This is a genomic window from Rhodococcus sp. NPDC059968 (assembly GCF_042738615.1).
Classification (GTDB): Bacteria; Actinomycetota; Actinomycetes; order Mycobacteriales; family Mycobacteriaceae; genus Rhodococcus_F.
The window spans coordinates 1-57,081 of record NZ_JBHWUE010000049.1 but is presented as its reverse complement, the minus strand read 5'-3'; the positions used below and the strand labels follow the sequence as shown (position 1 = coordinate 57,081).

Sequence of the window (57,081 nt, the reverse complement as noted above, 5' to 3'; positions counted from 1 at the left end):
AAGCCGGGTGCTTCGAGTCCCCCGACCACCGCTTCGAGGCCGGAGTCGACCATCGCCTCGACGGTGACACCGCGAACGATCGACCCCTGGGAGCGCTGCGACTCGAGGAGTTCGTCGGTGCGGCAGCGGGTGTTGTCCGGTGCCACCCCGAGCAGGACGCCGCCTGCCTTGCTCTTGTGGACGACGTTGTCGGCGACCAGTTTCACGGCGACGGGACGGCCGATTGTTTCTGCGATCCGGCCGGCGTCGACGCCGTTGGTAGCGAAGGTGACCGCATTGGCGGCGACACCGTAGCGGATGGCAAGGTCGCGGATGATGTCTTCGCGGAGTCGTTGGGTCATCGGTCTGCTCCCGCCTTGTCGAGCTTGTCCTGCAGATCGGTGGGTGCATTCGGGTACTGCGGAGGCCGCTTCTGTAGGAAGGACTGCACACCTTCGTCTCCGTCGGGCAGGTCGCGGACCACTGCGGCGAGCAGCGGCTCGAGCGCGGTGCCGGCGTCGAGTCCGTCGTGCAGGGTCACCCGCAGTCCGGTCTTGATCGCCCGCACCACGGCGGGTGAGACTTCTGCGATCTGGTGTGCGAGCGTGAGTGCGCGGTCGAGGGTGTCCGCCGGGTCGCACACTTCGCTGACGAATCCGGATTCGCGGGCGGCGTCGGCGGCGACTGGTGCGGCGGTGGCCAGCATTTTGAAGGCGACCGGGTAGGTCACGATGTCGAGCAGGCGGCTCAACTGCCCGCCGACGGGGACTAGGCCGATGCGGGCGCCGACAGCGCAGAATTTCGCGTTGTGGCCGGCGATCCGGATGTCGCAGTTGAGTGCCAGGATGAATCCGGCGGCGTAGGCTGCGCCGTTCACGGCAGCGATGACCGGGGTGCCGAGGTCGGCGGGCAGTGTGAAGGCGGCGTTGGCCTCGGGGTCACCTGCTGTCTCCGGGTTGTGCAGGACTTCCTGCAGATCGTGTCCGGAGGAGAAGGTGTTGGTGTCACCGGTGATCACGATGGCCCGGACGGACGTGTCCTGGTCGGCCTCGAGCAGTAACTTGCGCAGACAAGGGGCCATGTCGCCGCTGAAGGCGTTGCGCTTGGCGGGGTTTGCGATGGTGAGAATCCGGACTGGACCGTCGTCGGTCCTGTTGATGGTGGCAGTCATGGAAATCGGCACTCCTGAAGGTCAGTGGGCGGCGGGAACATTGGCGGCGGCGTCGATGTCGGTGCCGGGCGTGGCGCCCTTGGGGGGTACAGGTGCGGTGGTGCTGATCTGCCGGGTACGGCGCAGTGTCGAGGTGATGCCGCTCCAGATGAGCGTGACGACGAGGTTCAGGATCAGCGCGGAGATGGCGATGTACATCGGCGAGGACAGGAAGAACGGGGCCGCTGTCGAGCCGCCGAAGTGGCTGGCTTTGGGTGATGAGACGTTGTAGGCGGCGATCGTGCCGTAGGCGATACCGACTGCCCACCCTGCCAGCAGTGCCCGCTTGTCGGCGAAGCGTTCGGTGAACAGGCCGAGCAGGACCGTGGGGATGGTCTGCAGAATCCAGATACCGCCGAGCAACTGGAAATTGAGGGCGAACTGGCTGTCGAGGGTCAGGACGAATACCAGTGCCCCGAGCTTGACCAGTACGGACACCACTTTGGAGATCTCGGTTTCCCGGCGGCTGGTGGTCTCGGAGCGGGAGAACTGGCGGATGATGTTCCGGCTGACCAGGTTCCCGGCGCCGATGGCCATGATTGCCGCCGGGACAAGGGCGCTCATCGCGATCGCGGCGTATGCGACGCCGACGAACCATGAGGGGAACATCTCTTGCAGCAACTGTGGCACGGCGAACTGCGGATTGCCGTTGAGGGGTTTGATTCCGGCTGCCAGGGCCATGATGCCGAGCAACGCCACGAAGCCGAGGAGCACTGTGTAGATCGGGAGGACGGACATGTTTCGCCGTACCGTGCGGGCGCCGCGGGCGGCGAAGACGCCGGTGATGGCATGCGGGTACAGGAAGAACGCCATGCCGGAGCCGAGCGCGAGGGTCATGTAGACGCTGGCGTTGACGCTGATCGTCGCGGCCTCCGGGTCGGGGGAGTTGGTGCGTTCGGCGATTGCGGCGCCGGCGTCGGCGAAGATCTGCCCGAAGCCGCCGAGTTTGATCGGGATGACGATGACGGCGACGATGACCACGATGTAGGTCAGCCCGTCTTTGAGGAACGCGATCAGTGCCGGCGCGCGGATACCCGAGGAGTAGGTATATGCCGCGAGGACACCGAACGCGATGAACAGTGGGAGGTCGCGGACGATCCAGCTGGCGGTTGGGCCCGCCTGGATACCCATGGATGCGAAGACGACCTCGAGGCCGACGAGCTGCAGTGCGAGGTAGGGCAGGGTGGCCAGCAGTCCGGTGAGGGTGATCGCCAGGCCGAGGGCTGGTGATTTGAAGCGGTCGTTGACGAAGTCGGTCAGCGTCACATAGCCCTTCTCGTGGGCCAGCCGAACTAGACGGGGCAGGAATAGGAAGCCCAGCGAGTAGAGGACTACCGCGTTGGGCACCGCGTAGAAGCCGAAGGCGCCGATGCTGAAGATCGCTGCGGGTACAGCGATCAAGGTGTAGGCGGAGTACAGGTCGCCGCCGAGAAGGAACCAGGTGATGAATCCGCCGAAGCCGCGGCCGCCGAGGGCCCACTCGTCGAGTTGGTGTTCGTTCTTGGCTCGGCGCCATCGGCTGGCGACGAAGCCCATTCCGGTAACCAGTACGAACAGGACCATGAACACACCGAAGGTGACGCCGTTGAAGGTCATTGTGCGTCCCCGATTTCAGGTTCGTTGCGGAAGGCGATGTAGTAGGTGGCGCCGCATCCGCAGGCGGCGGCGATCGCCATGGTCATCTGGAACCAGTAGAAGAACGGCAATCCGCCGAGGGTTGGTTCGGTGTGTTGGTACAGCGGAACGGACAGTGCGAGCGCGACCGGTGTGATGACGAGGATCGTGCAGATCACGCGCTTGGTCCACGACAAGGTCGGTCGAGGGTTGTCCGGAGGGGTGCTGGGTGGGGGCACAGGAATCATTTTGATACTCCTAAATCTATCGAAGTATTGGATGTGAGAATCAGATCACACTGGCGGTGGCTGGTCAACGCCCAAGTTCTACGCACCGAATATGCTCAACAACCGACCAAAAATATAGTGGGACAATCATATTCGGTGTCTCGGTTCCCGCAAAGTTGGAGAGTCATGATCGAGGAATGTCGTCGTCGACGTAACAGGACAACGGGCGCGCCCACACACAGCACAACACCCCACCGGCGAGCAGGGGAGCGCCGCACATCAAGGCCACCGCGCGCAGAGTGAGGTCGAGGGCTGGCCAGTGTCCCGGGGTGGGATCCTCAACTCGGACGAGGACAAGCGTCAGAACGCCGGACAGGACGAGACCCGCACCAGTGGTAACCACGTGGATTACTCTGGAAAACATCGCCGCATCCCCCAGAGCAAGCATCCCGCGGTGTCCCAGCAGGCTACGGCAGCCGGTGCCATACGCTCGACCCACCGGCGTCGAACCCGCCGAACAGCGACCCTCCCCAAACGGGGGATCGATCCTTGTCGACCAAACCCGCACGGACGCCTTCGACGAAGTCGGGCGTGCGGGCGAGATGGGTGGCGACGTCCAGCTCCATCTTCAAACAGCGCCGCAGGTCCCGTTGTTTGCCCGCGGTCAACACCGCGAACGTCACCTCCAAGCTCTGCGGGGACGCCGAATCGAGTACCTCCAGAGTCTCCCGAGACCACGAGCTGTCGAGTTCACGCAGGCGAGAGCGGATCTCGGTCACGCTCGGTGCGCCGAAGCACCAGTCGATCCCGTATCGATGCTCGGCCAGTTGGCCGGGGGCAGCGGGGGCCGCTGGAGACAGTGACCGCAACACCTCATCGACCGGCGCGACCGGATTGCCCTCCAACGCTGACACCACGTGCGCCGTGTCGGCAACCCAGTGCGTGGCCAGCCCGGTGTAGATCGCATCGGCAGCGTCGAGACGATAGCCCGTCAACCCGAGATACATCCCGAGCCCGCCCGGGAGGCGAGGGAGGAAATAGCTACCGCCGACATCCGGGAAGAACCCGATCGCGGTCTCCGGCATCGCCAGCAACGCCTTGTCGCTGACAACCCGAAAAGCCCCGTGCACGGACAGTCCCATGCCGCCGCCCATGCAGATCCCGTCGATCAGCGAGACCACAGAGGTTGCGAGCTCGGCGAGCCGGGTGTTGAGACGGTACTCGGAGGAGAAGAAGGCTTCAGTGTCACCGTAGGCGCCGTCGACAGTGTTCTGGCGGATCTGACGAATGTCACCACCGGCACAGAACGCCTTCGGGCTCGAACTCTCCAGAACCACAGCGGTCCCCGGATCCTCTTCCCACTCGTCGAGCGCACTGTGGAGTTGGTCGACCATCGACGTGGTCAGCGCGTTCAACGCCTTCGGACGATTGAGAACGATCCGAGCGATCGGGCCCTGGCGGAGATACCGGATCTCATCGCCATCACCGGGGACGATGGCGCTCTGCTCGCGCTGGCCTGCCGGACGTTCAGGCGCAAGGGTGTACCCACACCGCCCGAATCGCACCTCACTCATGGGTCGGCATCGAGAAGTCGGTGCGGACCTGGGTGTCGTTGGGCCAGCGGGTGGTGGCGGTCTTGTTGCGGGTGTAGAACCGCACGCCCTCGGGGCCGTGGATGTGGTGGTCACCGAACAGCGAGCGCTTCCAGCCGCCGAAGGAGTGGAAGGCCATCGGCACCGGGATCGGGACGTTGATACCGACCATGCCGGCCTTGACCTGGTGGAGGTAGGTGCGGGCGGTGTTGCCGTCGGCGGTGAAGATGGCGGTGCCGTTGCCGAATTCATGAGCGTTGACCAACTGCAGTGCGTCGTTGAAGGATTCGGCGCGCACGATCGACAACACCGGCCCGAAGATCTCCTCCAGGTAGATCCGCATCGACGGGGTGACGTGGTCGAACAGGGTGCCGCCGAGGAAGAACCCCTCCCCCGCAGTCGCCGGAATGGTCTCCCGACCGTCGACGACCAGCTCCGCGCCTTCCTGCACACCGACGTCGATGTAGGAGGCGACCTTGTCGCGGTGCACCCCGGTCACCAACGGGCCCATGTCCACCTTGGGGTCGGTACCGGGGCCGACCTTCAGATCGGCGAGGGCGGCGATCAACCGCTCGCGCAGGGCGTTCGCGGTGTCCTCGCCGACGGGCACGGCGACGGAGATGGCCATGCAGCGTTCACCGGCGGAGCCGTAGGCGGCACCCATGAGGGCGGAGACGGCCTGGTCGAGGTCGGCGTCGGGCATGATCACCATGTGGTTCTTCGCACCGCCGAGGGCCTGGACGCGCTTGCCCTGCGCGGAGGCGGTCGTGTGGATGTACTCCGCGATCGGGGTGGAGCCGACGAAGCTGATCGCCTCGACCTGATCGTGGGTCAGGAGGGCGTCGACAGCGACCTTGTCGCCGTGCACGACGTTGAACACCCCGCCGGGCAGCCCGGCCTCGGTCAGCAGCTTCGCGAGTTCGTTGCTGAGGGTGGGGTCCTTCTCGGAGGGCTTCATCACGAACGTGTTCCCACAGGCGAGGGCGACGGGGAACATCCACATCGGGACCATGGCGGGGAAGTTGAACGGGGAGATGCCGGCGACGACGCCGAGCGGCTGGCGGAAGGTGACGCCGTCGACGGCGCGGCCGACGTTCTCGGAGAACTCGCCCTTGAGTTGCTGCGGGATGCCGCAGGCGAATTCGACGACCTCGAGGCCTCGAGTCACTTCGCCCTTGGCGTCGGAGTGCACTTTGCCGTGCTCGGCGGTGATGATGGCTGCGAGCCGGTCGGAGTCGCGTTCGACGAGGTCGCGGAACCGGAACAGGATGCGGGCCCGGATGTGCGCGGGGGTGGCCGACCAGGCGGGGAAGGCGGCGGCCGCCGCGGCGACCGCGGCCTCGACATCCGCGGTGGTGGCCATCGCGACCTTGCCGGTGACTTGCCCGGTGGCGGGGTTGTAGACGTCGCTACGGGTTGCGGCGCCGCGGGCGTCGATGTGGCCGGCGATGTAGTGGTCGATGTCGGCCGGGTGACCGGGTGCGGTGGTACCCGATGCCGAGGCGGGGATGGTGGCAGTCATGTGAAGGGTTCTCCTGAAGGGGTTTTCAGCCGTAGATCTGGGCGTAGAGGTCGCGGATCTCCGCGACGGTCGGGACGAGGGGGTTGTTGTTTGGTGATCCCGAGGCGAGGGCCTGTTCGGCCATGAGCGGGATCAGTTCGTCCCAGCGGGCCTTGTCGATGCCGTAGGCCTTGGGGGTGGGGACGGCCACGTCGCGGCACAGTTCGCGCAGCGCGTCGACGAGGTTGTCCGCGGCGGTGGCGTCGGAATCGCCGGTCGTGGCGACGCCGAGGGCGCGGGCGCAGTCGGCGTACCGCGACTGCGCGGCGCGTACCGAGAATGCGGTGACCGCGGGGAAGAGCATGGCGTTCGACAGTCCGTGGGCGACGTGGAAGTGGGCGCCGATCGGTCGGCTCATTCCGTGGACGAGGGCGACGGAGGAGTTGGAGAACGCGATGCCGGCCTGGGTGGCGGCGAGCATCATCTGCTCGCGGGCCTCGGCGTCACTACCGTCGGTGTAGGCGCGGCGCAGGACCCGGCCGATGGTGCCGATCGCGACGAGGGCGAGGCTGTCGGCGAAGGGGTTGGCCTTCTTGCTGACGTACGCCTCGATCGCATGGGTCAGGGCGTCGACCCCGGTGTCGGCGGTCAGCCGCGGTGGCATCGTCACGGTCAGCTCGTAGTCGATGACCGCGGCGATCGGCAGGAACGCCAGGCCTGGGCAGAGCATCTTTTCGTCGCTGATGCTATCGGTGATGACGGTGAACTGGGTTGCTTCCGAGCCGCTTCCGGCGGTGGTGGGGACGGCGATGATCGGCAGGGCGGGACCGACGTTGTTGCGGGGAGCCTTGTAGTCGCGCATCTGCCCGCCCTGGCGGCCGAGGATTCCGAGGGCCTTGGCGGTGTCCATCGGGCTGCCGCCACCGAACCCGATGACCGAGTCGCAGTCGTGCTCGGCGATCGCGGTCATTCCGGCGTCGAGGGAGTCGGTGGTCGGGTCCGGGACGGTGTCGGCGAACAGGCGCGGCGACAGACCGGCGGATTCGAGGGTCTTGATCATCTGTTCCGCCGCGCCGGTGCCGACGAGGAAGGAATCGGTGACCACCAGCGGGGAGGTGAGCCCGAGGCTCGAGACGACCTCGCCGATCTCGGCGACGGCGCCGCCGCCAATCCGCATGATCCGCGGGAGTGCGATTGGTGAAGCCATGTGCATGTCTCGCTTTCTTAGCGGTTGGTGAAGGACGGCTTGCGCTTGTCGAGGAAGGCAGTCATGCCTTCGGTCTGGCCGTCGGTGGCGAAGGCGGCGTGGAACAGGCGACGCTCGAACCGCAGGCCCTCTGCCAGGGGGGTCTCGAAAGCGGAGTTCACGGCCTCTTTGGCCATCAGGACCGAGGGGCGGGAGAATCCCGCGATCTTCTGCGCGATGGCGATTGCCTCGTCGATGAGGGTGTCGGTGGGGACGATGCGGGCGACGAGGCCGATCTTCTCCGCTTCCTCGGCGTCGATGGTGCGTCCGGTCAACACCATGTCCATGGCCTTGGACTTGCCGACCGCCCGGGTCAGGCGTTGGGTGCCGCCTGCGCCGGGAAGGATCCCGATGGTGATCTCGGGCTGGCCGAATTTGGCGGTGTCCGCCGCGATGATCATGTCGCAGCTCATCGCGAGTTCGGCTCCGCCGCCGAGGGCGTATCCGGCGACCGCGGCGATGATGGGCTTGCGGGTGGTCGAGGCGCGTTCCCAGCTGGCCGTGATGAAGTCCTCGAGGTAGACGTCGGTGAACGACTTCGGTTGCATCTCGGCGATATCGGCGCCCGCCGCGAAGGCCTTGGCACTGCCGGTCAATACAACGGCACCGATGCTGTCGTCGGCCTCGGTGGCATCGAGCGCGTGGGTCAGTTCGATGGTGAGAGCATCACATAGGGCGTTGAGCGCTTTCGGGCGGTCGAGCGTGATCAGCGCTACCGGACCGCGGCGTTCGACGCGGAGGTGTTCGTACTCGTCCCAGTTGCCGTCGAACGACGGGGCTTCTTCGGCCATGGAGGTCATATGCCGCACTCCTGTTTCTTCCTGGTTTCTGCGATGGGCGACGGACGACGTCAGACGGTGATGACTGTCTTTCCTTGGGTGCGTCCGTGGGCGAGCTGGTCGAGGGCTGTGGGTACATCTTCGAGGCCTAATCGGGCGGTGATCAGCGGATCAATCAGGCCGGCGGCGGCCATCTCGAAGATGGCCGCCTGGGCGATGTGTACGAGGTCCGGTCGGTGTTTGCGGTACAACGACCAGTGCAGGCCGGCGATGGTGTAGTTCTTCACTAACGCGTGGTTGAGGTGTGGCCGGGGGATGTAGCCGCTGGCGAATCCGATGACCACGATGCGTCCTTCGAAGGCGATGTATTTCGTTGCCTGCTCGTAGGCCTTGCCGCCGACCGAGTCGAAGACGATGTCGGCGCCGTCCGGTGCGGTGGCCTTCACCTGTTCGATCACGTCGCCGTCGGATCGGTCGATGACCACGTCGGCTCCGAGACGGGAGGCGGTAGCGGCTTTGTCCGCACCGGACACGATCGCAATCACGGTCGCGCCCGCCGCTCGGGCGACCTGCACGGCCGCCGAGCCGACACCACCCGCGGCGGCGGTGATCACGACGGTGTCACCGGCCTTGATCGACGCCCGTCGGTGCAGGCCCAGCCAGGCGGTCAGATAGGTCAGATTCAAGGTTGCCGCGACACTGTCGTCGATGGCGCGGGGAACGATGTAGACCTCGTCCGCGTTCAGCAGGGCAACGTCGGCGAAACCGCCGTGAGGCAGGATCGGCTGGCCGACGACCCGCGAGGCGAGCAACATGGGGTCGACTCCGCCACCGATGTCGTCCACCCAGCCGCACACCTCGAGGCCCGGGGTGAACGGCGGGTCCGGCTTCTGTTGATATTCGCCCCGGCACAGCAGAACGTCGGCGAAGTTGCACGAGGTGGCGGCGACTCGAAGCCGCACCTGCCCGTGGCCGGGGGTCGGTTCGGTTGTGTCTTCCAGTCGCAGGACGGAGCTGGGTTCTCCGTACTCGCGTACTCTCCATGCTCGGGACATGTTGTGCACCTTTGCTTGTGGTTCTGCTGTGCCGTTGCGGGTGGTCAGGCTCGGCGACCCTCGTCGGGGGTTGTGGCACCGATGAGGTGGACGGTGTTGCCGAAGACCTCCTCGCCGCGGCCCATCTGGGCGTGGGAGAGCGGAATGTCGGCCATGGGCAGGACGCGGCCGACGACCGGGTCGATCTTCCCGTCGACGACCAGCTGGTTGTAGGCGATCGCCTGGGCGTCGTTGGTGCCGTGCGAGCCCTGCAGTCGCTTCTGGCGGGTCCAGTGGTATCGCAGGTCCACCATGGCGTCGAAGCCGGTGGTTCCGGCGCAGATGGCGACCATGCCGCCGGGCTGGCACACGAAGATGCTGGTGGGGATGGTCGAGGCGCCGGGGTGCTCGAACACGATCGCCGGGTCTTCTCGGTTGCCGGCGATTTCCCAGATCTTCTTGCCGAACGCGCGGGCGCTGGCGGTCCACTTCTTCTGGCCTTTGGCGTCGTCGACCAACGGCGGGATTCCCCAGTGATCGAATTCGCGGCGGTTGATGTAGCCGATGGCCCCGTACTTCATTGCGTAGGAGCCGCGTTCGTCGTCCGATACCACGGCAACCGCCCGGCCGCCGGCTTCGCGGACGAGCTGGCAGGCCTGGGTGCCGAGTCCGCCGGAGCCACCCCACACCAACACCAGGTCGCCCTCGGTGACGGTGTTGCCCTGCCAGCCGTGCAGCATCCGGTAGGCGGTCGTGCCGACCAGGGTGGGTGCAGCCGCTTCGGCCCAGCTCAGGTGTGCCGCTTTGGGGAGTATTTGGTGTGCTTGAGCGCGGGCGAACTGCCCGAACGAGCCGTAGTTGGTGTCGTAGCCCCAGATCTTCGCACTGGGTGCGATCATCTGGTCGCGGCCGGAGGTGATCCACGGGTCGTCCGCGTCCCACACTCCCGGGTGGACGACGACCTCGTCGCCGATGCTGATGCCGCTGACCCCTTCACCGACGGCGTAGACGATGCCCGAGGCGTCCGATCCTCCGATGTGGAAGTCCTCGGTCTCGCCCCGTCGCTGCCGAGTGGTGACCTGATCGACGGGGTAGCCGCGGGCCGCCCAGACGTTGTTGTAGTTGACGCCGGCCGCCATCACGGCGATCAGCACTTCACCGGTACCGAGCTGCGGGGTGTCGACGACTTCGTGCACGAACGCGGTGGCCGGATCGCCGTACCGCTCCGGGCGCACGACCTGCGCGTGCATCCTCTTGGGAACCACGCCGAGCGGGGGCAGTGTTCCCGGCTCCACCGCGTCGGTGGTCGGGTCGGCAACTTGCTGGCGCTCCATCAGTTCGGTCACGATCATCTCCTAAAGATTCATAGTCGTAGGATTATCAAACAATTGGTTTGGTGTCATCCCAGCCCCGCCCGCCCTTCGATCTGAGGCAGGCGGGGGTAGGTTCGGCCTTCGGACTCCGGTTGCGGGAGAAAAGTTCTCACGCAATCGGGGTCGAGGTGACTACTGTTCGACGGCGCCGTACCGTTCGTCCCGCCAGGCCAGGGCGGCTCCGAGTCCCTTGGATGCGACGAGCTCGGTGAACTCGGCGCGCTCGGGGGTATCGGCCGAGTTCAGCACCGCGGCAATATCGAGATTGGACTCGACCGCGCTGGTCAGCCCCATCGCGTCGTAGGCGCGGGTGATGGCCCGCTTGGTGTACCGGAGGATCGACAGGGGAGTGAGTGCGATCTTGCGGGCGAGTACGTCGACGGTCTTGTTCAGATCGGCCTTGGCGACCACACGGTTGACCATTCCGAGCGTTGCGGCTCGTTCGGCGTCGATGATGTCTCCGGTGTAGAGCAGTTCGTTGGTTGCCTTCTGCCCGAGCAGGAACGGCATCAACAGCGTCACGGGTCCGGACCCGAACCGGATCTCCGGCTCACCGAATTGGGCGTCGTCGGCGGCGATGATCAGATCGCAGGCCATCGCCAGTTCGCATCCTCCTGCCAGGCACCATCCGGAGACGGCGGCGATGACCGGTTTCTTCAGTCGCCACACCTGCATCGACAGCCCGATGTTGTTGGTGAGGCCGGCATGCCACTGTTCGGCGGTCGAGACACCCATCTCCACTTCCTGGGCGATGTCGTACCCGACGCTGAACGCCTTCTCCCCGCCCTGCAGAACGACAACCTTGATCGCCGGGTCGGCTTCGGCCACGGTCAGGGCTTGCGATAGTTCCTGCATCAATTCGACCGACAGCGCGTTGAGCTTTTTCGGCCGGTTGATGGTCAGCCAGGCGACTTCTCCGCGGTGCTCGGTGCGGACGAGATCGTCGGTGGAAGTGGTCATGCTATTGCCTCGCTTCGTAGTTCGATTTCGGAGGCCGACTGCGTCCGCAGACTGGCCTTGTCGACCTTGCCCACGGCGGTCCGGGGCAGTGCGTCGACGACGATGAACTGGTCGGGAATCCACCATCGGGGGAATCGCTCACCGACGTGTGCGCGGAGGGCGGCGTCGATGTCCTCGGTGGTGTCGCCGGCGACCACGATGTAGGCGAGCGGGCGCTCGATCCAACGCGGATGTGCCATCGAGACGATGGCGGCCGACGACACGGTCGGATGGGTGCACAGGTACTGCTCGAGTTCGGCGGTGGCGATCCACTCGCCCCCGGACTTGATCAGGTCTTTCTCCCGGTCGTGGAGCCGCAATCGGCCCTGCTGGTCGATCGAGGCGATGTCGCCGGTGTCGAACCAGTTTGTGCTGCCGTCCCGTACTCCCACGATGAACGGCCCTCGCGCCTGTAGCTTGCCCATGGTCGGCTCGGAGCCGTCCTGGGCGAATCTGCCAGTGTCGACACGTAGCTCCACCAGGGGAATGGGGACTCCCGCCGAGGTCGTGGGTTCGAGGCGTTCGTAGGTGCTGCATGCCATTGTCTCAGTCATGCCCCAAGCCGTGCTGACGGTGGCACCGAGAACGGTCGCCACCGCGTCCACGACGGGCTGCGGGACGGCACTGCCACCACTGAAGACCTCCCGCAGACGGTTCGGTCGCGGTGCGTGCCCGGCAGCAACGGCCGCGCATACGTCGTGCCAGACCGTTGGGACCGCGGCGGCGGCGGTGACGGACTCCTCGGCGAGGATCGTGGCCACGCGGTCGGCAGCAAGGTCACCGCCGCAGAGGACGAGCGACGCTCCGGTCAGCGCGCAGGTCAGGGGCAGCCCCCATCCGTTCACGTGGAAGAACGGTGCCAGTGGAAGTACCCGGTCGGTGCTGTGCAGCCCCGAGGCGGCGGTGGTGGCCTGGCTGAGGGTGTGCAGCATGGCTGCGCGGTGGCTGACCGCGTAACTCTTTGGCCGCCCAGTTGTTCCGCTCGTATGGAACAGGTACGCGGTGGTGTTCTCATCGTCCACCGCAGCCGGCGCCGACAGGGTCGCGCCTGCCTCGATCAGGTCGCGGTAGCGGACGACCGTGTCCGCGTGCTCGGTCCAGTCGCGCTCGCCGACGACGATCAGGGGTACCCCGGCCTGGCGCAGTACGCCCAGGACCGATCGGACGTTCCCACCCACGACCGGGTGGTCCACCATCTCCTCGTCGACCACCACGGCGGCCGGTCGGGGAGACATGGCCTGGTCGATGAGGAGCTCAACGCTCAGGCGTGCGTTGAGGCTGTTGACGGCGGCGCCGAGCAGGGGCACGCCGAGCAGGACCTCGAAGTGCTCGAGAGTGTTGAACGCGAGTACCGCGACCGTGTGCCCTGGCCCGATGCCCAGCTGTGCGTGGGCACCGGCAGCCAAGCGCTGCGCTCGTGCCGCCACATCGGGGAAGGGCCAACGTATGGTCGCCAACCCGGTGGCCTCTCCTGCGATGCTCACGATCTCCGACTGCAGATGAATGTTGCTCATTCGCCACAGCAGATGGTCGACGGTCAGGGGAAACATGGCTACTTCACCAGGGTGGTGACGACCTGCACCGGGTTGGCGAGGGTATCCCGAATCGGGGAGCGCTTCTGCACGGCGTCGGTCAGTTCCTGCAGCTGCTCGGTCGAGGCGTTCGGGGACTCGGCGTGCACGCTAATCCTGATCTCCTGGGCGCCGGGGCGGACGCTGTCGTCGAGGTTGAGGAAGCCCTGGAGATCGAAATCTGTCTGCATCTCCAGTCGCAGCGAGGACAGTTCAATGCCCCGCACGGCCGCGTTGGTGGCGTAGGTGACCGCGTAGCAGCCGGCGAGCGCCTGGAGCACGTACTCGGCGGGGCTGGCAGCCTTGTCCGTGCCCAGCAAATCCGCCGGCTCGTCGGACTCGAGGACGTACGACGCCTCCCGGCTGCTCACCAGCTCACCGTTCTGGTGCAGCTCGCCCGTGGTCGAACGCTGATGGCAGCCGTCGAGCCACTCGGATCCGAGTGAGAACGTCACCTGGGCGAGTGCGGGAGTTTCGCGGACCGCGTCGATCGTCGCGTGAAGGGCCTGCTTGTCGACACCGTTGATGGTGGTGGCTGAGGAGGTGCTGGTCATGAGGTATTGCCTTTCGTTTCGTGTGAGCGTGCGCGGGGGCGTCGATGGACGCTTCCGCTAGGCGTTTGAGGGAGCAGGGGAGTCGTGGTTGTCGACCGCAGCAGTTCTTTTCTGTGAACTGTGGGGATCGAGATCGATGTCCTTTTTGTTGGTCTCCGGTGCGAGGTAGGCGCAGACGGCGGTGATGACGCTGAGTACGGTGAAGTACCCGACCACCAGCCAGGGGGTTCCGTTGCCGACTGCGAGCAGTGTTGTTGCGATCAGCGGTGAGAATCCGCCAGCGAACACCGAGCCGATTTGATACCCGACTGATGCGCCGCTGTATCGCACTCCGGTGGAGAACATTTCGGAGAAGAAGGCAGCTTGCGGGCCGTACATCGCGTCGTGGAAGAAGTTCAATCCGATCACCATGGCGAGAGTGATCAGGACCGGGTTCCCGGTGTCGGCCAGGAGGAAGAACGGGCCGATGAACAGTGCGCTGGTAACGGCGCCGAACAGATATAGGGGGCGTCGGCCGAATCTGTCGGACAGTGCTGCCCAGATCGGTACGGAAACGAGGCCTATCGCTGACGCGATCAGGACGGAGTTCAAGCCGACGCTGGTCGCTGTGCCCACACTCCGGGCGATGTAGGCGATGCCGAACACTGTGTATAGGTAGTAGATCGCGTTCTGCGACAGACGCATTCCGGTCGTCAGATACACCGCACGTCGTTCGTTGCGGAACAGCTCTACCACCGGCCTTTCGGCGACAGTGTCGTTCTTCTTCATGTCGGCGAACTTTTCGGGTTCCGACAATCCGATGCGGATCAGTAGGCCGACGAAGACGAGCAGGCCGCTGATGAGGAAGGGGATGCGCCAGCCCCAGGCGAGGAAGGTTGACTCGTCGAGAACGGTGCGAGCGATGCTGAACGCTCCGACGGCAAGCAGCATGCCGGCCGAGACACCGATCTGGGTGAAGCTCCCGTAGAAGCCGCGGCGGTTCGGTGGCGCCGACTCCACGGACATCAGTGCTGCGCCGCCCCATTCGCCGCCGACGCCGAATCCCTGTGCGAGACGGAGGACGAGCAGCAGGATCGGTGCCCAGATGCCGATCGAGGAGTGGGTGGGAAGAACGCCGATGAGAGTAGTGCTCGCTCCCATAATGAGCAGCGACGCCACCAGCATCGCCTTACGTCCCACCCGGTCACCGATGTGGCCGGCGACGACCCCACCGATAGGGCGGGCGAGGAAGCCCACCGCGTAGGTACCGAACGCTGCGATGAGTCCGATCGCGGGGCTAACGTCCGGGAAGAAGAGGGGGCTGAATACCAGGGCTGCGGCGGTGCCGTACAGGAAGAAGTCGTACCACTCGATCGTGGTGCCGACGAAACTTCCCAGTGCGACCATGCGGGGCGAGTTGGGCTTATTTGCGCCCGACGGCGCTGTCGGTGAACTCATGGTCGGGGTCTCCTCTCGGGAGGGGGTCGCCGTACGGAGTCGGGACCAAGAGGGATGTGGGGGCATGTACTTGGGGTAGCCGCCGGTGCGGCCAGGGAGTTGGGATCGGAAGCGGTGAAAGGCGTGCTGTGATGCATAGCCCGACTCCTCTTTGGTGTGGCTCAAGTCTCAGCTGAAGGTGAACGAACGGCAATGACCAATGTCGAGCAAGGCTGTGCAAATCTGCAGAACGCAGGTCAGGGCCGGTTTTCGCGGTTTCCCCCGGGTGGAGGGTGTCGCCAGCTATAGTTGGAATGTTGGCCATTCGTAGAAGTATCGAAGGATTAGGAGGGCCCGTGCTTCATGCCACACCGACTCTCGACGAGCAGGTTGACATCCTGAAAGCGCTGGCGGACCCCGTGCGGTTGGATCTCCTCCGGCGCATCGCCGCCGTCGACGAGATGGCGTGCACCGACTTGGTCGATGAATCCCATGTGTCCGCCTCGACCGTCTCGTACCACGTCAAGACACTGAGAACCGCCGGGCTGGTACAGGTCCGCAAAGAGGGGCGCAACTACCACTACACCTACCGGCCCGAGACGGCCCGTGCATTGGCGGCCGCGCTGAACGGCCTGGGCTGATCGGGCCATGTACGTATCCACCGTCCGTGGACGAGGAACCGGCGTTTATCACGTAGCACACGGTGCCGACCTCGCGCGGCCGCTCCGGTTCGACGGCCACCCGGCGTTCGGCGGTAGCGACCGGGCACTCGGGCCCTTCGAGCACCTCCTAGGCGCACTCGGCGCCTGCTGCCAGATCACAGCCGACATCGTCGCCCGATCGCGCCGGATAAAGCTGGGCGAGATGCACACCGAAATCGAGACGAGCTTCGACAACTCCATTCTCGTGTTCGGCGTAGCCGGCACCTCGAAATTCGACACCCTCGATATCGACATAACGGTCGACACGTCGCTGAGTAACGCAGAACTCGAGGAGTTGGGGCGGGAAGTGGAACGCCGCTGCCCCATCATCCAGCTGTTCGTCGCAAGTGGTGTGCGGGTGCGTAGTTCGTGGAAACCGCTGTGAATCGGCGAGAATTCTAGCGGGCAGCGAACAGTCCGCCCGGCTGCTCCGCCACCAGTTTCTCGATGTGCTCGGCCATCACGCGTACCCGCGCCAGGCGCACGAGATCGCGAGGAATCGACATCCAATAGCTGCTCTCGATCCTCGCAGTGATCGACGTGAGCCGCTGCAAGCGAGGATTGCGGTCGGCGATGAACGAAGGGAGCAACGCGATGCCGAGATCCGCTTCCGCAGCCTGAATGAACCCCGCGATGTTGTTCGTCTGAATCCGCGCTTTCGCGTTCGGCAGCACCTCGTACAGCAGGTTGAACGTCGAGTGGTCCAAGGCGGTGTCGACATACCAGATCAGAACCTGGTTGTAGAGATCTTCGACCCGCTCCACCGGAGAATGCGACGCCAGGTAGTTGCTGGAAGCGTAGAAGCCCAGCGTGTAGTTGGCCAGCTTCTGCACCGTTACAGCGCGCGCCTGCGGCCGCTCAATGGTGACGGCCAGATCGAACTCGCGGGGCGTAAGCGAGGCGTGCCTGTTCGCTGTCACAACTTCCATGGTGAGATCTGGATGCTGACGCTGGAGCTCGACGAGACCCGGGAGCAGCAGATATGCCCCGAATCCGTCAGGCGCGATCACCCGGACATGACCGGTCAGCGACGAATCCCGAGACAAACAGTCTTCCTGTGCGACGCGCATCGCCGACTCGATGGTCTCGGCGTGGGCCAACAGCCGCAGACCAGCGTCGGTCAGCGTCCATCCGTCCGAAGTGCGATCGAACAGACGGTTCTCGACCGCGCGCTCGAGGCGTGTGATGTGGCGGCTGACCGTCGTGTGATTGATCTGAAGGTGTCTAGCTGCCTCGGTCAACCGACCTCGGCGCGCAACCTCCAGAAACAGCCTGAGGTCATCGGCGGAGAACATAATGGCACTGTAATCACCACCTTCTCGCCCGCTCACCCCGCCATATAGTTTCGGCGTGTTTCACGTGCCCGCGGATCTGCGCTTCCCACGGATCCTTCATCCGCCGACGACATGGCGCCGAATGCGGCCGGTCGGGTGGTGCCGGGTGCCGAAGGATGTCCGTCATGCATCCACGACCACCGCGCGCGGCTCGTGTGGGGTCGATCGCCGGTCAAAGGGGATCGACCGCGGCGACCCCACCGCGGAATGGGATCGCAGGAGTCGGTACGGGCGCGCGCTGCTCCGCTGGTAGACCAGCCGCGCCGCTGCGTCACCGCAACCCACGGGCGATGGCGGCTCCCCGGGCAACAATGGAGCATAGGCGACTGGTGGCAGGCGCCACGGACCGCAAATCATGCCACCTGTGTGCCCCCGGGGAAGACGGTTTCTTCTGTTTCGCCGCACGAGTGCCGATTTGAGCTCGTTCACAACGGGTTGCAACCCGGCCGCCTGCAGTTGCGCTTCTCGCACTGGAGAAATAGTAGGCTCCGCGAGAGGCCGGAATTTCGAGAGCTTTTCGGACGATCAGGGGCCGACGAGGAGTGGATCAATCGAGCTCTTCCTGCAACACAGGGGTAGGGCGGCGGTACGAGCCGCCGCCGATCCGCTGGACCAGCCGGGCAACGCCGGACGAGTCACCGCTGTCCCTAGTCCCGAAATGGCCTAGCAGCGTTACCGAGCCACAATACCGAGGGGCGTCGGCGGGTTATTCGTGAGTGTCGAAAATTGTTATTGAGTAGCGTATTTCGGTCATCACCGTCACCGCGGGGCCGTCGATCACGGCGGCCGAGGGGTGGCTTACAGGCCGACTGCCTGTTCGAGTGCGTCGAGTTCGATGTCGAGGTGGTCGAGCATCGGGTGCAGGTTCGGGACGGTCCGCCGGCAGCCGGTCAACCCGAATACGAGTTGGTCGTCGCTGCTGGTGCAGGTGATGTTCAGGGCTTGTCCGGTGACCGGGATCGACAGGGGGTAGAGGGAGTCGAGGCGGGCGCCGTTCCAGTACAGCGGGGTGTCGGGCCTGATCCTGCGACTGCAGGGGTCTGTTGTGGCGGTGCGCGGCGACCGAACTCGTCCCGGCAGGTGACCTGGACTCGGCCACCATCGCGGTCGCGGGTCGATCTGTCCCCGGCCGCGCTCGGCGCCGCCGCCATCACCGCCGAAACCCTGTGGGGCTGTTGTCGGATAACCGGCGCTGGACCTACGACGACCGAGTCCGCGGGATCAAACTGGCCCACCTGCAGACCGAGGGGCAGATGCTGCACAGTAAGGCGGCCCGGTTGCCGCAACTGGCCGCCACCGCCGAATCCGCGGTCCGCGACCAGCTGGAGGAGAAGATCGCCGTCCTTGACGCCCATGGCACCGCGGTGTGCGTCAAGAGGAGGGAACGCCTTCCACTTCGCCCGCCAGGTCACCGACTCCGCCGCCGCCGCGGGCGCGCAGGTGATCGCGGTCGAGGATCTCACCACCCGCGTGGCCCGCGGGCATGGTCGGGTCAACAACAATCGGGCCGCGCAGTCCGCCCGCCGACACCGACCTACGGGAAGTGGCCAAGGTGGAGGGGTTCGATGACGGGGCCGGCCCGGCAGCTCCGCCAACAGCACCGCATGCAACAAGATCGACTACGTGTTTCTCTCACCCGCATTGTTCGACCGCGCTACCGGCGAGGCGTTCTTCCGCAAGGGTGTGTGGGGTGGGAGGAACGGTACGTTGTTCGAGCACTTCCCAACCCTGACCTCCCTGTTCCATGCGGCTTCCGATCACGCCGCGATCGACGCCTTACATCGACATCAGCTGACCGCGTGAACTGCTGTAGAACGGCGCGGCGCAAACGGACTGGCACTCGCAGATCACGACATGCGACGAGCAGGCATCTCAGCGCGTGGTTCACCGGAGCGCCGCGCCGCCCGCAGGGCTTCGGCTGCGGTGCTGTCCAGCTTTGTAGGCATCGTGATTTCGGCCCTGACCAACCGATCGCCCGCACTTCGAGTGCTTGGCCGTCTACCGCAAAATGACTCGTCGCGGGCGATCGGCGTGACGGCCGCATGGCGAAGTTCGCCGCCGCGGAGGCCGTAGGTGCCGCCGTTGAGGTCGATGAGCGTGGAATGGAGGAAGTGGAGTTCCATGTCGATACTCTTTGGTGGGCGCGCTGACGCCGTGGGGATATCCGTAGCGGCAGCCGACGACGCCTCCGACGCCGTGCAGGTCGGAGGCGAGTTCGACGCTGGGACCGCGTGCGTGAACGAATAGGTACTTGGCAGTGCAATCGAGTGCGTCGGTGATCGATCGGGAGTTGCGAACGGCAATTGCCAGCGGGGCCAAGCAGGCCGAGATCCTGTCCCAGCGCCACCCGCAACTCTGAATCGGAGCAGTCCAGTTTCCGGGCCGCGAGTTCGAAGCATCACGGCCATCGCTGTGTCCCTGACCAGAAGTTCATCGATGTTGGTATCGACTGGGAGGTTCACGAATTGGTGGCATGAGTGATGCACGGTGCATCACTCGTAGGTGCACGAACAGTTGAGATCTGGGATGCGAACGATTGTAATGACACCGGCGGGAGCTGCACTCTAATCGAACGGTTTAGCGTGTAAGCAATACGGTCCGGCCATTGTTCCACTCCAAAGTGGATGTGTCGGTTGTACAAGCCGCGAGCGGAGGTGGGTTGTCTGCAGTCCGGGTTCCGCCGGAGACAGAGTTACGAAGCGATGACGCCTCAATCTGGGGCGTTCGGGTCGATGGGCGAGGTTGCGAATGACTGGGCACGCCTTTTGTCCTTGAACAGGACGGGATGGCCTCGGCTTCGGCTCGCCCGTTAGGTAGGGTCGACCACTGAACCCTGCGGGCGCTGCGCCCGAGCGTTCTTGTGGGCCGCGGTTGCGTTCTGCCGGTCCTGGTCGGTTGGTGGCCCGTCGGAGGTCGCAGGTGGTGGCACACCGAGTCGGATGGTGACTTGGTCCCATGACATGCACTCGGCGAGATCGGCAGTCACGGCGCGGGCAAGGAAGTCGTCGATCTGCCCGCCCGTTGGGGCGACACCGATGTCGGCGGATCCGTTCCCGGGCTCCGTTATCTGGGTAAATGATCGTCGTTTGACTTCCGTTGTGGCTCAGTACGAATTGCGTTCGCCATCAATCGGGTGGGCGCACGACTGCGCGCCGTTCCGGTACCCGTCATTTTCGTTTGGGCGCGCCGCGAGGAGGTCGACCCGTCGGGATGGTCTCTGCGGTCCTGCTCACCCTGCGCCCGCGTGCGATCCGGGGATGCTGGGCGTGGCGATGTTGCTCGCCAACGAGATCTCGAGACGGTGCTGGCGGTGGCGGTCGTGTCGCGGACATCGAGGTGTCGGCCGACTGGGTTCAGCGTGCGGGCGCAACCTGCCGCGCTCGATCAGATGACCGGGGGACCACAACGGATCCCGTGGTGGTGAAATGTGTGACGAACGACCAAACGTCGACGGTGATCACCTGACGCCGGCCAACCACACCGAATGGCTCGGGTGGCCGAGAGGGTGCGAATGTTCCTCCTGGTCCGTCACGCGCACGCGGGCGAGAAGAAGAGCTGGCACGGCCCCGATGCCGACCGCACGCCCGCTGAGCACCCTCGGGTACTGGCAGGCACGCGGCCTCGTCGCCGCGCTGGATAGCATCGAACTGCGGGCCCTGTTCGTCGGTCCCAGCGCCCGCTGCCGTCAGACGCTGCTGGCGCTGGCCGCGGCGCGGGGGCTGCGCATCGACGATCATCACCCTCTGCTGGCGGCGGGCGCACCGACCCGATCAACTGCTCGCGGTGCTGGAGGTGCTGGAGGTGCCGGAGGTCGACGGGGCCGTCTTCTGTACCCGTGGAAGTCTTCGATGCCCTGGCGCGGGTTGTCCGAACCTGTTGCCTTCTGGAATCGAACTCGGCAGCGTCGGTGCCCTCGGAGTGACGGTCATTGGTACGCCACCGTGGCGGGTTGCGTGGTGTCAGGTCGCGTATAAGAGCCGCGGGGCCCTGTCTGGCACAACCGATCTGTCGATTCACGTGGTGGAGAGTTGGTCGTCGTGTTTCCCAAACTGTGTCACTTCCTCGGTCACGACTGCGCGCCGACGTCACACGCCGACCGCTGATGCTGCGGTCACCACCACTCGACAATGTCGCTGAGGATGTGCGGGTAGTTCTCTTCGCAGAAGTCCCTGTAGAACTCGACATGCTCTCGCACCAGCCTTTGGGCTTCTGGTGCGTCGTGCTGTTCGACCGCTTCGGTGATGCGTTTGTGGGAGTTCTCGACTTCGTGTCGTTCGTCTTCCGGCAGCATGACGGATTCGACGCGAACAGACCAGATATCTCTGAGCGCGCGAGCGGTCAAGGCCAGTATGGGATTTCCGCTCACCGAGTAGAGGACGGCGTGGAAGTCCGAGTTGGTACTCGCAAACTTGTCGGGATCGGTTCGCGAGACCTGCAGCGAACTCTCCAGCGCGGCACGCAGCGCGTTGCCGGCTTCGGGGCCTGGCCGAGCCGCAGCCTGCGCGGCCAAGATCGGCTCGAGTGCGGCGCGGGCGTTGATGAGGTCTCTCAGTGTGGCGCCTATGGACTGGAAGTGCAGGGTGGACATGCTTCCGTAGCCGCGTCCGTCGGTGGAGCCGACGATGGGTCCGCCGCCGCTGCCGGTGCGGATGGAGATGAGACCGTTGATCTCCAGGATGCGCATTGCTTCGCGGACGGAGGCTTTGCCGACGTTGAAGCGCTCGCACATGGCGGTCTCGGCCGGCAGCTGGGTGCCAGGGGCGAGTTTTTTGTCGGCGATGTCGTGCAGTACTTGTCGCGCTATCAGCTCCGAGAGTTTCTCGGAGCGAAGTTCGCCTCGCCTGCGTGTTCCTGGCCTCGTGCTGTTCACTGCACCCCCACGCTTCTCCACATATGGATTCTACCCCGCTATGCGAATAATACGAACATTAGTTTCGAACTCGCCCGCGGGCTCGGCGATGGGAGGCCGCCTGACTAGTCACGATACGAGAAGGCTGCTGTTCGAGGCTGCAATCGAGAACTCAGGTAACGAGATTGTTGCCAGTCGGCGACGTGAAGGGCTTCCCTGGCTGCCGTAGGGGCCGGCGTGGCATCGACTGCTCGTCTGCCTGTATCGCACAGGCATGTGGTGACGGTACTTCCGGGACCGGCCCATTGCGGCGGGCATTGACCAAGCGAACTATTCGAACTATTCTCACCGAAAGTGTGAGTCAGTTCACAGCGGCCATGCGGGCAGTCGACGTTAGAACAGGCCAGCGGCTGGCTGACGGATTGCACTTCTGTTTCGTCCGAGGAAGGCACGCAAATGTATGAACCGAGGACTTCGCGCTACGTCGCACCCGAGTCGGCATTGATGCGGACGCCGACTCTGTCCATGCGAGCCTCAGGTGTGAGTGGGCGGTCGGTTCCGCGCGCGACCGTGGGGGGAGCGGTGCTCGCATGCTCGGGCGCGTGATCGGCGATGCGGAGTCGGCCAGCGCCTCCTCGCCAGCTGCACATGGGTACTCCGGCACCAATCCCTCACTATGTCCTGGAATGTGCGCATCTGCGGGCATTCGGGGGACTTTGCTTCTTTCATCTCTCGGGACTCGCCGCCAAATGATGGGCGAATTCTATTGCATCCACGGAGGAGTCAGATGAGTGTTTTAGGCACGCGTACAAGGCCGGTTGAAACCGGAGTCGGCACTCCCACAGGCGGGGAGGTGGAAGTCATCGGATTGCGTATGGACTACGTCGACAGCAGGGGGCACGAGTTCACCGCCCTCTCCGATGTTGATCTCCGCATCCCTTCTGGAGAGTTCTGGGTGTTGTTGGGTCCCAGTGGTTGTGGAAAAACGACGCTGCTGCGGTGCTTGGCGGGGTTGGAGAAGCCTACCGAGGGCACCGTGAAAATCGGTTCTGCGGTTGCCGTCCAAGAAGGGCGTGTCCTGCTCGAGGCGCAGGAGCGACCCGTCGGGATGGTCTTTCAAAGTTACGCGTTGTGGCCCCATATGACGGTGTTCCAGAACATCGCGTACCCGTTGACGGTCGGTCCGCGCTCCGCGCGACCGAAGCGTGCATATGTGGAAAGTCGTGTGGTGGCCGTCATGGAGGCGATGCAGATCGGTCATCTCCGAGATCGGAAGATCGGTGAACTCTCCGGCGGGCAGCAGCAGCGGGTGGCACTCGCGCGGGCCGTGGTTGCCGGGAACAAGGTGGTGCTGTTCGACGAGCCGCTGTCGAATATCGACGCCAAGGTACGGGAGCAGCTCCGCGCCGAATTAAAGTCCATGCAAAAGGAATTCGGGTTCACAGCGGTCTACGTGACTCACGACCAAGCCGAAGCGATGGATCTCGCCGACAAGATCGTCGTCCTCGATCATGGCGAGATCGTCCAGATCGGTGACGCCCGCGACATCTACTATCGCCCGAAGTCGCGCCACGTGGCGGAGTTCATCGGTACCAGCAATCTGATCTCGGGAACAATTGAAGTCGAGAGCGATGGCGGAGCGGAGCGACGCAAGGTTGCGTCCACCGTGGTCGGGAAGATCGCTACCGACGTGGGCAAGCCCCACGACGAGGTCATCGTGTCCGTTCGGGCTCACGACTGGTGGTTGACCCCCGAAACCCCCTCGTCCACTACCGGGCTGCTGGGGCAAATCACGTCCGCGACCCTGCTCGGACACTACAGCGACTATGTCGTCGAACTCGACGGGGTGTCTGTGCACGTGTGGTCCGAAGACATGCCGTGGGCGACAGTGGGAACGAACGTCCGCATCGGGTTCGACCAGTCCAAGGCGCAGGTGTTCGTCAAATGAGCACATCCCTCCTCGAGCGCCCATCGCCGGACCCGGTAGTCGAACCGAACCGTCGCAGAGCGCCGGCCGTGTTCTCGTTCCGAGGGCTGTGCTGGGCTGTCGCGGCCGTAGTGGCCTTTCTGATTCTGTATCCCTTGGCGCGCACCCTTCTGGGACTGCTGGGCGTCGGATCGGAAGCTTCCCAGTGGGGGGCGATGTGGTCCACGTTCTGGCAGCCGCACACCTTGACAATGACGGTCAACACCGTGGTCGCTGTCGGAGTCGCCGGCATCTTTGCTCTTGGGGCCGGGGCTTTGTTCGCCTGGGTGAATGAGAGAACAGATGCGCGGCTCGGATTCGCCGCGAAATCCTTACCCCTGATCCCGATGTTCATCCCGTCGATCGCCGCTGCGGTGGGCTGGGTATTCCTGGCATCGAGCAATGCCGGACTGTTGAATGTGCTCATCCGAGATGCGTTGGGCCTGGTCGGCGTCGATATGACCGAGGGCCCGCTCAATATCCACTCGTGGCCAGGTTTGATATTCGCATATTTCTTGTTCTTGACGCCGTACGCGTATCTGACTATCAGCAGTGGCCTGCAGTCACTCGATCCTGCTCTGGAAGAGGCGTCACGCTCGTCGGGTGCGGGGGCGTTCACAACATTCAGGCGGGTGACGCTTCCCAGTCTGCGTCCCTCGCTGGGCGCGAGCGTCCTGTTGATTGCGACAATGGGATTCGCCTTGTTCTCGATCCCGCTCGTAATCGGCACTCCTGCAGGCATCGATGTTCTGCCAGTGGAGATCGTTCACATGGTGGCCCAGGAGTATCCGAGCAACAAGGCTGGTGCTCTCGGCCTCAGCTTGGTCATCGTGGCGGTGGTATCTCTATGCTGGTTGCTCCAGAGGCGATTGGTGCGTTCGGGTAACTATGCGACGATCTCCGGGAGGGGTGCGCGTTCGGCGGCACTACAACTCGGCCGCTGGCGACTTCCGGTCCGTATCGCGATGTTGGGCTTCATGGCGCTGACTGCGGTACTTCCGCTGGCCGGCCTCGTTGCAGTCTCGCTCCAGCGGTACTGGACGGCCGACTTCTCCTTCGCAGACCTCACCCTCGCCAATTATCAGTCGCTGTTCGAAAACACACTGGTATGGGGCGGATTGAAAAACAGCGTGCTGTTGGCCCTGGCGGGAGCCACAGTCGCGATCGTTGCCGGTGCGCTCATCACAATGGCCGTCGAGTCGCGACGATCGAAGCTCACGCAAGTGCTCGACGGGGTCGTCAAGATTCCGGCCACGCTCACCCACATCATCCTCGCGGTAGCGTTCGTGGTTGCGTTTGCAGGTGCGCCGTTCTACTTGATCGGCACCTACGCGATCCTGTTGCTGGCTTACATAGTCCTGTACATCCCCCAGGCGGCCTTCTACTCGTCTGCGGCATATCACCAGGTGGGGCGTCAATTGGCGGAAGCCTCCGCGACGTCCGGTGCAGCAGGTGGGACCACATTCCGACGTGTGCTTCTGCCGTTGATGGCGCCGAGCCTGATCGCTGGATGGTCGCTTCTGTTCGTTCTGATCACCGGGGATATCACCGCATCATCGATGCTGGCTGGAACCCACACTCCAGTAGTCGGATTCGTCATCCTCGACCTGTGGACCAGTGGCACCTACCCGCGGTTGGCCGCGCTGGGTGTGCTCATGACGGTCGTTGCCAGCTCGGTTGTTCTGGCGGTCATGTGGATGCGCGACAGGATTCGGTTGGTCAAGTAGGCGGGCCCATCGCTCGTCCTCGCTCCATATATCTGAAAAGGAAGAACTCATGCATCTGTCTGTGAGAACGAAAGCGTGCGCGGTGTTCGCCGTCGGCGCACTGACACTGGCGGCCTGCGGAGGTGGCGAATCGGAAACACGAGGCGCCATCCCGACACCCGACGCCGGCCTGCCCGAATCCAGCATCTTGGCTGCAGCTCAGGCTGAAGGGACCGTGGTGTGGTACACCCCCATTCCCGAGTTCGCCATCGGCGACGTGCTGGTCGGCTTCGAAAAGGCCTACGGAATCAAGGTCGACGTCGTACGGTTCCCCGGAAACACCCTCATCCAGCGCTACAACGCCGAGCGAGAAGCAGGAAAGGTAGTCGCGGACGTTCTCCACGTTCCCGAGACCGCCTTCTTCGACGATGCGAAAGACAAGGGCTGGTTCGCCGATCTCAACGAGTCGGAGGTTCCTGCGTTGGCGCAGTGGCCCGACGAATTCATCCCGGACAACCACTACGTCATGGTCAACACGCAGCCGATCGGAATCACTGTCAACACAGACGAATTCGATCCAGCGAAGGTGACGTCGTGGGATTCGCTGCTCGACGAGCGGGCGGCGAACCGGTTTGCGATGGTCGACCCGACGAACAATCCGTACTACCTGGCGTGGCTACGGATGCTCGAGGACAACTACGGAACAGGGTTCCTGAAGTCCATTGCTCAGCAGTCCCCCACGAGGCTCGACAGTGCGGTTCCCGCGGCTCAGCAGGTGGCCGCGCAAGAGTCCGTGCTGATGGCGCCGGCTGCATTGTCCGGCTCGCTTGCTCTGCAGAACGAGGGCGCACCGGTTGCGACTGTCTATCCAGAACCGACGGTGGGCATCGAAGGTTACGTCGCCGCTTCGGCCGACGGCCCGCATCCCAACGCAGCCAAGCTCTTCGTCAACTATCTGCTGACCCGTGCGGGGCAGGAGGTTCTCAACAGGGGATATGCGGCATCTCCGTTGCCGGACATTCCTGACTCCGTTCCGATGCCCGAGGGTTACACGCGGGCCGATACTGCCTCTGCAATCGCAGACAAGAGCCGCCTGCTGAGCCTGATCGGTCTGTAGTCCACGTCTCTCGCGTGGCGTGGCGACCACCGTTCGACCGGCCTCCCTTTTGTGAACGACGGTGAACGGTGGTCGTCTGTTTCTGGGCGCCGGATGACTTCGTGAGACCGAAGCATAAGCCACCCTTGACCATTCGAACTATGCGAACTATTCTACTGTTACAGTGAATGTTCGCCTCGCGGCCGGCCGCTCGATTCGAGCCAGCGATACACCACCTTCACGAGAATCCGCACCTCTCCCCATTCCGAGGAGCTTGAAAAGTATGTGGGATTTCGAGACGGACCCAGAATTCCAGCAGAAGCTCGACTGGGCCAACGAATTCATGACCAACGAAGTCGAACCGTTACAGTACGTCATCAAGCACCCACTCGACCTGACCGATCCTGTTCGGCAGGAGTTGATCTCCCCGCTGCAGGAGGAGGTGCGCCGACAGGGATTGTGGGCGTGTCACTTGGGTCCGGAGCTGGGTGGACCCGGGTACGGCCAGCTGAAGCTTGCACTCCTGAATGAGATACTCGGTCGCAGCGGCCCAGGGCCGACGGTCGGCCCGATCGTGTTCGGTACCGCCGCGCCCGACACGGGCAACGCTGAGATCCTCGCGCACTACGGCACTTCGGAGCAAAAGGACCGTTATCTGAAGCCACTGATCGACGGCACGACGTTCTCGGCCTTCTCGATGACCGAGCCGCAGGGTGGATCCGACCCGAAGGTGTTCACCACCACCGCCGTCGAGGACGACGATTCGTGGGTCATCAGCGGTGAGAAGTGGTTCTCCTCGAACGCGCGCTGGGCAGAGATCCTTCTCGTGCTTGCGGTGACCGAACCTAAGGCTCACATCTCGAAGCGGATGTCGATGTTCGTCGTACCGGTGAACACTCCGGGTGTCGAGTTCGTACGCCATGTCCAGGTCGCGGGCTGGGTCGAGGGCGACGGTGGCGGCGACCACAGTTACATCCGATACAACAATGTTCGGGTACCGAAGGATGCTCTGCTCGGTGACCGTGGTCAGGGCTTTGCCGTCGCTCAGACCCGGCTCGGCGGCGGTCGCGTCCATCACGCGATGCGCAGCGTCGGCCACATGAAGCTGGCCCTGGACATGATGTGCGAGCGGGCACTGTCCCGGTTCACACAGGGCGAACAGCTCGCGCAGAAACAGCTTGTGCAGCAGATGATCGCGGAGGCGTGGATGGAGATCGAGCAGTTCCGACTCCTCGTGCTCCAGACCGCGTGGAAGATCGACCGCTACAACGACTACAACAACGTCCGGATGGATATCTCGGCCGTGAAAGTCGTTGCCTCCAAGGTGCTATCCGACGTCGCAACCAAGGCACTGCAGATCCACGGCTCACTGGGCCTGTCGGAAGAGATGCCATTTGTCAGCATGCTCGTCAACGGCCTCCACGTGGGCCTCGCCGACGGCCCCAGCGAGATCCACACCCTGGGGGTCGCGAAGCAACTCCTCACGCAGTACAAGCCGACCGACGGAGTCTTTCCGACCCAGCACATTCCCACCCTGACCGAACAGGCACGCAAGAAGTACGCGTCCACCCTCGTGAAGCACGGGAGATGACGATGGCCACCGATACCGGCCGCGCGCTGCGCGAACGCGCACAAGGACGTAAGGCCCCGCTGTTGCAGCAGGCCCTCATCGAACTCGACGGCAAACTCGGCGAGTGGTCCGACGAGTTCATCTTCGGTGACGTCTGGGACGGCGACGAGATGTCATTCGAGGAGCGCATGCTCGTCGCGATCACCGCCCTGGCCGCGACCGGGCGCACCAACCAGCTGCGGAACTACCTCCACGGTGGGCTGCAGGGCGGGATCCCCGCCGACAAGCTCCAGTCCGCCCTGCGGATGCTTGTCGTCTACGTCGGCTTCCCCGGCGCGATCAACGCGCTGCAGGAACTGCAGACGGCTGTTCAGGTACACGAACGGGCACAGACATGACGTCGACAGCAACTCGGACCATCGCCGAGTACACCATTGTTCTAGCCGCGTGGATCGATGAGAACAGCGACAACCTGGACAAGTTTCGCCGACCGGTGGAAGGCGGGGTGCGCGGCGAAGTGGAGCACGCCCGCGAACTGATGGCCCTGCTCTACGAGGCCGGCTGGTCGCGGTGGGGTTGGCCCGAGGAGATCGGCGGCCGGGGTGGTTCCGAGCTACACCGTGCGGCGCTCTACGACGGGCTGGGCGCCGCCGGGGTGGAGATTCCCGAGGTCTTCGTCATCCTCGAGACAGTCGCGCCGGTGCTGGCGCACTACTCGCCCGAGCTCGCGGCCGAACATCTCCCGGCTTATCTGCGCGGCGAAGAGGTGTGGGGACAGGGGTTCTCTGAACCCGAGGCCGGCAGCGACCTCGCGTCGGTCCGCACCTCCGCGCGCGTAACCGACGACGGCGTCCTGCTCAACGGGCAGAAGATCTGGATGACCCTCGGTCCCTGTGCGGACTACGCGATGGTCCTCGCCCGGACGGGCACCCCCGAGAGTCGCCACCGCGGCCTGACGATGTTGTGGGTGGACCTTGCATCGGACGGCGTCACGGTGCGGCCCATCGTCGCGGCGAACGGCCGCGAGGAGTTCGCGGAGGTGTTCTTCGAAGATGTCCACGTCCCCGCCGAGCACCGGGTGGGTCCGCAGGACGGCGGCTGGGGCGTCGCGATGTTCCTGCTGCAGTACGAGCGTGGAATGTACGCGTGGCTGCGCCAGTCGATCCTGCATCACCGACTCGCCACCGTCGCGGGCAGAGTGCGCCCGGGGGACACCCGGCCCTCGCGGGCGGTGGGCGAAGCCTACGTCCTGCTGGCTGCGCTTCGTGCCCGCTGCGCCACAACCGTGGCGGCCCTCGCGGAGGGCCGCAATCCGGGCCCGGTGGTGTCGGTGGACAAGATGCTGCTGTCGTCCGCGGAGCGCGCGACGTTCGACGCGGCCCGAAAGGCGCAGTTCGAGGAGTTTGTCGTCAGCGACGACCTCGAATCGACGAGATTACGCGACGAATGGTTCTATAGCCGCGCCGCCTCGATCTTCGGTGGCGCCGTCGACGTGCAACGCGACATCGTTGCACAGCACGTGCTGCGCCTGCCCGCAGGACGGTCGTCATGAACGCCGACGAACGCGAGTTGATCACCGAAACCGCCGCTCGGCTGTTCGAGCAGCCCAACAGGTACGCGTTGGTCGACGAACTAGTGGGCGCGGGTCTCGAGGAGGAACTGCACTCCGACGATGAGCTCGTCGATGCGCTGATGACGCTTCAAGGGCGCGCGGGCGCGACCTCGACCCTGCTGTCGTTGATCGTCAGCGGCTCCGCGTTCGACACCTCGTGGACGGCGGTGCTGCCCCTACTGGGCACACACACAGCGCCCGGACTACGGCAGGGCGACATCGCGGTCGACGGCCTCGCGATCAACCCGCACAAGGCCGGTCCGTTTCTGGTGCACACCGCAGAGGGTGCCGTGCTCGTCTCCTCCGACGCCGTGACCACCACGCCTGCGAACGGGATCGATCCGGAACTGGGACTGCACACCGTAATCGGCACTGCGTCGTTGCGCACTTGCACCCCGGTGGACGGGTTGCGGTGGGACGAAGTCGAAGTACGGGCCTTGCGCGCTGTTGCCCACGAGCTGATCGGTCTTGCCGAACGTGCCCTGGGCCGGGCCGTCGAGCACGTCACCGAACGCAAGCAGTTTGGCAAGGCGATCGGCGCCTTTCAGGTGGTCCAGCATCGGCTGGTCGACGCCAACACGGCCCTGGCGGCCGCGAAGGCCGTTGTCGAATCGACGCGCGGTTCGGGTGACCTGCTCGCAGCGCTGGCGGCGAAGGCCTGGGCCGGGCGAGCCGCCCGCGAAGCGGTCGATGCAGCCCAGCAGTTCTGCGGGGCAATGGGGTTCACGTGGGAGTTCGGCCTGCACGAGCTGGTGCGTCGAATCACCGTCGTCGAGGCACTTTTCGGCGACTCCGATCAGGTCATCGACGAGATCGGCGACATTCTGGTCGGCCGCTCGGACGCGCCGCGACTGGCCACACTGTGATCGCGAACTACACGGACCACGAACTACACGGAAAGGAGCGGGCGATGAAAGACGTAGCAATCGTTGGTGTCGGTATTCATCCCTTCGGTCGTTTCGACCACGGGTACCGACAGATCGGCGAAGTCGCAATGCGGGACTGTCTCGCCGACGCGGCTCTCCAGCCGGAGGACGTCGACATGGTCCTCGTGGCGAACGTCGGTGCCGAGATGGCCAAGGGACACAACATCGTCAATCGCGTGCGGTACATCGGGAAGCCGATCATCAACGTGGAAGCTGCGTGTGCATCGGGTGGTTCGGCGCTGTCTCTCGGTGCGTCCCTGATCGAGTCGGGCGCCGCGAGGACGGTCCTGTGCGTGGGTGTCGAAAAGGCTCCTCGCGGGTTCGTCGCGGGTGCCGGGTTCGAGAGCTGGCAGGTCGAGTCGGGCCTCGGGGTCAATCCGCTGTACTTCTCGTTCCAGGCTCAGGACCTGATGCGGGACAAGGATGTCACCGTCGAGGATCTCGCCGATGTGGCGGTGAAGAACCACAAGCACGCAGTGCACAACCCGAACGCGATGTACCGCAGAGAGATTACTCGCGAGGAAGTTCTCGCAAGCCGACCGGTGTGCGACCCACTAACCCTTCTCATGTTGTGCACACCCAACGAGGGTGCTGCGGCCGTGGTGCTGATGCACAAGGAGGAGGCAGCACGGCGTGGACTCGACAACTCCATTCGAATCAGTGGGATCGGCCTCGTGTCGCGAGGCGCCGATGATTGGTTCGTTCCGGCACCGTCCCTTCAGTCCGACCTGACCAGCATCACTGCCCGCGCGGCAGAGGCAGCTCTGACCCAGGCGGGCGTCGGCGTCGACGACATCGACGTCGTGGAGTGCCAGGACACGGACGCCGCATCCGAACTCATCGCCTACCGAGATCTGGGCTTGTGCAAGAAGGGCGAAGAAGCGGAGCTATTACGCTCCGGCGCTACGACTCTCGGAGGTAGCATACCGGTGAACGTTTCCGGAGGTTTGTTGTCCAAGGGTGAACCGCTCGGCGCATCGGGTCTCGGGCAGATCCACGAGCTCGTCACCCAGCTGCGCGGCGCCGCCGGTGCACGCCAGGTCGAAGACGCCAAAATCGGCATGGCGCACGTGATGGGCGCCGGACACAACGCCTGCGTAGTGGTGGTGCAGCGATGACCCCGACTACTCCTACCGCAGACCAGCGGTACGTCCCCGCGTCGGTGGGTGAGATCACGTCCCTACTCGCGTCGACGTGCGACGCCTGTAGCCGCACCCACTTCCCAACGGTCACCGAATGCCCGGCATGTGGCGGCGTAATACACGAGACGCGCCTCTCCCGTGGTCGGCTGTCGGCCCTGACCGAGGTGACCGCCCCGCCGCCCGGAGCGCTCATCGAGCCGCCCTACAACGTCGGCGTCACCGATTTCGCGGAGGGAATCCGCGTCATCGGACTGGTCGACGGTGACGTCATCGTCGGCGACGAGATCGAGGTCGCCGTATTCGAGTACCACCCCGACCGGAGCACTTTCGCCTTCCGCCGCCGGATTTCGTGAGCCCCACCTTTCCATCTACAGATTGGAACGACATGACTGCAACACTGCCCGAGACTCACGTCCCCGATGCACTGCGTGATGTGAAGATCATCGACTGCGACGCGCACCTGACCGAGCCCGCCGACCTGTGGACCTCCCGCGTGCCTGCTGCGATGCAGGGCCGCGTGCCGGTCCAGAAGACCATCGACGGCATCACCGCGTGGTACCTGCACGACGAGGTATGGGCAAGCACGGGCGGTAACACGATCTCGACCGGACGCGAGAAGGTTCTCGGCGCTCATGTCGTGCAACCATTTTCGAACATCGATATTTCGTCGTGGGACACCAAGGAACGCCTAGCGTTGATGGATGACCAGGGCATCCACGCGCAGATCCTCTACCCGAACGGCATCGGCTTCGCATCTAACCACGTCTTCGCAATCGAGGATGAGGTCGAGCGCACAACCGTCCTGCAGGTCTACAACGACTTCCTCATGGAGACACAGATCGAGTCCAACGGTCGCCTGTTCCCGCAGGCTCTTCTACCGATTTGGGACATGGACCTGACGATCAAGGAGATGACCCGTCTGATCGACAAGGGGATGCGCGGCTTCACCCTGTCCGACAAGCCGGAGCTGATCGGGCTGCCCGAGCTGCCCGAGTCCTACTTCGATCCGATGTGGGACCTGTTCAACCAGACCGCTGCGGTGCCCAACTTCCACATCGGTGCGGGTGCGCGCCGCGAAGACTTGGAAGCCATGCGCGGCAACATCGGACAGAAGGCCTCCGGCACCGCCGGTCCCCACGTCACCGGGGTCGCCAAGCCTGCGTGGCGGTCGTTCGGTAAGCAGCGGCAGCTCGCCGTGGGTGCAACGCAGATGTTCATGTCGAACGTGCGGATCATCGTCAACCTGTGCATGTCCGATCTGTTCGACCGTTACCCGAACCTGAAGGTCGTCTCGGCGGAGTCGGGTATCGGATGGATCCCGTTCATCCTCGAGGCGATGGAGTTCCAGTTCGACGAGATGGTCACCCACGATCACGAACTCGCCGCTGCGAAGCGCCGGCCCACCGAGTACTTCCGGGACCACCTGTTCGCGATGTTCTGGTTCGAGGAGATCGGCGCGGCGAAGCTGCTCGAGGACATCGGCATCAACAATGTACTGGTCGAGACGGACATTCCGCACCCGACCTGCCTGTTCCCCGGTCCGCGCGAGCACTTCGCGCGAGTCTTGAGCGGGCTTCCGGAACACACGATCAAGCGTGTCCTGCAGGACAACGCCGCCGAGCTCTACAAAATCGACATCAGCTGATGGCACGGCTGCGTGCCCTTGTCGGGGCACGCAGCCCGGATGTCCCGCTCAGGAATCTCAGCGAAGGAAACCCATGACTACACCCGAATTCGGCTCGGACAAGAGGTTCGCCGGGAAAGTCGCGATTGTCACCGGAGCGTCGCGCGGCATCGGCCTATCGGTCGCTCAGCGGTTGGCCGCCGACGGCGCCGCCGTCGTCATGAACGCCCGCAAGCCCGAGGTTCTCGCCGAGGCAGTCGAGGAGATACAGAATGCGGGTGGCCGTGCGCTCGGTGTCCCCGGGAGCATCAACTCGGAGACCCTGCCCGGTGGGTTGGTCGATGCGGCACTCTCCGAGTTCGGTTGTCTCGACCTGATCGTCAACAACGCGGCCACGTCCGCGTCGTACGGGCCGCTGATGGACGTGACGAAGGATGCGTTCCACAAGACCATGCTCGCCAACACATGGCCGGCGCTGAACCTCGTCCAGCTCGCGGTGGCCGCCGGCATGCAGAACGGCGCGGTCGTCAACGTGCTCACCACCGGCGCCGAACGGGTGCATCCGGTCACTGGACCCTATACCGCAAGCAAGGCGGCACTGGCGAGTCTGACCACCACCCTCGCGCGAGAGCTGGGCCCGAAAGGCATTCGTGTGAACGCTGTTTCGCCAGGCCTGGTGCGCACCGAACTTGCCCGTGCCCTGTGGGACGGTGAGCGCGGGCCCCAAGAGGAGCGGCTCGTCCCGCTCGGCCGGCTGGGGCAGCCCACCGACATCGCGTCGGCCATCTGCTTCCTGCTGTCGGACGAGGCGGAATGGATCACCGGAACGACCATCCGCATCGACGGTGGACGCATCCACGTCGGCGGCGAACCCGCAGACCTGATCGGGGTCTACTGATGGAACCGCAGGAATTTCCCGGGCTCGAGGACGCCATCAACGAGGCGCTCGCCCAGGACGTGCCCGGCTCAGCCGTCTCGTCGCTCGAGGTGCTCGAAGGCGGACACTCGGGTATCACGCTCGCAGCGAAAAAGACCGACACCGACGGTGTCGCCGAGGTGGTCATCAAGGTCGCCCCCCATGGCCGGCAGCCGAAAGGCCGCCACGACGTCCTGCGGCAGGCCCACATCCTCGACGCGCTGGGGGGCGTCGACGAGCTCGTCGTCCCCCAGGTTCTCACCCGCGGATCGGGGGTATGGACGTTCTATGTAATGGAACGCTGCGCCGGCGAAGCCGCCGAGCCCGTCCTGAACTCCTCAACACGGGTTTTCGACAAGGACGTCGTCAGGGCCCGCGCAGATGCCGCCGCCAGGATGCTCGGCGTACTGCATCGCCAACCGATCACTATGGTCGCCGGAGCGGACTCCGAACTTCCCGATATCGCGGCCGAACTCGCCCGGTGGGCAAAGGTTGCGGCCGCTGCCTATGAAGACGATGCACCCGGCATCTCCGCGCTACCCGACGCGCTGCGAGCGACGATGCCCTCCACCGTCGAAGCCTCGGTCCTCGTCCACGGCGACTACCGACTGGGCAACGTTCTCTTCGATGGCGTTACCCCCACCGGCATCATCGACTGGGAGATCTGGACCGCGACGACTCCCGGCGTCGATCTCGGCTGGTTCCTGGCCTTCTGCGACCCAAACCTGTTCCCCGGAGTCGGTGCACCGGTCGAGGGCATGCCAACGGCGGACGAGCTTCTCGAGACGTATTACTCCGCCGGTGCGTCCCACATCGCGGATATCGACTGGTTCCACGCGTTCGGTCGGTTCAAGCTGGCCGCCGTCATGGCCCACAACCTGCGCCGTCACCGCGAAGGACGCCATGTCGATCCTTTCCAAGAACAGCTACCCCCGACCATCGCCACGCTGATCGACTCGGCCCGATCCATTCTGGACGGTGGCAGATGAGAAGCGGGCTGCCGCTCGGGCCCGGTTCCATCGGAATCGGACTTAACTCGAGCGCGGGACCCGCGGCGGAGGCGATACGTCGGTTGCGGCGTGAGGCCCACGTAGCAGCGGACTGCGGCTTCGACGGTGTGACCCTGAGCGAGCACCATGGCGGCTTCCCCGGGTACTTCCCGAACCCGATCCTGCTGTGCGGCCTGATTCTGGCCGACATGCCCCACGGCTGGGCCGCAGCGTCACCGAGCATCCTGCCGCTGCGCAACCCCTACACTGTCGCCGAAGATCTCGCCTGGATCGACGCTGCATACCCAGGCCGTGTGGCCGCAGGCTTCGTCCCCGGCTACCAGAAGCGCGACTTCGACGCCTTGGGTGCCGAGTTCGAGACGCGATCAGCCACGTTCTGGTCGCATCTGAACACCCTGACCGGCGTCCTACGCCCCGGAGACGCGCCGCACCCGATTACCGACGACGCGGCGATCGCCGACGCCCGCGTTCGAGACCTGACCGTACTGGTAGGTGTGGCCGGTCCGCTCGGCGCCCGTCGGGCAGCGAACGCCGATGTCGGTCTGCTGTTGATGTCACTCGACAGCGCAGCAGCGACTGCATCGCTGATCAGGCACTACGAGGAGGCGGGTGGCAACCGGAGCTGTGTCCTGATCAGGCGGGTGTGCATCGGGGACTCGGCAACCGCGGACCGCCGCCATGGGCTGTGGTTGGAGGCGTCGTCGGGCCGAGAGAAGTGGTTGACCGCGTCGCCGAACAGCGTCATCAGCGGCGGACCCGGCGCGGTTGCCGAGGCCCTCGTCGAGGACCTGAGGACGTCCGGTGCTTCCGCGCTCAATATCCGAGTCGACGCCGACGAGGCCGACCCCGCCGAGGTATTGCGTCAGATCGAACTAATCGGAGCGGAAGTCCTTCCCCGTGTTCGGTCTTCGATGGGCTGGCACGCGCAGGGCCCGTCCACGGCACTTACGAGAGGAGTTCAATCATGACTACGAACAACGCACCAGGTCCGTGTGGAGGGGTGCTCTCCGGCGTCAAAGTGGTGGAATTGGCCCACGTGATCGCGGGCCCGCTGGCCGGCACCCTGCTCGCCGATCTCGGCGCGGAAGTCGTCCATGTCGAAGCGCCGGGCACCGGGGACACCGCACGATTCCAAGGTCCGGAAAAGGACGGAGTCCGGTTGTGGTGGAAGGTATCCGGACGCAACAAGCGATCGGTGACCCTGGATCTACGTCAGCCCGAGGGGCGGAAGCTCGCCGGGGAGCTGATCGCGTGGGCCGATGTGCTCATCACCAACATGCGGTACTCGACCCTCGAGAAGTGGGGCTTCGACTGGAACACCCTGCATGCACAGCATCCGAAGCTCGTGATGCTGCAGATTTCCGGCAACGGTGCCACCAGCTCCGCGCGCAACGACCCGGGATTCGGCAAGGTCGGCGAGGCCCGCAGCGGCGTCGTGCACCTGACGGGCTTCCCGGACGGACCGCCCATCCACACCGGTTTCTCCCACGGCGACAGCGTGACCGCACTCATGGGTGCCTTCGGTATCGCCTCAGCGCTGGTGCGACGAAATGAGTCGGACTTCACCGGCGAATGGATCGATATCGCGTTGTTCGAGCCGCTCTTCCGCCTCATCGAATGGCAGGTCATCATTGCGGACCAGCTCGGCACCGTGCCCGGTCGTGCCGGCAACCAGCTGGCGGTCGCCCCGGCCGCGGTGGTGAACACCTTTCTCACCGCCGACGAGGTGTGGATCACCGTAACCTCAGGAACCCCACGGTCCGTGCAGAGGATCGCGGAGATGCTCGGTGAGCCCGCCGAGGACTACCGCACCGTGGAACAGCAGACCGCCCGCAAGGAGCGGCTCGACACCCTCCTGCACAAGTGGATGAGTGCCCGCACCGCCGACGTCGCCATCAAGGAAATGGCCGATGGGGAGGTGGTGGGTTCGCGGGTCTATTCCGCAGCCGACATCCTCGAAGATCCGATCTATGCCGAGCGCGAGGACATCATCTCGATCGAGGATCGGGACCTCGGGTCCGTCAAGATGCAGGGCGTGGTACCGCGCATGCACCAACATCCCGGCTCCGTGTGGCGGACCGGGGCCCACTTAGGTGAGGACAACGACCTCGTCCTCGGTGAATGGCTTGGCAGGAACGCTGCCGAACTGGTCGACCTCCGCGAGAAAGGTGTCATCTGATGTCTGCACATCGTGGCCGCTACAACTACCGCACCATCAAGAGCATCCTCGAGACACCGATCATGGACGACCACAAGTGGGGGAAGCTGGCAAACATTCCCGCCGACATGATCTTCCTCGACCTCGAGGACTCCGTGGCGCCGGACCGGAAGGAGCAGGCGCGCGACCGCGTCGTCCGCTCGCTCACGGAGAAGGCGTTCGACGGTGAGAAGCTGCTGCTGCCGCGCGTCAACCACCTCAGCACCCAGTGGGGCAAGGTTGATGTCCAGGCGCTCGCGGCAGCCAAGCCGGATGTGGTGGCGTATCCCAAGATCCGGTCTGCCGCATGCGTCGACGAGGTACTCGAGGAGTTCCGTGCACACGGTGCCGATCCCGACATCTTCGCGATCATCGAGACCGCGGAGTCCGTGCTCAATGTCCGTGAGATCGCGGCGCATCCGAGCGTGATCGGACTGATGTCCGGACCCGCCGACATCAGCCTGGATGCGGGCATCGAACTGTACGAACCCGGGGGTGCGCTCAATCGGATCTTCCTGGTGACCAAGTCGCTCACCGTGCTCGCCGGCGCCGCATACGGATTGGCTGTCACGGACATCGCCTACGCCGAGAACATCCGGGACCTCACCGAGATCCGCCACCGGGTCGAGGATTCGCGGCGCATGGGCTTCACCACCATGACGACCTTCTACCCGCCACACGTCGACATCATCAACGACGTCTTCAGTCCCGGGCACCAGGAGATCGCAGCCGCACAAGCGATCGTCGAGACCTACGAGACGGCACTGTCGGAAGGAAAGGCTGCGGCCCTGACCGAGGCGGGCACCCCAGTGCTCGTGCACGAGTACGAGAAGGCGCTCGCGCTCCTCGCACGGTGAGCGAGCCGAGGGCCCGATTCGACCGAAACGTAGTGGAAACGAGGTGAGTATGGACGCCGTCGACACAGCCCTGATGATTCTCCGGGTGACTCTCGGTGTTGTCATCGCCGCACATGGCTACGCGAAATTCTATTGCGGTGGGCGGATTCCGGGCACAGCGGCATGGTTCGAGAGCATCGGAATGAAGCCGGGACGATTCCATGCTCTGCTCGCAGGGTCAACCGAGGTGGCAGCGGGAATCCTGCTGGTGCTGGGAATGCTGACACCGCTCGCCGCGGCGCTGGTGATCGCCCTGATGCTCGTGGCTGCGTGGACGGTGCACCGCGGCAACGGTTTCTTCATTGTCGGAAACGGGTGGGAATACAACCTCGTCTTGGGGCTGTCGGCCTTCGTTGTCGCGGTGGCCGGGTCTGGAACCGTCAGCATCGACCATGTGCTCTTCGGGGAGAACCCAGCGAACGGAGTCCTCGGTGGAACGGTCGCAGCCGTGGTGGGACTGGCGGGAGGCGTTGGCACTCTCGCACTCTTCTTCCGACCGGCCACCGTGTTGATATCGCCGGACCCAGAGCGGGCTGCCGGTAACAAACAACCCTGAAATCGGTCATTACACAGCATTCATGAAGTAGGACAATGAACGAGAAGGTCGCTGAACTGATGGAACGAGACCTGGCCGTGGTGCTTGCCGTGCTGACGGGGCAGACGGTATCGCAGACGCCAAACAGGTGAGGCTTCGCCGGTGACCAATTCCGCAGCATTTGAAAAGGAGTACCGCATGGTCGACGAGGAATCGCGCACCACCATCATCGACGGGTTGATCTTCCCCGAGGGACTGCGGTGGCGGGGCGACGAGTTGTGGTTCTGTGACATCGAGGAGCACGAAGTGATCACCGTCGACGCTGGCGGCGCCGTGCGTGGCCGGCTGGCGTTTCCGGGAGAGTACCCGATCGGTCTTGCCTGGACGCCCGAAGGCACCCTGATCGTCGGTGGACGATTCGAGCGGCTCCTCACCTCCCGCGACGGCGAAATACACGTGCTCCATGACATCGAGGTCGATGGCGTCGCCGATTCGTGGTCGAACGACACGGTCGTCGACGCCGCCGGCCGAATCTATATCTCCAGCTTCGGCAAAGCCCACGACCTCATCGACCACGGATCGAACGAGAAGAGGCTCGAGGGCGCCGGCCGGATCCTGCTCGTGGACCTCGACGGGAGCATCCGCAAGGTAGCCGGTGGTCTGTCGATGCCCAACACGATGCAGATCACCCCGGACGGCTGCACCCTGATCTGCTGCGACAGCTTCGCGCACAGGGTGGTCAAGTATGCGATCCAGCCCGACGGCTCCTTGGGGCCGGGGCAACTCTTCGCCCAGTTCGACGACATGACCGACGGATCGACACTGGACCGTGACGGTGGGCTCTGGGTCGCGTTCCCGCACGTCAAGCAAGCTCGTCGGGTGCTCGACGGTGGTGAGGTGACGGACGTGATCGAGTTCGACGACGACGTGTTCGACGTCGCGCTCGGTGGCCCCGATGGCATCTCGCTCTTTGCGGCCATGTCGAACCTGGCCGCCACGACGCCTCCGGCGGACGGGTCCGAACGAGCACGACCGGGACGGATCATCCGCATCGAGGTCGACGTCCCGGCCGCGTGACAACGCGTGCCGGACAGGTGAGGTCGGAGATGGGAGCGGACGTGTCAGATATCGATGTAGCCGGGCTGTTGGGCAGCGCCGGCGGGAAGCTGCTTATCGGGGGAGACTGGGTGGCCCCCCGGGCCGGTGGACTTTTCGAGACCCTCGACCCCGGGACGGGCCGTCCCGTCGGCCTGATCGCTGGCGGTGACGAGACGGACATCGACGACGCCGTCGCAGCGGCCCGCGAGGCCTTCGAGGACGGGCGCTGGCGCAGTCGGCCCGGATCGGAACGGGCGAAGGTGCTCTGGCGCATCGCCGACCTGATCGAACAGCACCACGACGAGCTGACCCTCCTGGAGTGCGTGGATCAGGGCCAGCCGCCCGCCTATCTGGGCGCGATGGTGACCGGTTCCGCGAACGGCTTCCGGTACTACGCAGGGCTCGCCGACCACATCTACGGGGTGGCGACGGATGTCCTTGTCGGTGGCGAGCCCATCCACGCCTACACCCGGCGGGAACCCATCGGGGTCGTCGGGATGATCGTTCCCTGGAACGCGCCGCTGCTGATGGCGGCCTGGAAGCTTGCCCCGATGCTGGCGGCCGGGTGCTCGGGTGTGCTCAAACCGGCCGAGGAGACGTCCCTCACCGCTCTGCGACTCGGTCAACTCGTGATCGAGGCGGGCGTGCCCGCGGGAGTGGTGAACCTCGTCACCGGTCGCGGCCACGTCACCGGTGCCGCGTTGGCTGCCCACCCCGACGTCGACAAGATCGCATTCACCGGGTCCACCGAGGTCGGGAAGCGCCTGGTCCACGCAGCCGAGGGCAACCTCAAGCGGCTCACCTTGGAGCTGGGCGGAAAATCACCGTTCATCGTTCTCGACGACGCCGACCTGGACACCACGATTCCCGCGGCAGCGGCAGCGATCTTCAGCAACTCGGGACAGGTGTGTTCGGCCGGGTCCCGGCTGCTGGTGGACCAGCGCGTGGCCGACCGTGTCGTGGACGGTGTGACCGCTATCGCTCGTCGCACCCGGCCCGGCTACTACGCCGACCCGGAGGCGGACATCGGTCCGCTGATCTCGGGCAAACAGCTTGACCGTGTGATCGGCTACGTCGACGCGGCGCGTGCTGGCGGCGCAGAGGTGACGGTGGGCGGTGGACGGACCGGCGACGGCGGATTCTTCATCGAACCCACTGTGCTGACGGCGATCTCGCCCGACGCGGCACCCGCACGCGAGGAAATCTTCGGCCCGGTGGTGTCGATTCTGCCGTTCAGCGACGTCGACGAGGCCGTCGCGCTGGCCAACGATACGGACTACGGCCTGTCGTCGAGCATCTGGACCGGCGACGCCGCCAGAGGACACGCCGTCGCCCGGCGCCTGCGTGCGGGCCGGGTCGGCATCAACGTGCACAGCGCGGGCGACTACCACCTGCCGACGGGGGGATACAAACAGTCGGGTTGGGGCCGGGAACACGGACCGAACGGCCTCGATCCCTATCTGGAAGAGAAGTCGGTGTTCACCAAGATCCGCTGAGTAAGGAGCCAACCATGAGCACGACACGAGCTGCGGTCGTCCGCGGGGTCAAAGAGCCCTGGGAGATCGTCGAACTCGACCTCGACGAGCCGAAAGAACGTGAAGTCCTCATCCGGCTCGCATACTCGGGACTCTGCCAATCGGATCGGCATTTCCAGGTGGGCGACTTCCCCGCCCGGTTCCCGCTCGTCGGGGGCCACGAGGGAGCCGGCGTTGTGGAGAAGGTGGGGCCCGGCGTCACCCGGGTATCGGTGGGCGACCATGTCGTGTGCTCCTTCCTGCCGGTGTGCGGGGTTTGCCACTGGTGCTCAACCGGCCACCAGGCGCTGTGCGACCTGGGCCTGAACGCCGGGACGGGGCAGCTGCCCGACGGGACCTTCCGGTTCCACCACCGATCCGAGGATCTCGGCGGGGTCTGCGCGCTGGGCACGTTCTCCGAGCGTGCCGTCATCTCGGAGTACTCGTGCGTGAAGGTGGATTCGTCCCTCCCGCTCGATGTGGCTGCGCTGCTCGGGTGCGGTGTGCCCACGGGTTGGGGTGCCGCCGTCTATGCGGCCGGCGTCCGGGCCGGTGATGTGGTGGTGATCTACGGCTCGGGAGGTGTCGGCAGCAACGCGGTGCAGGGCGCAGCTAGGTCGGGGGCATCGATCGTGGCCGTGGTGGATCCGGTTCCGTTCAAGCGGGAGATGGCCGAGACGTTCGGAGCCACTCACACGTTCGCCACGCACGAGGACGCGTATGAGTACATCAACGAGGCAATCTGGGGACGGCTCGCGAACCACGCGATCATCACTGTCACGGACCATACGGTGGAAATCACGAACCAGGCGAGTTCGATCGTCGGAAAGGTCGGCTCGATCATTGTAGTGGCCACGGGACGTAATGGGGAGAACCAGCTGGAGATGAATACGCAGTCTCTCAAGGGGTTCCAGCAACGAATCCAAGGCGTGATGTTCGGTAACTGCAACCCGCTGTCCGACATTCCGCGGCTCGTCGACCAGTACAAGCGTGGTGCGTTGCTGCTGGACGAGCTCATTACCCGCCGGTACAGGCTGGGCGATATCAATCAGGCGTTCGACGACCTCGTTAACGGGAAGAATATCCGAGGAGTGATCGAACACTCGTGACGGATATACCTATTCGCACAGTGCAGCAGTCGTCGACGCGGGGCTTGACTCGACGCCGCACACACGTCGGGCGCGCTGCCACGAGTGCACGGCATACCGCTCGTATGTCGCGATGGCTAACGATGCCATTGCCCAAACCTTAAGAATCTCTGTAAGTTTCGGTTGACTACTCGAACTATGCGAACTAATGTCCCATACATCGTTGTGGCGCAGTTCGCGCAGGGCCCAGGAATGAGTCCGGCGTCACGTTCCCTAGGCAGCCAAACAGATGAGGGCGGTTCGCTGACATGTCGACACTTTCCGAAGCAGGCCCGGTCGAAGACCGCTACGGGCCAGCCGTGTTAAGGGAGCTCATCGACGCCGAACAGATCCGGCGACTGAAATACGCGTATTGCCGCGCTGCCGATGCAATGGACGCCGCGGGAATGCTCGCAGTGTTCACAGACGACTGCGTCGTAGATCTGTCCGGTGGCCGCGGCGGCGCAGTTACCGGCATCGCCGCTGCCCGCAAGTTCTACTCCGGCGCACTGAGCAAGTTCATTGCGAGCAGCCACCACCTCTCGAACATGGATGTTGTGTTCGAATCCGCGGATACCGCCCGGATGGAGTCGTATCTATATTCGTGGCAGCGCTACAAGGCGTATCCAGCGCTAAAGGACAGGCACCGCTGGGCGCGATACCGAGATGTGTACCGCCGCACGCAAAATGGTTGGAAGCAGACGGAGCTGGTGTGCTACGTCGGCGGCGAGGTCACGCCGGAAGAACTCGAGAGGTCGTGTGAAACGACCGCGCTGCCGTCTTGGCACTGAACTTCGCTGAAGCGTTCCCGCATTCGCGAAGCGAACACGGCCGCAGCATTACCGCGTGAAACATGATCACGCATACCTACAACCGCTGAACGAAAGTGATGACGATGGGCGAAGAGCGCAGCCAGACGACAACAGTTGGCACCATCCTTACGCCGCCAGGCACCGAAGTCTGGCCGAACTTCTCGCTTCTCATCGGCGGGGAGTTGACGGAGGGGCGCGGCGACAGCATCGACGTCATCGATCCCGCGACAGAACGGGTAGTCGCGTCGGTCGCTGCCGCGGACAGAGCACAGGCGGACCGTGCTGTGACGTCGGCTCGTGAGGCATTCGAGTCGGGTCCGTGGGCCTCGGCATCGGCGGCAGATCGTAGTGCCCTGATCAACCGAATCGCCGACGGCATCGAAAAGCGTCGCGACGAGTTCGTGAACGCGATCGTGACCGAGGTGGGTGCGCCGATCAGCGCCGCCGGAGCATTGCAGGTCGATTGGCCGATCAAGCACCTGCGGGAGTACGCGCAGGCCGCGCTCGACGAGCGGAGCCAGGATCTGGGACGGCATACCGACCCGATACCGTCCTCCAGCATCGTCGCGTATCGACCGGTCGGCGTCGTCGCCGCGATCGCTGCGTACAACTACCCGCTGCTGCTGCTGGTTCACAAGCTGGGCGCGGCACTCGCTGCAGGGTGCACGGTGGTCGCGATTCCGTCACCGCGTACGCCGCTGTCGACACTGTTGCTGGCCGAGGTGCTGCGCAATGCAGATGTCCCGCCCGGTGTGGTGAACGTCGTCGTGGGCGAGGCAGATATCGCGCGTGCTGTGACCGAGAACCCAGGTGTGGACAAGATCGCATTTACCGGTTCGGTCGCGGTCGGCGAGAAAGTGATGCGGCAGGCTGCGACGGGTGTTCGTGGCGTCGTCCTCGAGCTCGGTGGCAAGTCGCCTGCAATCCTTCTTCCCGGAACCGATCTCACTGCTGTAGTCCCCGGACTGCACCAGAGGTACTGCCGAAACGGTGGCCAGGCGTGCGCCGCGCCGACGCGGATCCTGGTGCACGAATCGCAATGGGTTGAATTCATCGAACTCAGCCACAAGGCATACAAATCCATCCAGGTGGGAGATCCGCGGGATCCGGCCACCATTGTCGGACCAATGATCACTGAGGCGCACCGTGATTCGGTGGAACAGTTCATCCGAGAGGCCGTGGACGGCGGAGCGGTGATCGCTGCCGGCGGCGGGCGCCCGGACTCCGGCCCTGGGTGGTTTGTCAATCCCGCACTGATCACCAACGTGCACAACACCGACCGGATCTGTCAGGAAGAGATTTTCGGCCCGGTCGCAACGGCCATGCCGTACAGCACCGTCGACGAAGCGGTGAAGATCGCCAATGAGACCCGATACGGTCTGCACGCGTACCTATTCGGGCCCGATACGGATGCTGCACGCGAGATTGCGCCGCGACTGCGAGCGGGCACGGTATCGGTCAACGGCGGTGGAGGCCTTCGCGCCGACGCACCGATGGGTGGATTCGGTGTCAGCGGAGTCGGCCGCGAAATCGGATCCTGGGGCATCCACGAGTACCTCGAACCGCAGCACATTCAGTGGGCCTGCGACTAATCCTGCTTCTCCGCTCGCCTGTCCTCCGCGGTGAGGATGGAAAGGAAGATTGTGGCTAATCGAATCGACCGAGAGACACCCGTTTCGGAGGAACTCGCGAAGGGACATCGTCGGGCTGCGTGGGTCGTCATTCTTTGTCTCCTCATCGGCGCATGGGACGGCTACGACATGGTCGTCCACGGCGCCGTCACACCGGCGCTCCTTGATTACCAACCGTGGGCGCTCTCGGCAACGCAAGTCGGCACCATGGCGAGCCTTGCTCTTGCCGGCATGTTGGTGGGTGCCCTTGGTAGCGGCGTGTTGTCGGATATGTTCGGCCGGAAAAGGCTGCTCATCGGATCGGTGATCTGGTTCTCGGCGTCGATGGCACTCTGCGCTATGGCGCCGAATCCGGAGGTGTTCATGCTTCTCCGGTTCCTCGGAGGCCTCGCGCTCGGCGGCGTCCTCCCTGCGGCGATCGCACTGGTGGCCGAGTTCGCTCCTCGCCACCGGCGCCAATTCTTCAACGGAGTGATGAACATCGGGTACTCCTTCGGCGGCATTGCCGCCAGCCTGCTCGCGGTCTGGTTTCTTGCCGACTACGGGTTCAGGCTGATGTTCTGGATCGGCTTCCTCCCGGTGTTCGTCCTCGTTCCGGTGCTGATGAAGTGGTTGCCGGAATCGGCGGACTACCTGATTCTGAGAGGTCGCTTCGAGGAGGCGCGTGCAACCTGTACCAAGTACGGGATGCCCTGGCCGCCTGACGAAGTAGGCAAGGCCGCGGGTGAGGGCAAGCCCGTGAATCCGCTGCGTACCCTCTGGAAGCGCGAGCACATTGTCGTCATCGTCCCGCTGGTCGCCACCTTCTTTGTCGGTTTGATGCTGACATACGGACTCAACTCCTGGTTGCCGCAGATTATGAGGCAAGCGGGGTACCCGCTGACTTCGGCGCTGGTATCGCTGATGGTGCTGAGCATGGGGGCGATCGTCGGCATCATGACGCTCTCCGTACTTTCCGACCGTTTCGGACCTCGCCCGGTGGTCTGTTGGGCGTTTGGCGTTGCCGTTCTGTCCTTGTACATCTTGAGCTTCAGCCCGCCGACGCCGGTCTTCTTCGCTGCCTTGTTCCTCGCCGGAATCGGCGCGAACGGCACCACCGTGGTTTTGTACGGATATACGGCTGCGCTGTTCCCGAGTGCAACTCGCGGAACTGTGCTCGGACTCGGCATGGGCATCGGCCGTGTCGGCGCGATCCTCGGACCGCAGGTCGGTGGCTTCGTGCTCGCAACGGGTGCGCCGGTGGAATGGAATTTCTACGCGTTCATGATTCCCGCGGCGCTCGGTCCGCTGATCATCCTGTTCGTTCCGCGCGTGGCTCCTTCGAAGGCGCGCAGCATGACGTACCCGAGAACGAATACGCCCGAGGTTGCGGCCACCGGACGTGCCAAGAAGGAAACCGCGGGATAGCACGACTTACAAGCCTGAAATGTGCGCAACACAATCAGTAGGGAAGGCAGAATCAATGAGGCTCGAGAATCGCATCGCACTGGTGACCGCCGGAGGTTCCGGTATGGGTCGCGCGGCATGTGTGCGCTTCGCCGCAGAGGGCGCGCATGTCATCGTGACCGACCTCGACACTGACGCGGCCAAGGGGACGGTGTCGCAGATCGAGGGGACCGGCGGCTCGGCCGAAGCGCATCAGCTCGATGTTGCCGACAAGGCTGCTGTCACCAGCCTGGTTGAGCAGGTCCGCGCCACCCACGGCGTGCTCCACGTCCTCTACAATCACGCCGGCATCCCCGGCGCCTCTGGTCTCGATATCTCAGAGGACCAGTTCGACCTCGCCGTCGACGTCAACATCAAAGGGGCGTTCTTCCTGACGGCCGCGTGCGAAGACCTGCTCGAGGCCGCCGGCGGCAAGGGCTCTGTAATCTTCACAGCCTCGGTCTCGGGTATCGTCGGTTCGCCGCTGAGCCCGCTCTACTCGATGACCAAGGGCGGTATCGTGCTGCTCATGAAGTCGCTGGCGTTGAAGTTCGGCCCGCTCGGCATCCGCGTCAACGCGATCTGCCCCGGCCCGATCGCGACTCCGATGCTCCCGCAGTTCTTCGGGCGCGATACGGGTGCCGACGTTTCAGACGTCGTCGACAGCTTCACAGTCAACGTACCGCTCGGCCGGCAGGGCCAGCCTGAGGAGATCGCGGCTGCTGCAGCGTTCCTCGCGAGCGACGACGCGAGTTTCGTCAACGGTGTTCCGCTGCCCGTGGATGGTGGCTACCTGGCGCGCTAACGCCGAGCGGTTCGGTCGCCGGGTCGACGACTCGGCACCGAGCCTGTAGTCCTACCCCCATTGACCCCGCGCGTGGTCCGAAAGGTTGCCCGACGCCATGTATCCGGCCTACCTGGTTGTCATGCGGTGGCTCACCGACAATCTCATCGGTCTTCTGGTAGCAGCCTATTCAAAGGGGCAGATACATCAATCCCGAACAGAGGGCATGTAGCTGTGCAATGTCCACGTCGCAGGCTCAGCACAGTCGTCAGCCCCTCGATGGGCTCTGTCCATGGAGACCAGGGATTAGCAGGTAGAACACATCGAGGGTTGGCGCTCTTGCGCGCGCTACGGCGAGGTCAGCGATGACAGCGATGACAGCGCAAGGATGGAGTTTGAGTTCGCGTTCAATTATGGGTGGCCTCAGTGGTTACGCGCTGCACAGTTTTACAGCATTTCGGATCACGCGCCTGGCAAGGATATTGATATGGCATACAGCCATGACGCGGCACCGACGACGGAAGGCGCGGCGGTACGAAGTACGGTCCCAGCGCTTGCTGCGGCACGTCCGGGCGTTCCGACAACGGGTGGTGATCGGCTTGCGCTCATTCCGGCAGGCGATTCTGGTTGCAAGCAACCGATTCTCCGAACACCTATATCACTGAAGCGGCAATGCCCTCGTGGTGCGCCTCGGTGCTGCCGAATAGCAGTGCGTCGCTCTTAGCTCGCCGAAAGTACTTGTGTAGGGGGTGTTCCCAGGTGAATCCGATTCCGCCGTGGATCTGGATGGATTCTTCGGCGGCGTAGGTGAAGGCCTCGGACGCGAGTACATGCGCGATGCTCGCTGCAGTGGCCAGTTCGTTTGTTGGTCTTTCGTCGGCGTTCGCCGCGTCCAGCACTGCGGCGTGCGCCAGTTCGAGTGCCACCAGCATGTCGGTGAGGCGGTGCTTGATCGATTGGAACGAGCCGATCGGTCGGCCGAACTGTTCCCGGGTCTTGGCGTACTCGACCGACATTTCCAGGCACGCCTCGGCGGCGCCGACCTGCTCGGACGCCAGCGCCACGAGGGCTGACGCCTGCGCGCGCGGCAGCCTCGCACCTAGGGTTGCGTCGCCGACCGTCTGTGCGTGGGCGTCGACGAACTCAATCCGGGTCAGTGGGCGGGTGGTGTCCAGGGACTCGAGAGGGGTACGTACCACGCCGGGTGCGGCGCCGTCGATGACGGCCAGCTCGAGGTCCTTCTCACCGCGTGCGACAACGACGAGGAGATCTGCGCTGTCACCATCGATTACGAAATCTTGGATACCTCGAAGAATCAACCGGCTGTCACCGGTTGCGGTGGCGGTAATCGGGGTGTCCGAGTACGGGTACCCGGCAACCAGCGTGGCGGTGCGTTTGCCGGTAGCGATGGCGGGCAGATGTGCGGCGCGGCCCGCGTCCGAAGCGCATTCCGAGAGGGTGAGCCCGGCAAGGCACACGGACGAGAAGTAGGGTGCGTCGGAGATGGTGCGGCCGAGTTCGTGCATCACGACCGAGGTGTCTTTGAGGGTGCAGCCGGCTCCGCCGAAGCGCTCGGGGAAGGGGATCTCCGTCAATCCCAGGCCGGTGAGCCCTTCCCACAGTGCTTGTTTCGTATCAGCGTTCTTCGTGAGGAAGGCGCGGACGCTGTCCCGAAGTTGTTCTTGTTCGTGGGTCAATTCGAGGGCCATGATTGCTCCTAGCGCGGTTCTCTGGGCAGCCCGAGGCCGCGTTCGCCGATGATGTTTCGCTGGATCTCGTCGGAGCCGCCGGCGATGCGGTAGCCCGGGGCGCCCAGGAGATGCTCGGTCCAGGCATAGGTGTTCGGGGTGCTCGTGTCGGCGAGGATGCGGGGTCCGAGGAATCGGGCCGCGGCGTCTCCGATGCGCTTGAGGTTTTGCGTCCACACGAGCTTGGCGATCGAGCCCTCGACTCCGGGAACATGGCCGGCGAGTTCACGTTCGGCGTACCGGGCGTTGAACATTGCGGTGGCGCGTTCGTAGACGACGACGTCGGCGAGTGTCTGACGCACGTGAGGGTCGTCGGTGATGCCAAGTTGCTTGGCGAGCCTGATCAGGTCGGCTGCGCTGCCGCCGGCGGAGACGATTCCGCCGCTGGAGCTGCGTTCGAAACCGAGGGCGGTCAATGCGACGCTCCAACCGTCGCCGACCTCGCCGAGACGCAGCGAGTCAGGCAGTTCGACGTCGGTGAGGAATACCTCGTTGAAGGTGGAACCGCCGGACATCTGGCGGATGGGCCGGGTTTCGACTCCTGGGGCGTCCATCGGCACCAGGAACGCCGTCATTCCGCGGTGCTTGGGTGCGGCGGGGTCGCTCCGGGCGATGAGTAGTCCCCATTCGGAGAATTGTGCGCCCGAACTCCACACCTTCTGACCGGTGATCTTCCAGCCGGTGTCGGTGCGAACTGCGCGGGTCGCGAGCGCGGCCAGGTCGGAGCCGGCGCCGGGTTCGGAGAACAGTTGGCAGCACAGTTCGTCGGCACGCAGGAACGGTTGCACGAACCGTTGTTTGTGTTCCTCGGTGCCGAGCAGATGGATGGTCGGTGCGATCAGCTCCACGGTCACCAGGATGGTTTCGTGCCGCTCGGGGGCGCGGAACTGACGTTCGAGCTCGACGTAGATCCGTTCGTGGGAGGCGGTCAGGCCCGCTCCGCCCCATTCGGGACTCCAGGTGATCGCGCCGAAACCGGCGTCGACGCGTGCGGATTGCCAGGATTTGCCGCGGACGAGCAGTTCGCGCTCTTCGGCCTCTGTGCGGTTGTGGAAGATGGCGTAGGACGGCTCCGCATCGTCGCCTGACAGGTCGGTTTCGGTGACCGGCAGATGCAGGTCCAGCCGCTGGGACAGCCACGCGGTGGCGCGGTCGCCGAACGCGTCCAGGTCTTCGGGTGTTGCCAGTTCCCTCGTTGCGGTACTCATGGGTTCTTGCCGTTCGTCAGTGCGGCCATTCGTGTCTCGACCGCAGTCTTGGAGTCCGGATGCTCGGACAGCCGGACGGTGAAGGTCTGTTCGAGTTCGTAGCCGCGTTTGAGATCCATACCCTCGCAGCCGTTCAACGATTGCTTCGCCAGGGTCAGTGCGTAGCGGCTCTTCGCGGCGATGGAGCGTGCGTGGGTGAGTGCGGTGGTCATGAGTGTGTCGTGGGGGACCACCTCGATCGGCGCGCCCCACCGCTGGAGGGTGTGTGCGTCGACGGCTTCTGCGGTGAAGAACAGCCGGCGCATTGCCTGCTGCGGCAGCATTCGGGCGGTGAAGCGGCCGCCGCCCAGGACCCCGACGTTCATTTCCGGCAGCCCGAACGTCGCCTTCTCCGACGCCACCACGAGGTCGCACGCTGCGGTCAGACCGAATCCGCTGCCGAGTGCGGGCCCGTTGACGGCGGCAATGACGGGGATCGAGCAGTCGATGAGGTTGAACATCGCGCGTCGGACGTTGCGCATCTGCAGTTCGCCGCTCGTCGTGTCCATGGTGCGGAAGTCGTTGAGGTCGTTGCCCGCGCAGAACACGTGACCGCGTCCTGTGAGCACGGCGACGTTGACCGTCGGATCGTCCGATAGCCGATCGAAGGCCTCGGCGAGTTCGCCGTACATTCGGTGGTCGATTGCATTGACCTTGCCGCGGGCGAGCTCGACCAGGGCGATCCCCGGTTCGGGTTGGGAGATGAGAATGTGCTCGGTCATGTCGTCCTCACTTCTCATGCGCCGCATGCAGGCTGACGCCGACCATCTGCGGCGGGACGTCGGTGCGGTTACGGGTCCAGTCGCGGAGCGCGAACTTCTGGATCTTGCCGCTCGCGGTCTTGGGTAGTACGTCCACCACGAAGACGCTCTCGGGGATCTTCTGTTTCGCGACCTCGCGTCCGGTCAGGAACTCGTGGACGTCTGCGAGGGTGAGGTCCTGTGCGTGGTGGGTGACGACGAAGGCGCAGCCTCGCTCACCTGTCGTCGCGTCGGGCCCGGCGACGACGGCGACCTCGCTGACGGCGGGGTGCTCACTGAGGAGGTTTTCCACCTCGTGAGTGCTGATCTTCTCGCCGGAGCGGTTGATGATGTCCTTGATTCGGCCCTCGATGTGGATTGCGCCGGTTTCGTCGAACCGTGCGAGGTCACCGGAGCGGAAGAAGCCGTCCTCGGTGAACGCCGCGGCGTTGAGTGAGGAGTCGAGGTATCCGAGGAAGGTGTCGGGGCCGCGCCACAGTACTTCGCCGACGGAGCCGGGCGCGACGGGGCGCTCGGAGGGGTCGACGATGATCACCTCTGTGGGCGCGAGGACTCGCCCGTCGGTTCGGGTGCGTAATTGCGGTGTGTCCCAGCGATTGCCTGCCGTGACGGACGGTCCCTCGGTGGCGCCGTACATTCGGACGACGGTGCCGAGCCGATCGGTGGCCCGGCGGGTCAGGTCGTCCGGCATGTCAGCGCCGCCGCACACGATGTACCGGATCGACGGAGTGGGGCGACCCGCCGCGACCGCGGCGTCGAGCAGCCCTTGCAGGAACGGTGTGGAGAAGATCATGAAGCTGGCGTCGTCGCGGGCAATCTTGTCGAGCGCGGCGGCTGGATCCCACTGATCGTGCAGCACGACGGGCGCCCCGAGTAGGAACGGCAGTGTCAAGGCGCAGTTCACGCCGGTCACGTGCGTAACCGGCGACGGGTTGAAGATGACGTCTTTCTCGTTGAGACCGAACAACTCGATCATCGAAAGGTTCTCGAACACGAGGGTGTTGTGGCTGTGCAGCGCGCCCTTCGGATCCGCGGTTGTCCCCGAGGTGTACAACAGCAGGCAGACCTGATCTGGATCCGGCTGGGGCAGTGCGGCAACCACCTTCGCAGCCTCGGCCGGGGCACCGTCGAACAGCTCCGTCCAGGTGGTCATCCGCTCGTCCGTGTGGCGCTCGTCGCGTTCGCCGAGGACGACGACCTTCTTCAGGTGCGGCAAGTCGTCGAGCAGCTGGTCATACATTGCGGCGTAGTCGAATCCTCGGTAGGTCGCGGGAATGAAGACGGCCGACGCCTGTGCCTGGCCGAGGATGAACCGCAGCTCGCGCCCTCGGTAGATCGGGACAATGGGGTTGGCGACGGCGCCGAGCTTCATGATCGCCTGGTAGACGATGACCGCTTCGGCCCGGTTGGGGAGCTGGAACGAGACCACGTCGTCGGCGCCGATCCCGACCGAATGCAGCGCCGCAGCGAGCGTGGTCGCGTCGCGGTCGACGTCGGTGAAGGTCAGGCGTGTGTCGCCGTCGATTACGGCCACGGCATCCGGGAACAGCGAGGCGGCGCGTGTCAAGTAGTGCCCGATCGGCTGATCACGCCAGTGCCCTGACTCGCGGTAGGAATGGACAAGGTCGGGCGTCGGTGGGCGCGTCGGCCACATCTTTACCTCCGGGAGAGCATCGCGTTCGGATGTTGACTGGTGCCACGGGTTGACTGGTGCCACGCTAGCCACTTTCTTTAAATATGTACAGAGTTTATCGATTTGCTTCCGGGTCTGGGTAGTGTTTGTACGCATGGCGGCTACACAGCGAACTGTCGACGAGCGCACGGGGAACGCAAGGACGAAGGACGACGCGCAGCGCGCACCGGGCAGGGCCCCGAAAATGTCCGAGCGCATCGCGAACCAGATAGCGGACGAGATCCTCGGGGGCGGCATCGAGGCCGGTGACCGGCTGCCGACCGAGAAGGAGATGGTTGCAGAGTATGGGGTGGCGCGCACGACTGTGCGCGAAGCACTCCGCCTGCTCGAGAGCCGGGGTCTGGTCACCATTCGGGCCGGTGTCGGCGGCGGCCCCGTCGCGTGCCGGCCGCAATTCGAATCACTGGGTAACACCATGAAACTGTTCCTGCAGCTCGAGGGCGCAAATCTCAGCGACGTCATCGACACCCGGCTGACCCTGGAGCCGGTGGTGGCGCAACAGGCCACACCTCGAATCACGGACGGCCAACTGGACGAATTGCAGGCGGCGCTCGACAGCATGCGGGCACAGCCTGACGACTACGACAACTTCATCGAGAAGAACGCGCTGTTCCACACCACCATCTACACCGCCTCCGGAAACCCGGTGCTGCGCATCCTCATGGAAACACTGCTGCTGCTGGTGCGCGACGCGGAACCCTCACGGCACCCCGAGATCACTCGTACAGCCGCCGTCGAAGCGCAGCAACTCGTCCTCAATGCCATGCGCTCCCGAAATGCCTCCGCCGCGGGAGAGGCGATGGAGGCCTTCGTCCACGACACCGCGAAGTACTACCGTAAGCGCCTTGCGCACATCATCTCCGAGCCCGTGCACTGGCAGTTCTAGCGGACTGCTTCCGCCAGTTTTCGGAAATATGTACAGATTTAGCGGATTCGCGGCTATGGTGTGAAAGCGCTCGCATGATAAGACTCACCCACCTGCGGTGAGCGCACCTTCGGTCCACTCTCTCCGCACAGAAATGAGACGTTCGTGGCGACCCACACGAATTCCACCTCGCGCACCCCCACCCTCGAGCAGACCAGACGCCGCGGCGTTCTCGCCGCAGCCGTCGGCACCATCGTCGAGTACTACGACCTCACCGTCTACGCCTACCTAGCCGTGGTCGTCAGCCCACTGTTCTTCCCCGGCAACGATCCCACCGCCGCACTACTCGCCAGCCTCGCCGTCTTCGCGTCGGCCTACCTCATGCGCCCCGTCGGCGGCATCTTCTTCGGCCGACTCGGGGACCGGCACGGACGCAAACGCGCTCTGCTGATGTCCGTGCTGCTGATGGGGGTCGGCAGCCTCCTCATGGCATGCCTGCCGACGTACGCGTCAGCGGGCATCGCCGCGCCGATCCTGCTCGTCCTCGCACGTCTGGTACAGGGCTTCTCCGCCGGCGGTGAACTCGGCGGAGCATTGACCTACGTCTACGAGACCGTCGGGGAAAAACGTAAGGGCCTCGGCGCATCGTTCGTCGCACTCGGCAGCAACGGTGGTTTCGCGCTCGCCGCAATTGCGGTCGGGACCGTCTCAGCGCTCACCACCGAACCACAGATGACCAGCTGGGGCTGGCGGATCCCGTTCCTGCTGGGCGTCCCACTCCTGCTGTTCTGCCTGTGGACCCGGACCCGCATCGAGGACACCGCACAGTTCGAGAACGCCGCGGCCACCGACGACCTGGCGAAGTCACCGTTCACCGAACTCATCCGCACACACCCCAAACAGGTTCTGCAGGTATTCGGGCTCGGCGTGGCACAGAACGCCACCGGCTACATGGTGCTCACCTACATCGGCATACACCTGGTCCGTCAGGGTGGATTCGATCGGACCGCGGTCACCTGGACGACCGCGCTCATCATCGTGCTCATCGCGCTGTTGATGCCGGTCGCCGGTCTACTCGTCGACAGATTCGGCAGCGTCCCGGTCGCAGCAGCCGGACTGATCGGATCCGGCATCCTTGCGTACCCAGCCATGTCCCTGATGGGCGGTCACGGGCTCGTCGTCGCGGGCGTGGCATTCTTCGCCTTCGCGCTCGGCACCCCGCTCATCCAGGTCGCCACGGCACCACTGTTCCCGTCGCTGTTCAACTCTCGCGTCAGGCTCACCGGCGTCGCCCTGGGCTTCAACCTGGCGACGATCGCGACTGGCGGAACGGCCGCGTACATCGCGACCTGGCTGATCGACCGGACCGGCAGCACCTTGTCACCGGCCTACTTTCTCGCCGGATCGTGCCTCATCGGGTTGCTGACCCTGTTCAGCATCCGAACCGCAACCTACGGCGGCGTCCGCCGCGAGTCCGCATCCCACACGGAAACCGCTGCGCCGCAACCCGTCCGATAGCACGGGTCGAGAGATCGTGGTGGGTTCCAATAAACATCAGATGCACACCCTGCCCGGCGATCGACGGTCTCCCGGCTTCACAAAACGTGAAGCGGGAGACCGCGTCGTGGTCGCCTGGCCCAGCTTCCGGGCTCATAGGGGTCGCCCGCGACAACGGCCATACGCGCGTGGTCGAAATGAACAAGCGGGTCGCCGCCAACTGCCCGTGACGAGACGGTCAGACCATACTCTCTAGCGCGGCTTGAGCCGGAAGACGGGGAGCTGACGCTCGATCAGCGCCGTCGTGGCGCGGTAGTCGCCGTAGCCGGCGAAGACCTGAATGGCGAACGCGTACAGGTGCTTCGCTCGTCGGGGTCGGTGACCATGGTCGCCACAAATCACTCGCGGCCGAGTTGGCATTGGGTGTGCGCGATCAGGTTGTAGTACCGGTGCGGGTGTTTGGTTCCACCAAGTTCGAGGCGATCGCGACCATCGTGGAAGCAGGTGATCTGCACAGCTTGCGGCAAACCCGACTTTGCACCCGTAGTCTCGAGCGTGGCCGAAGGGATCATCCACTCCCGATTCAGGCGTCCGCCGGTTTCACGTTCCAACCGTTCTCAGGCTCCGACTCGCGAGGTCAGATTCGATCGGTAGCGTTACGTGCTGTAGCCGGAGGGCAGAAGGGTGCGCAGCAAGTTGGGTGCCGAGTTGCGCCCAAACTGGCTGGGAAGCGACCCGTGCAGCCTGTGGGCCGTCCGCGCGACCCAATTCGCAGAAGTCCGATTCCGACGCCGCATTGTGGTTGCCGTCGAACAAGGGATGCCGGTGCACATGCGGCTCGCGGCGGATCGACGTGAAAGCCCCTTACCGGCTGCAGGTGACCGAAGCGGGAAAGGACGCGATGAGTCGGGTCCTGCCACTCGCGCTGAGCAAGAACCGCCCCTCAGAGTCGAGCCTCGGTTCCGCCGGCGACAACGCGAGGTCATCGACGGCACGAGCTGTCATGCCATCGTGTCCGTTCACGAGGGTCGCTACTTCGTGCCGAAGACCCGTTCCAGCATCGCGGTGTCCGCGGCGGACTGGAATTTGACGACTTTCCCATCGCGGAAAGTCAGCACATCGGCTTCGTCGGCGGACTCCCCACCAGCGGCGACTCGGGTGAGAACGACAACGACATCGTCGTCGCCGAGAAAACGCTCGGGTGTTGTCGTCGTGGACTTCTCGGCCAGCTTGATCCACATCGCGCCGACCTCCGCTTTGCCACGGAAGGTGCCGCTGACGGTGCTGTTGCCGGGCGAGATCCACTCGATGTCGTCGTCGAAGAAACTCATAGCCTTCTCGGCGTCACCCGCCGAGTACGCGGAGTACCCCTTCTTCGCGGTCTCGATGTTCTGCTCTGCTGACATGGCTGCCCCTTACGTTGGTCCTCTAGCCCTACCCGAGTACAGGCTTGGTAAACCTCGCAAATGAACGGCGACGCGCCCGCGGCGTAACGTCCGACAGGGCACGCTGCCGCCGCACGGCTCCCCGCTTCGAATCACGGAATGTTCCGGCGAATTGGCGGGCGCGGGCGTCCTGCGCGAGCAGAGTGTCACCAATGTCAGGTACAACGTCAACCGACAGCTGCGCGCATTCGATGGTGTTAAATGTATTGCTAGACAGGTAGTTTAGGCTACACGGGTTAGATACGAAGCCGTCTCGGGC

Annotated in this window: 54 protein-coding genes and 2 pseudogenes (1 of these 56 only partly in view); 30 read left to right on the top strand and 26 right to left on the bottom strand. The window is 64.5% G+C overall.

Translation table 11 applies throughout. The annotated features are described in order from the left end of the window. From ACFWAY_RS31925 to ACFWAY_RS31855, 15 genes are all read right to left on the bottom strand, one after another. A protein-coding gene (locus ACFWAY_RS31925) for an acetate--CoA ligase family protein (RefSeq protein WP_378513345.1) crosses the window boundary here: on the bottom strand, positions 1-341 show its beginning. The gene continues 1,750 nt to the left of window position 1, outside the view; the window shows 341 of its 2,091 coding nt (coding positions 1-341); its start codon is at positions 339-341; the stop codon falls past the left edge of the window. Continuing rightward, complete coding sequence (locus ACFWAY_RS31920; protein WP_378513344.1) at positions 338-1,150, bottom strand: enoyl-CoA hydratase/isomerase family protein; 813 nt, start codon at positions 1,148-1,150, stop codon at positions 338-340. Before ACFWAY_RS31920 ends, ACFWAY_RS31925 begins: the two co-directional genes overlap by 4 nt. Positions 1,151-1,171: 21 nt before the next feature. Further along, the gene (mctP, locus tag ACFWAY_RS31915) at positions 1,172-2,785 is read right to left on the bottom strand and encodes a monocarboxylate uptake permease MctP (protein WP_378454772.1); all 1,614 of its coding nucleotides are present in this window, start codon (positions 2,783-2,785) and stop codon (positions 1,172-1,174) included. Continuing rightward, positions 2,782-3,051, bottom strand: a complete 270-nt coding sequence (locus ACFWAY_RS31910; RefSeq protein WP_378513343.1) for a DUF3311 domain-containing protein — start codon at positions 3,049-3,051, stop codon at positions 2,782-2,784. Before ACFWAY_RS31910 ends, mctP begins: the two co-directional genes overlap by 4 nt. Positions 3,052-3,214: 163 nt before the next feature. Continuing rightward, positions 3,215-3,433 (bottom strand): hypothetical protein, encoded by a 219-nt coding sequence (locus tag ACFWAY_RS31905; protein ID WP_378513342.1) that lies wholly within the window; start codon positions 3,431-3,433, stop codon positions 3,215-3,217. A 64-nt stretch (positions 3,434-3,497) separates the two neighbouring features. After that, positions 3,498-4,604, bottom strand: a complete 1,107-nt coding sequence (locus tag ACFWAY_RS31900) for an enoyl-CoA hydratase/isomerase family protein (RefSeq protein ID WP_378454774.1) — start codon at positions 4,602-4,604, stop codon at positions 3,498-3,500. Next, positions 4,597-6,144, bottom strand: a complete 1,548-nt coding sequence (locus tag ACFWAY_RS31895; RefSeq protein WP_378513341.1) for a CoA-acylating methylmalonate-semialdehyde dehydrogenase — start codon at positions 6,142-6,144, stop codon at positions 4,597-4,599. Before ACFWAY_RS31895 ends, ACFWAY_RS31900 begins: the two co-directional genes overlap by 8 nt. A 25-nt stretch (positions 6,145-6,169) precedes the next feature. Beyond that, a complete protein-coding gene (locus ACFWAY_RS31890) occupies positions 6,170-7,330 on the bottom strand; it encodes an iron-containing alcohol dehydrogenase (RefSeq protein WP_378513340.1) in 1,161 nt (386 codons plus the stop codon). Between the two features lie 17 nt (positions 7,331-7,347). After that, the gene (locus ACFWAY_RS31885; RefSeq protein WP_378513339.1) at positions 7,348-8,169 is read right to left on the bottom strand and encodes an enoyl-CoA hydratase; all 822 of its coding nucleotides are present in this window, start codon (positions 8,167-8,169) and stop codon (positions 7,348-7,350) included. A gap of 50 nt (positions 8,170-8,219) precedes the next feature. Then, positions 8,220-9,203 (bottom strand): NADPH:quinone oxidoreductase family protein, encoded by a 984-nt coding sequence (locus ACFWAY_RS31880; protein WP_378513338.1) that lies wholly within the window; start codon positions 9,201-9,203, stop codon positions 8,220-8,222. A 44-nt stretch (positions 9,204-9,247) separates the two neighbouring features. After that, a complete protein-coding gene (ccrA, locus tag ACFWAY_RS31875; RefSeq protein WP_378513337.1) occupies positions 9,248-10,534 on the bottom strand; it encodes a crotonyl-CoA carboxylase/reductase in 1,287 nt (428 codons plus the stop codon). Between the two features lie 153 nt (positions 10,535-10,687). Next, positions 10,688-11,515: an enoyl-CoA hydratase/isomerase family protein gene (locus tag ACFWAY_RS31870; protein WP_378513336.1), complete on the bottom strand. Its 828-nt coding sequence runs from the start codon at positions 11,513-11,515 to the stop codon at positions 10,688-10,690. Continuing rightward, a complete protein-coding gene (locus ACFWAY_RS31865; protein WP_378513335.1) occupies positions 11,512-13,104 on the bottom strand; it encodes an AMP-binding protein in 1,593 nt (530 codons plus the stop codon). The genes ACFWAY_RS31870 and ACFWAY_RS31865 overlap by 4 nt, the downstream gene beginning before the upstream one ends. 2 nt (positions 13,105-13,106) lie before the next feature. After that, a complete protein-coding gene (locus tag ACFWAY_RS31860; RefSeq protein WP_378513334.1) occupies positions 13,107-13,679 on the bottom strand; it encodes an OsmC family protein in 573 nt (190 codons plus the stop codon). 57 nt (positions 13,680-13,736) lie between these two features. After that, on the bottom strand, positions 13,737-15,065 hold the full coding sequence (locus tag ACFWAY_RS31855; protein WP_378513364.1) for an MFS transporter: 1,329 nt from the start codon (positions 15,063-15,065) through the stop codon (positions 13,737-13,739). A 386-nt stretch (positions 15,066-15,451) separates the two neighbouring features. Between ACFWAY_RS31855 and ACFWAY_RS31850 the strand changes: the two genes are divergently transcribed. After that, complete coding sequence (locus tag ACFWAY_RS31850) at positions 15,452-15,736, top strand: ArsR/SmtB family transcription factor (RefSeq protein ID WP_378513333.1); 285 nt, start codon at positions 15,452-15,454, stop codon at positions 15,734-15,736. A 7-nt stretch (positions 15,737-15,743) separates the two neighbouring features. Beyond that, positions 15,744-16,181, top strand: a complete 438-nt coding sequence (locus tag ACFWAY_RS31845; RefSeq protein ID WP_378454783.1) for an OsmC family protein — start codon at positions 15,744-15,746, stop codon at positions 16,179-16,181. 13 nt (positions 16,182-16,194) lie between these two features. On the opposite strand, the gene ACFWAY_RS31840 is transcribed toward ACFWAY_RS31845, so the two are convergent. Together ACFWAY_RS31840 and ACFWAY_RS31835 are read right to left on the bottom strand one after the other, a co-directional pair. Further along, positions 16,195-17,127 carry a LysR family transcriptional regulator gene (locus tag ACFWAY_RS31840; protein WP_378513332.1) on the bottom strand — a complete coding sequence of 311 codons (933 nt, stop codon included), beginning with the start codon at positions 17,125-17,127 and terminating at the stop codon, positions 16,195-16,197. Between the two features lie 801 nt (positions 17,128-17,928). Further along, positions 17,929-18,147, bottom strand: a pseudogene (locus ACFWAY_RS31835) (WS/DGAT domain-containing protein); the annotation flags it as partial. 11 nt (positions 18,148-18,158) lie between these two features. Here ACFWAY_RS31835 and ACFWAY_RS31830 point away from each other — a divergent pair. Further along, a pseudogene (locus tag ACFWAY_RS31830) lies at positions 18,159-18,669 on the top strand (transposase); the annotation flags it as partial. A gap of 84 nt (positions 18,670-18,753) precedes the next feature. Further along, positions 18,754-18,933, top strand: a complete 180-nt coding sequence (locus ACFWAY_RS31825) for a hypothetical protein (RefSeq protein ID WP_378513331.1) — start codon at positions 18,754-18,756, stop codon at positions 18,931-18,933. A gap of 44 nt (positions 18,934-18,977) precedes the next feature. Here ACFWAY_RS31825 and ACFWAY_RS31820 read toward each other — a convergent pair whose 3' ends face one another. Beyond that, positions 18,978-19,253 carry a hypothetical protein gene (locus tag ACFWAY_RS31820; RefSeq protein ID WP_378513330.1) on the bottom strand — a complete coding sequence of 92 codons (276 nt, stop codon included), beginning with the start codon at positions 19,251-19,253 and terminating at the stop codon, positions 18,978-18,980. Positions 19,254-20,555: 1,302 nt separating this feature from the next. Here ACFWAY_RS31820 and ACFWAY_RS31815 point away from each other — a divergent pair. Next, on the top strand, positions 20,556-21,104 hold the full coding sequence (locus ACFWAY_RS31815) for a histidine phosphatase family protein (protein ID WP_378513329.1): 549 nt from the start codon (positions 20,556-20,558) through the stop codon (positions 21,102-21,104). 137 nt (positions 21,105-21,241) lie between these two features. Here ACFWAY_RS31815 and ACFWAY_RS31810 read toward each other — a convergent pair whose 3' ends face one another. After that, positions 21,242-22,021 (bottom strand): FadR/GntR family transcriptional regulator, encoded by a 780-nt coding sequence (locus ACFWAY_RS31810; RefSeq protein WP_378513328.1) that lies wholly within the window; start codon positions 22,019-22,021, stop codon positions 21,242-21,244. A gap of 634 nt (positions 22,022-22,655) precedes the next feature. Between ACFWAY_RS31810 and ACFWAY_RS31805 the strand changes: the two genes are divergently transcribed. The 23 genes from ACFWAY_RS31805 (at position 22,656) to ACFWAY_RS31695 (ending at position 47,587) form a co-directional block, all read left to right on the top strand. Continuing rightward, positions 22,656-23,927 (top strand): ABC transporter ATP-binding protein, encoded by a 1,272-nt coding sequence (locus ACFWAY_RS31805; RefSeq protein ID WP_378513327.1) that lies wholly within the window; start codon positions 22,656-22,658, stop codon positions 23,925-23,927. A 230-nt stretch (positions 23,928-24,157) separates the two neighbouring features. After that, positions 24,158-25,672, top strand: coding sequence for an ABC transporter permease (locus ACFWAY_RS31800; protein WP_378513326.1), 1,515 nt, complete (start codon positions 24,158-24,160; stop codon positions 25,670-25,672). 49 nt (positions 25,673-25,721) lie between these two features. Beyond that, positions 25,722-26,768: an ABC transporter substrate-binding protein gene (locus ACFWAY_RS31795; protein ID WP_378513325.1), complete on the top strand. Its 1,047-nt coding sequence runs from the start codon at positions 25,722-25,724 to the stop codon at positions 26,766-26,768. Positions 26,769-27,030: 262 nt separating this feature from the next. Then, positions 27,031-28,338 (top strand): acyl-CoA dehydrogenase family protein, encoded by a 1,308-nt coding sequence (locus tag ACFWAY_RS31790; protein WP_378513324.1) that lies wholly within the window; start codon positions 27,031-27,033, stop codon positions 28,336-28,338. A 2-nt stretch (positions 28,339-28,340) separates the two neighbouring features. Then, on the top strand, positions 28,341-28,715 hold the full coding sequence (locus tag ACFWAY_RS31785; RefSeq protein ID WP_378513323.1) for a carboxymuconolactone decarboxylase family protein: 375 nt from the start codon (positions 28,341-28,343) through the stop codon (positions 28,713-28,715). Then, positions 28,712-29,869: an acyl-CoA dehydrogenase family protein gene (locus ACFWAY_RS31780; RefSeq protein ID WP_378513322.1), complete on the top strand. Its 1,158-nt coding sequence runs from the start codon at positions 28,712-28,714 to the stop codon at positions 29,867-29,869. Before ACFWAY_RS31785 ends, ACFWAY_RS31780 begins: the two co-directional genes overlap by 4 nt. Next, the gene (locus ACFWAY_RS31775) at positions 29,866-30,795 is read left to right on the top strand and encodes an acyl-CoA dehydrogenase family protein (RefSeq protein ID WP_378513321.1); all 930 of its coding nucleotides are present in this window, start codon (positions 29,866-29,868) and stop codon (positions 30,793-30,795) included. The genes ACFWAY_RS31780 and ACFWAY_RS31775 overlap by 4 nt, the downstream gene beginning before the upstream one ends. A 44-nt stretch (positions 30,796-30,839) precedes the next feature. Then, positions 30,840-31,973: a thiolase family protein gene (locus ACFWAY_RS31770; protein ID WP_378513320.1), complete on the top strand. Its 1,134-nt coding sequence runs from the start codon at positions 30,840-30,842 to the stop codon at positions 31,971-31,973. Then, positions 31,970-32,350 carry a Zn-ribbon domain-containing OB-fold protein gene (locus ACFWAY_RS31765; RefSeq protein WP_378454796.1) on the top strand — a complete coding sequence of 127 codons (381 nt, stop codon included), beginning with the start codon at positions 31,970-31,972 and terminating at the stop codon, positions 32,348-32,350. The genes ACFWAY_RS31770 and ACFWAY_RS31765 overlap by 4 nt, the downstream gene beginning before the upstream one ends. 32 nt (positions 32,351-32,382) lie before the next feature. Then, positions 32,383-33,642 carry an amidohydrolase family protein gene (locus tag ACFWAY_RS31760; protein ID WP_378513319.1) on the top strand — a complete coding sequence of 420 codons (1,260 nt, stop codon included), beginning with the start codon at positions 32,383-32,385 and terminating at the stop codon, positions 33,640-33,642. Between the two features lie 73 nt (positions 33,643-33,715). Beyond that, positions 33,716-34,519, top strand: coding sequence for an SDR family oxidoreductase (locus ACFWAY_RS31755; RefSeq protein ID WP_378454798.1), 804 nt, complete (start codon positions 33,716-33,718; stop codon positions 34,517-34,519). Then, positions 34,519-35,526 (top strand): phosphotransferase family protein, encoded by a 1,008-nt coding sequence (locus ACFWAY_RS31750; protein ID WP_378513318.1) that lies wholly within the window; start codon positions 34,519-34,521, stop codon positions 35,524-35,526. Before ACFWAY_RS31755 ends, ACFWAY_RS31750 begins: the two co-directional genes overlap by 1 nt. Further along, the gene (locus tag ACFWAY_RS31745) at positions 35,523-36,515 is read left to right on the top strand and encodes an LLM class flavin-dependent oxidoreductase (RefSeq protein ID WP_378513317.1); all 993 of its coding nucleotides are present in this window, start codon (positions 35,523-35,525) and stop codon (positions 36,513-36,515) included. Before ACFWAY_RS31750 ends, ACFWAY_RS31745 begins: the two co-directional genes overlap by 4 nt. Beyond that, the gene (locus ACFWAY_RS31740; protein ID WP_378513316.1) at positions 36,512-37,726 is read left to right on the top strand and encodes a CaiB/BaiF CoA transferase family protein; all 1,215 of its coding nucleotides are present in this window, start codon (positions 36,512-36,514) and stop codon (positions 37,724-37,726) included. Before ACFWAY_RS31745 ends, ACFWAY_RS31740 begins: the two co-directional genes overlap by 4 nt. Beyond that, entirely contained in the window at positions 37,726-38,601 is an 876-nt protein-coding gene (locus ACFWAY_RS31735; protein ID WP_378513315.1) for an HpcH/HpaI aldolase/citrate lyase family protein, read from the top strand. The genes ACFWAY_RS31740 and ACFWAY_RS31735 overlap by 1 nt, the downstream gene beginning before the upstream one ends. Before the next feature lie 49 nt (positions 38,602-38,650). Next, on the top strand, positions 38,651-39,196 hold the full coding sequence (locus ACFWAY_RS31730; RefSeq protein ID WP_378513363.1) for a DoxX family protein: 546 nt from the start codon (positions 38,651-38,653) through the stop codon (positions 39,194-39,196). Between the two features lie 141 nt (positions 39,197-39,337). Next, positions 39,338-40,252: an SMP-30/gluconolactonase/LRE family protein gene (locus tag ACFWAY_RS31725; protein WP_378513314.1), complete on the top strand. Its 915-nt coding sequence runs from the start codon at positions 39,338-39,340 to the stop codon at positions 40,250-40,252. Positions 40,253-40,293: 41 nt separating this feature from the next. Further along, the gene (locus ACFWAY_RS31720; RefSeq protein WP_378513313.1) at positions 40,294-41,769 is read left to right on the top strand and encodes an aldehyde dehydrogenase family protein; all 1,476 of its coding nucleotides are present in this window, start codon (positions 40,294-40,296) and stop codon (positions 41,767-41,769) included. 14 nt (positions 41,770-41,783) lie between these two features. Continuing rightward, entirely contained in the window at positions 41,784-42,896 is a 1,113-nt protein-coding gene (locus tag ACFWAY_RS31715) for an NDMA-dependent alcohol dehydrogenase (RefSeq protein ID WP_378513312.1), read from the top strand. Positions 42,897-43,183: 287 nt separating this feature from the next. Beyond that, positions 43,184-43,705 (top strand): nuclear transport factor 2 family protein, encoded by a 522-nt coding sequence (locus ACFWAY_RS31710; protein WP_378513311.1) that lies wholly within the window; start codon positions 43,184-43,186, stop codon positions 43,703-43,705. 98 nt (positions 43,706-43,803) lie between these two features. Further along, a complete protein-coding gene (locus ACFWAY_RS31705) occupies positions 43,804-45,318 on the top strand; it encodes an aldehyde dehydrogenase family protein (RefSeq protein WP_378513310.1) in 1,515 nt (504 codons plus the stop codon). A 51-nt stretch (positions 45,319-45,369) separates the two neighbouring features. Continuing rightward, on the top strand, positions 45,370-46,764 hold the full coding sequence (locus ACFWAY_RS31700; RefSeq protein ID WP_378513309.1) for an MFS transporter: 1,395 nt from the start codon (positions 45,370-45,372) through the stop codon (positions 46,762-46,764). A gap of 19 nt (positions 46,765-46,783) precedes the next feature. Further along, positions 46,784-47,587: an SDR family NAD(P)-dependent oxidoreductase gene (locus ACFWAY_RS31695; RefSeq protein WP_378513362.1), complete on the top strand. Its 804-nt coding sequence runs from the start codon at positions 46,784-46,786 to the stop codon at positions 47,585-47,587. 632 nt (positions 47,588-48,219) lie between these two features. On the opposite strand, the gene ACFWAY_RS31690 is transcribed toward ACFWAY_RS31695, so the two are convergent. Genes ACFWAY_RS31690 through ACFWAY_RS31675 form a run of 4 tightly spaced genes read right to left on the bottom strand, consistent with a single transcriptional unit; the run spans position 48,220 to position 52,889 of the window. Further along, on the bottom strand, positions 48,220-49,275 hold the full coding sequence (locus ACFWAY_RS31690) for an acyl-CoA dehydrogenase family protein (protein WP_378513308.1): 1,056 nt from the start codon (positions 49,273-49,275) through the stop codon (positions 48,220-48,222). An 8-nt stretch (positions 49,276-49,283) separates the two neighbouring features. Continuing rightward, entirely contained in the window at positions 49,284-50,522 is a 1,239-nt protein-coding gene (locus ACFWAY_RS31685) for an acyl-CoA dehydrogenase family protein (protein ID WP_378513307.1), read from the bottom strand. Beyond that, entirely contained in the window at positions 50,519-51,283 is a 765-nt protein-coding gene (locus ACFWAY_RS31680; protein ID WP_378513306.1) for an enoyl-CoA hydratase-related protein, read from the bottom strand. Before ACFWAY_RS31680 ends, ACFWAY_RS31685 begins: the two co-directional genes overlap by 4 nt. Positions 51,284-51,290: 7 nt before the next feature. After that, complete coding sequence (locus ACFWAY_RS31675) at positions 51,291-52,889, bottom strand: AMP-binding protein (RefSeq protein ID WP_378513305.1); 1,599 nt, start codon at positions 52,887-52,889, stop codon at positions 51,291-51,293. A 220-nt stretch (positions 52,890-53,109) separates the two neighbouring features. Here ACFWAY_RS31675 and ACFWAY_RS31670 point away from each other — a divergent pair, with 220 nt between their 5' ends. Then, on the top strand, positions 53,110-53,901 hold the full coding sequence (locus ACFWAY_RS31670) for a FadR/GntR family transcriptional regulator (RefSeq protein ID WP_378513304.1): 792 nt from the start codon (positions 53,110-53,112) through the stop codon (positions 53,899-53,901). Between the two features lie 144 nt (positions 53,902-54,045). Beyond that, positions 54,046-55,398 carry an MFS transporter gene (locus tag ACFWAY_RS31665; protein ID WP_378513303.1) on the top strand — a complete coding sequence of 451 codons (1,353 nt, stop codon included), beginning with the start codon at positions 54,046-54,048 and terminating at the stop codon, positions 55,396-55,398. Positions 55,399-55,629: 231 nt separating this feature from the next. On the opposite strand, the gene ACFWAY_RS31660 is transcribed toward ACFWAY_RS31665, so the two are convergent. The 3 genes from ACFWAY_RS31660 to ACFWAY_RS31650 form a co-directional block, all read right to left on the bottom strand. Further along, complete coding sequence (locus ACFWAY_RS31660; RefSeq protein ID WP_378513302.1) at positions 55,630-55,779, bottom strand: hypothetical protein; 150 nt, start codon at positions 55,777-55,779, stop codon at positions 55,630-55,632. Then, positions 55,776-55,988 carry a nitroreductase/quinone reductase family protein gene (locus ACFWAY_RS31655; protein WP_378513301.1) on the bottom strand — a complete coding sequence of 71 codons (213 nt, stop codon included), beginning with the start codon at positions 55,986-55,988 and terminating at the stop codon, positions 55,776-55,778. Before ACFWAY_RS31655 ends, ACFWAY_RS31660 begins: the two co-directional genes overlap by 4 nt. Positions 55,989-56,408: 420 nt before the next feature. Then, positions 56,409-56,783 carry a nuclear transport factor 2 family protein gene (locus tag ACFWAY_RS31650; protein ID WP_378513300.1) on the bottom strand — a complete coding sequence of 125 codons (375 nt, stop codon included), beginning with the start codon at positions 56,781-56,783 and terminating at the stop codon, positions 56,409-56,411. Positions 56,784-57,081 lie beyond the last annotated feature (298 nt).

Coding starts and splice junctions, on each gene's coding strand:
- ACFWAY_RS31755 (WP_378454798.1), top strand. CDS start 33,716: ATGACTACACCCGAATTCGGCTCGGACAAGAGGTTCGCCGGGAAAGTC.
- ACFWAY_RS31885 (WP_378513339.1), bottom strand. CDS start 8,169: ATGACCTCCATGGCCGAAGAAGCCCCGTCGTTCGACGGCAACTGGGAC.
- ACFWAY_RS31730 (WP_378513363.1), top strand. CDS start 38,651: ATGGACGCCGTCGACACAGCCCTGATGATTCTCCGGGTGACTCTCGGT.
- ACFWAY_RS31910 (WP_378513343.1), bottom strand. CDS start 3,051: ATGATTCCTGTGCCCCCACCCAGCACCCCTCCGGACAACCCTCGACCG.
- ACFWAY_RS31785 (WP_378513323.1), top strand. CDS start 28,341: ATGGCCACCGATACCGGCCGCGCGCTGCGCGAACGCGCACAAGGACGT.
- ACFWAY_RS31750 (WP_378513318.1), top strand. CDS start 34,519: ATGGAACCGCAGGAATTTCCCGGGCTCGAGGACGCCATCAACGAGGCG.
- ACFWAY_RS31685 (WP_378513307.1), bottom strand. CDS start 50,522: ATGAGTACCGCAACGAGGGAACTGGCAACACCCGAAGACCTGGACGCG.
- ccrA (WP_378513337.1), bottom strand. CDS start 10,534: ATGATCGTGACCGAACTGATGGAGCGCCAGCAAGTTGCCGACCCGACC.
- ACFWAY_RS31695 (WP_378513362.1), top strand. CDS start 46,784: ATGTGCGCAACACAATCAGTAGGGAAGGCAGAATCAATGAGGCTCGAG.
- ACFWAY_RS31710 (WP_378513311.1), top strand. CDS start 43,184: ATGTCGACACTTTCCGAAGCAGGCCCGGTCGAAGACCGCTACGGGCCA.
- ACFWAY_RS31670 (WP_378513304.1), top strand. CDS start 53,110: ATGGCGGCTACACAGCGAACTGTCGACGAGCGCACGGGGAACGCAAGG.
- ACFWAY_RS31900 (WP_378454774.1), bottom strand. CDS start 4,604: ATGAGTGAGGTGCGATTCGGGCGGTGTGGGTACACCCTTGCGCCTGAA.
- ACFWAY_RS31790 (WP_378513324.1), top strand. CDS start 27,031: ATGTGGGATTTCGAGACGGACCCAGAATTCCAGCAGAAGCTCGACTGG.
- ACFWAY_RS31870 (WP_378513336.1), bottom strand. CDS start 11,515: ATGACCACTTCCACCGACGATCTCGTCCGCACCGAGCACCGCGGAGAA.
- ACFWAY_RS31745 (WP_378513317.1), top strand. CDS start 35,523: ATGAGAAGCGGGCTGCCGCTCGGGCCCGGTTCCATCGGAATCGGACTT.
- ACFWAY_RS31865 (WP_378513335.1), bottom strand. CDS start 13,104: ATGTTTCCCCTGACCGTCGACCATCTGCTGTGGCGAATGAGCAACATT.
- ACFWAY_RS31715 (WP_378513312.1), top strand. CDS start 41,784: ATGAGCACGACACGAGCTGCGGTCGTCCGCGGGGTCAAAGAGCCCTGG.
- ACFWAY_RS31770 (WP_378513320.1), top strand. CDS start 30,840: ATGAAAGACGTAGCAATCGTTGGTGTCGGTATTCATCCCTTCGGTCGT.
- ACFWAY_RS31760 (WP_378513319.1), top strand. CDS start 32,383: ATGACTGCAACACTGCCCGAGACTCACGTCCCCGATGCACTGCGTGAT.
- ACFWAY_RS31920 (WP_378513344.1), bottom strand. CDS start 1,150: ATGACTGCCACCATCAACAGGACCGACGACGGTCCAGTCCGGATTCTC.
- mctP (WP_378454772.1), bottom strand. CDS start 2,785: ATGACCTTCAACGGCGTCACCTTCGGTGTGTTCATGGTCCTGTTCGTA.
- ACFWAY_RS31805 (WP_378513327.1), top strand. CDS start 22,656: ATGTCCTGGAATGTGCGCATCTGCGGGCATTCGGGGGACTTTGCTTCT.
- ACFWAY_RS31795 (WP_378513325.1), top strand. CDS start 25,722: ATGCATCTGTCTGTGAGAACGAAAGCGTGCGCGGTGTTCGCCGTCGGC.
- ACFWAY_RS31765 (WP_378454796.1), top strand. CDS start 31,970: ATGACCCCGACTACTCCTACCGCAGACCAGCGGTACGTCCCCGCGTCG.
- ACFWAY_RS31845 (WP_378454783.1), top strand. CDS start 15,744: ATGTACGTATCCACCGTCCGTGGACGAGGAACCGGCGTTTATCACGTA.
- ACFWAY_RS31650 (WP_378513300.1), bottom strand. CDS start 56,783: ATGTCAGCAGAGCAGAACATCGAGACCGCGAAGAAGGGGTACTCCGCG.
- ACFWAY_RS31815 (WP_378513329.1), top strand. CDS start 20,556: ATGTGTGACGAACGACCAAACGTCGACGGTGATCACCTGACGCCGGCC.
- ACFWAY_RS31895 (WP_378513341.1), bottom strand. CDS start 6,144: ATGACTGCCACCATCCCCGCCTCGGCATCGGGTACCACCGCACCCGGT.
- ACFWAY_RS31740 (WP_378513316.1), top strand. CDS start 36,512: ATGACTACGAACAACGCACCAGGTCCGTGTGGAGGGGTGCTCTCCGGC.
- ACFWAY_RS31680 (WP_378513306.1), bottom strand. CDS start 51,283: ATGACCGAGCACATTCTCATCTCCCAACCCGAACCGGGGATCGCCCTG.
- ACFWAY_RS31735 (WP_378513315.1), top strand. CDS start 37,726: ATGTCTGCACATCGTGGCCGCTACAACTACCGCACCATCAAGAGCATC.
- ACFWAY_RS31780 (WP_378513322.1), top strand. CDS start 28,712: ATGACGTCGACAGCAACTCGGACCATCGCCGAGTACACCATTGTTCTA.
- ACFWAY_RS31690 (WP_378513308.1), bottom strand. CDS start 49,275: ATGGCCCTCGAATTGACCCACGAACAAGAACAACTTCGGGACAGCGTC.
- ACFWAY_RS31800 (WP_378513326.1), top strand. CDS start 24,158: ATGACGGTCAACACCGTGGTCGCTGTCGGAGTCGCCGGCATCTTTGCT.
- ACFWAY_RS31880 (WP_378513338.1), bottom strand. CDS start 9,203: ATGTCCCGAGCATGGAGAGTACGCGAGTACGGAGAACCCAGCTCCGTC.
- ACFWAY_RS31775 (WP_378513321.1), top strand. CDS start 29,866: ATGAACGCCGACGAACGCGAGTTGATCACCGAAACCGCCGCTCGGCTG.
- ACFWAY_RS31890 (WP_378513340.1), bottom strand. CDS start 7,330: ATGGCTTCACCAATCGCACTCCCGCGGATCATGCGGATTGGCGGCGGC.
- ACFWAY_RS31855 (WP_378513364.1), bottom strand. CDS start 15,065: ATGGTCGCACTGGGAAGTTTCGTCGGCACCACGATCGAGTGGTACGAC.
- ACFWAY_RS31820 (WP_378513330.1), bottom strand. CDS start 19,253: ATGGAACTCCACTTCCTCCATTCCACGCTCATCGACCTCAACGGCGGC.
- ACFWAY_RS31705 (WP_378513310.1), top strand. CDS start 43,804: ATGACGATGGGCGAAGAGCGCAGCCAGACGACAACAGTTGGCACCATC.
- ACFWAY_RS31860 (WP_378513334.1), bottom strand. CDS start 13,679: ATGACCAGCACCTCCTCAGCCACCACCATCAACGGTGTCGACAAGCAG.